Genomic DNA, 49,269 nt, shown 5'->3' with positions numbered 1-49,269 from the left:
CGGTCGGGCTGACAGGATTTGAACCTGCGACCCCTTGACCCCCAGTCAAGTGCGCTACCAAGCTGCGCTACAGCCCGATGCCGCGCTCCGGGCTTCCCCGTACCGCGGCAACACAACTACCTTACCCCAGGCCCTCAACCGGCTTTGCACCGGCACACCCACCCGGCTGAGGACCTGCCCAGCTCCTTCAACACCGGCCCGACCGCACACCGGGCCGTAGCACGGCTGCGGCGGGGAGGCCGGTCACTCCAGGCCGCGGCCGACGGGGTCAGCCGTGGGCCTTGCCTCGGCCTCCGGGGCCGAGTTTCTTGCGGGGGCGGACGGAGACCTCGACCGGGGAGCCTTCGAAGCCGAACTCTTCGCGCAGCTTGCGCTCCACGAAACGCTGATACCCCGCGTCGAAGGGGCCCGTCGTGAACAGGACGATCCGGGGCGGGGCCACACCCGCCTGGGTGGCGAAGAGGACGCGCGGGGCCCGGCCGCCGCGTACGGGGTGCGGGGTGGCTTGGGTCAGGGCGGTCAGCCACTGGTTCAGCGCGCCGGTCGGGATTCGCTGCTCCCATGAGGCCAGGGCACGCCTGATGGCCGGGGCGAGCTTGTCGACGGCGCGGCCGGTTTTGGCGGAGATGTTGACGCGGATCGCCCAGGGAATCCGCTTCAGGTCTCGGTCGATCTCTTTGTCCAGGTAGAAGCGGCGGTCCGCGTCCACCAGGTCCCACTTGTTGAAGGCGATGACCAGGGCTCGCCCGGCCTCGACGACCTGGGTCAGGACGCGCTGGTCCTGCTCGGAGATCGGCTCACCGGCGTCCAGCAGCACCACCGCGACCTCGGCGGCCTCGATGGCACCAGCGGTACGCAGCGACGCGTAGTACTCCGTGCCCGAGGCCTGGTTCACCCTCTTCCGCAGGCCCGCCGTGTCGACGAACTGGAAGATTTCGCCGTCCATCTCCACGAGGCTGTCGACCGGGTCGACCGTGGTGCCGGCTACCGAGTCGACGACCGCGCGCTCTTCCTTGGAGATGCGGTTGAGCAGCGACGACTTGCCCACGTTCGGGCGGCCGACCAGCGCCACGCGGCGCGGGCCTCGGGGGGCGCCCTCGAGGATCGGGGGCGCCGGCGGCATCGCGGCCAGGATCGCGTCGAGCAGGTCACCTGAGCCGCGGCCGTGCAGGGCGGAGACCGGGTACGGCTCACCCAGGCCCAGTGACCACAGGGAGTTGACCTCGAGCTCGATGTTCTGGTTGTCCGCTTTGTTGCCGACCAGGATGACCGGCTTGGAGCTGCGGCGCAGCATGCGGACGGCCTTCTCGTCCATGTCCGTGGGGCCGACGGTGGCGTCGACCACGAACACGACCACGTCCGCGGTCTGCACGGCGATCTCGGCCTGCGCGGCGATGGCCGCGGCGCGGTCGCGGGCGTCGGGCTCCCAGCCGCCGGTGTCGACGACCGTGAAGCGGCGGCCGTTCCACGACGCGTCGTAGGGCACGCGGTCGCGGGTCACGCCCGGGACGTCCTCGACCACGGCTTGGCGCCGGCCGATGATGCGGTTCACCAGGGTCGACTTGCCCACGTTCGGGCGTCCGACCACGGCGACGACAGGCTGTGGCCCGGCGACAGAGCCGGAGTCAGCCGTGCCGTCCGTGAAGTCGACGGCGTCGAACTCGGAGAGGTCGACGGGGAAGTCAGTCACTTACTCACCTTGCTGTTGAGCATGTCCAGCAGCGTGGACACGACCTCGTCGATGCCCATGCCCGTGGTGTCGAGCTCGATCGCGTCGTCGGCCAGCTTGAGCGGGTCGGCCTTGCGGGTCGAGTCGATGGTGTCGCGGCGGATCAGGTCGGCCTCGGTGGCCTTGACGTCGGTGGCGTCCTCGGCGCTGCGGCGGGCGGCGCGCGCGGCGGCCGACGCGGTCAGGTAGACCTTGAGGTCGGCGTCCGGCGCGACGACGGAGGCGATGTCGCGGCCTTCGACGATGATGCGGGGGGCTGCGGCGATGATCGCCTTCTGCTGCGCGACCAACTGAGCGCGTACGGCCGGGATCGACGCGACGGTCGACACCGCACCGGTCACCTCGGGGCCCCGGATCGGCCCGTCGACGACAGTGCCATTAGCCCGAAATGTCGGTGCAGCCGGATTTGTCCCCACCTCGAGCGCGGTTTCCGAGGCCACCTTCGTCACCGCGTCGGTGTCCGAAATGTCCACGCCGGATTCCAGGACGGCCCAGGTGATCGCCCGGTACATCGCGCCCGTGTCCAGGTAGATGCCGTCGATCAACGTCGCGAGACGCCGGGAAACAGTGGATTTGCCCGATCCGGAGGGGCCGTCGACCGCCACCACACACGTCGCAGGCCGCACTACTTCCGCCACTGTTTCCTCCCGGGTATCGCTGACGAATGCGCCGTTCATTCTGCCGCTTCGCTCCCGACGGCCTTGAACAGGGCGCCGACCTCGGCCTGCGACAGGTGACGGAAGCCACCCGGGCGCATGTCACCGAGGCGGATCGGGCCCACCGCCGTACGGATCAGGCGCAGCACGGGGTGACCCACCTCGTCCAGCATGCGGCGCACGATGTGCTTGCGGCCCTCGTGCAGGACGACCTCGATCTGCGCCGTACGCCCCAGCGCGTCGATCAGCTTGAACGCGTCCACCTTCGCGGGGCCGTCCTCGAGCTCGACGCCCGCCAGCAGCCGGCGGCCGACGTTGCGCGGCAGCGGGCCCTCGACCTCGGCCAGGTAGGTCTTCGCGACGCCGAACGACGGGTGCATCAGCCGGTGAGCGAGGTCACCGTCGTTGGTGAGCAGGAGCAGGCCCTCGGAGTCGGCGTCGAGCCGGCCGACGTGGAAGATCCGCTGCTCGAACGTGCCGAGGAAGTCGGCCAGCTCGTTGCGGCCCTTCTCGTCGTCCATGCTGGAGACGACGCCGCGGGGCTTGTTCATGGCCAGGTAGACCATCTTCTGATTGGTGACCACCCGCGAGCCGTCGACCTCGATCGTCGCGGTGGCGGGGTCGACCTTGTCGCCGAGCTTGGCGACGCGGCCGTTGACGGTCACCCGCCTGCGGAAGATCAGGTCTTCGCAGGCACGGCGGGATCCGATCCCCGCGGTCGCGAGGACCTTCTGCAACCGCACGGAGCTGTCCGGATCAGCCTGAGGCATCGAGCACTTCTTCCACATCGTCGGGCAGGAACGGAGCAAGCGGCGGCAGCTGACCGACCGAGTTGAGGCCGAGCTTCTCGAGGAACAGCCCCGTGGTCCGGTACAGATGTGCCCCGGTTTCACTCTCGGTGCCGCATTCCTCGATGAGGCCGCGCGTGACAAGCGTACGCATCACACCGTCACAGTTCACACCGCGGATGGCCGAGATGCGCGAACGCGTCACCGGCTGCTTGTACGCCACCACCGCCAGCGTCTCCAGGGCAGCCTGCGTCAACCTGACCGACTGCCCGTCCAGGACGAACCGTTCCACGTACGGCGCGTATTCCGGCCGCGTGTACAACCGCCACCCGCCGGCCACCCGTCGCAGGTCGAAGCCGTGCCCCGCCGCCGTGTACCGCGCCGAGATGTCCTCCAGCATCGCCGCCACGCGCTCGGTCGGCTGCTCCAGCACCTGCGCGAGCTGCATCTCCGCCACCGGCTCGTCGACCACGAGCATGATCGCCTCGAGCGCCGCGCGCATCTCCTGATCATCGAGGGGCTTCAGGTCAACACCCTCGACCCCTTCCTCCGTACGGGCCTCAAGCGCGCCCCCGGCAACCGCAGGCTCCGCCTTCTTCCGCCGCCGCGACTGGGCGGGCACGCCGGACGACGGCTTGGCAGCCTCGGGAGTGACCTCCACCTCCTCGCCGCCCTGAGCGGTCAGCAGATCCTGGGCATCCGTCTCCGCCACGATCCCCGCGAAGTCGATCTCCTCCGGGGCAGCCTCCTCCGCGGCAACCTGCTCCGAGGCGGCCTCCTCCGGGGCAGGGCCGGCCTGTGTCGCGGGCTCGTCCTCCCCCGCAGCGCCGGACTCCTCGTCGCTCTCGGGGCCGGGCACCTCCTCGGCGAACGGGAGATCCACCTCACCGTCGTCGCTCACATCGTCGTCAGCGGCCTGGTCGAACACGTCGCCGGCGTCGTCGCCGTCCGGCGGGAGCGGCGCGTCCACGACGGTCGACGGGGTGTCCTCGCGCCCGGCGGCTTCCTCGATCGCGCCGGGCACCGGCACCTCGGGGCCCACGCCGACGTCGGTGGGCGCCAGCTCCGGCTCGCCGTCGATTTCGAGCGGGGTGTCGACGATCACCGGTCCGTCGCCTTCGCCGGGCACGGGCGGCAGCTCGTCCGGCACCTCGGACGAGGGCTCTCGATCCGGCGAGACCTGCGCCACAGGAGAGGCCGATGCCACGGGCGAAGCGGCGGCGGACTCGCCGGTCGCCTCGCCGAAGTCGTCGGTGGCGGCGTCCGAGTCGGCGGCGGCGGCGTCGGAGTCGGCGGCGCTGGAGTCGGCGGCGCTGGAGTCGGCGGCGTCGGAGTCGGCGGCGTCGGAGTCGGCGGCGGCGGCGTTCAAGTCGGCGGCGTCGAAATCGGCCTCGGCTTCGACATCGGCCTCGGCTTCGGCTTCGGCTTCGGCGAGGGCACGCTGCTCGGCGGCGTAGGCGGGGTCCGGCGCCCGGGAGGCTCGTTCCCACGGCGGGACCCAGGCGGCCGCCTGGGCAGCCAGCGAATCGGGGCGCTCGTCGCTCATGCTCTGTCCTCTTCCGCGTCGTGCTCGTCCGCCGCGGCGTCGGCCGCGTCCGTGCTGGTGTTTTCCCCGGCGACCGCCTCGTCATCGTGACCCGAGTCACCCTCTGCGGCCGACGGCGACCCGCTCCCGAGGACCAGGGCGCTTGGCGAGCCGCCGGCCACATCAGGCCCGTCCGGGTCAGCCGCTTCCAGGGCGACGATGCCCACGTCAGGGTCGGCGGCTTCCAGGGCGGCGATGTCCGCGTCCGTGACGGCGCCCGCGTCCAGGGCGGCTGCCGCGGCGGCGGCTTCGGCCTTCTTCTCCGGGTCGCCTTCGTAGTCGTCGATGTTGAGCTCGACGGACGTGTCGTCGGTGGCGATCCAGACGATGGTCAGCTCGTCGAGGGCGACGGGCTGCGTGAAGTCGACCAGGTTCTCCCGATACAGCTCGAGCAGCGCCAGGAACCGGGCCACCACCTCGAGCGTGCTCTCGCAGTCGGCCACCAGGAGGCTGAAGGTCACGGTGCCCGCGCGGCGCAAGCGTTCGCGGATCAGGGCGGCGTGCTCACGGACACTCACGCGCACCTGGTGGATGTGCGCGATCGACACCTGCGGCGGCCCGGGCTTGGGCAGGAACTGCTTGAGGGCGAGCTTGAGCAGCCGCTCGGGGCCGACGCCCAGGACCAGCTCCGGGAGCGCGTCGGCGTACCTCTGCTCCAGCGCGACCTGCCGCGGCCATCGCCGAGCACCGGTGCCCTCGAGCTCGGCGATGTGGGCGGCGGCCTCCTTGTAGGCCTTGTACTGCAGGAGGCGGGCGAAGAGCAGGTCGCGGGCCTCGAGCAGGGCCAGGTCCTCCTCGTCCTCGACCTCGGCTGCGGGCAGCAGGCGGGCCGCCTTGAGGTCGAGCAGGGTGGCCGCGACCAGCAGAAACTCGCTGGCCTCGCCGAGGTCCCAGTCGTCGCCCATGGCCCGGATGTACGCGATGAAGTCGTCGGTCACCTGCGACAGCGCCACCTCGGTGACGTCGAGCTTGTGCTTGCCGATCAGCTGCAGCAGCAGGTCGAACGGGCCCTCGAAGTTGGTCAGCCGCACCCGGAACTTGCCGTCGTCCTCGGCCGGCGCCACGATGTCGCCCTCGAGCACGTCGCCGCCGGCAACGAGCACGGCGCCCCCGGCGGCATCGGCGTCCGTGGCCGAGGCAGCACCGGCAGCGCCACCCGCCGAGGCATGAGCGCCGGCGGAGGAGGCCGAAGCAGGATCCGCGGACGCGGAACCCGCGGGAACGGAACCGGCGGACGCGGGATCCCACGAGGCAGCGTCGGGCGACATATCACCCGAAGCGGGCGGCGGAGCGGCGGACGCGGGCTCTTCTGGCACGTGCTGACCGTAGACCACGGCACCGACAAGCTGCTCCCGGCTCACGCGTACATCCCCCACAACCTCGGAAAACAGCCCTTCCCCAAGGTCAACGCGGGGAGGCGGGGACGGTGATGGGGTGGATCAGCCGACTTGCATGCGTTCGCCCAGGGCGCGCAGTTCGGAGCCGCCCGCCCGCGCGCGCGAACGGTCGAGCAACTCGCGGATCGTCGCGGCGAGCTCGGCCGAGGTCCGTACGTGCTGGGGTGCGATCCGCTCCGCAGTGAGCAGGAACCGGATCGCCTCGCGGTCGTGGCCGCCCAGCTGCGCGAGGGCGCGCGCGGTGTCGGCGTAGTAGAAGACCTGCCGGACGCCCGCCGGGATGGCCGCCGGATCGGTGCGCCGGGCGATCTCCACCACGCGGGCCGGGTTGCCGCCGTCGGCCTCGATGCTCATGGTCCAGATGTCCACGTTGGTGGGACCGAAGAACATGTTCAGCGTGGTCGTCTCGCCGGTGCGCCGGGCCAGGGCCGAGGCCTCGGCGAGCAGCTCGCGGCTGTCGTCGAGGCGCTCGCGGCAGCGGCCGGCCATGGCGGCGACCAGGTGCAGCGAACCCAGAATCTCCAGACTGCCGCCGGGCCGGGCGAGATGCCGGCTCAGCTCGTCGGCGGCACGCTCGGCGATGGTCTGCCCGCGCTGGTACGAGCCGCAGGCCGTCGCCGCGCGCGCCAGGGCGTACGCCGCGTAGCCGAGCAGCACCGGGTCCTCCGCCGCCGCAGCAGCGTCGCGACAGCGTTGCGCGGCCAGGAAGGCGTCCGCGGGATGACCGAGCGCTCGCAGCACGGAGCAGGCCAGCGACGTCGCGTCGCACAGCAGCCGCAGCGCCGCGACGTGGTCGGGGCCGGCCGTCTCGGTGTGCAGGTCGCGCAGCAAATCGGGCAGCAACCGGGCCGTCGCCGCGTAGTCACACGCGTCGAAGAGCGCGTTCGCCAGCGCCACACCGCGCGCCAGGGAAGCCGGCGGCCGCGCCGACCCGGCCGGCGGATCGCTCAGATCGATGTCCACCAGGGCCCGGCGCAGCCCGAGCACGCTGGCCCGGGCGGCGGCGATCGCCTGGTCGAGCACCGGCACGTCGGTCCCGGCCAGGTCACCGGGCGCGCAGTCGAGCGCCCCGGCGATCTCCGCGAGGGTGAAGCGGTTGTCGGCGGCCTGCAGACCGCGTTCGATGCGGCTCCAGGAGGCGTGCGAGACGCCGGCGCGGCTGGCGGCGTACCTGATGCTCCAGCCGCGCAGCAGGCGCCGCGCCCGGATCCGCTCCCCGACCGCGGGGTCGGCGCTGCGTGTCATGGAAGCGACCGTAGCGCCGCCCCCGCGGCCAGGTGGTACGGCGACGTACCAGGATCAGCCGGCGCCCTGGACGGCGCCCTTCTCCACGTGCACGCCGGCGCCGAACTCGATCATCTGCGCCTCGGTCAGCCCGATGCCCTCCCAGAACTGGATGGTCACCGCCGGCTTGTCCCCGCGCAGGACCCACAGCGTCTTGGAGTCGTCGCCCTCCATGTTCTGCAGGAAGCCCTCCGTGCCGGCGACGTCGACCTTCTTGCCGTCCGTGGGGCTGCTCGCGTCCTTGGACTGCAGGAACACGCCGATCTTGCCGATGAAGCTGGTCGGGTCGTCGTACGGGTCCACGGAGGGCTTGATCGGATTGCCCCACGGGTCCTTGCCGAAGTCGGTGGGGGCCTTGCTGCGGTCCTTGGGAGCCAGCAGCAGGGAGCTCGTGTCGCTGGTCTGGATGAACCAGCCGTCCGGCACCTTGTCGACCGTGAAGCCCTCGGGCTGCTTGCCCTTGTAGGCGACCAGCTTGACCGCCGGCGCCTGCGTCGAGGTGGCGGCGGGCGGGGCGGCCACGGGAGCGTTCGGGCCGCTGCCGGTGGTCGTGGTCGTGAGGGAGACGGCGGCGACCACGGCGGCGACGGCGAACGCGCTGCCCCCGGCGGCCTGCAGGGCACGGCGGCGGCGCAGGGCCTGCTTCCCGCGTACGAGATCGGCGCCGAGCTGGGTCTCGGACGGCGCGGCCGGCGAGCCGGCGATCGTGTCGAGGCTGTCGCGCAGGGCGTTCATCGGATGGCTCCAAGCATGATCTGGGCGGGCAGCACGGCGCGCAGCTTCTCGAGCGCGCGGGCGGTCTGGCTCTTGACGGTCCCCTGCGAGCAGCCGAGCGCCTCGGCGGTCTCGGCGACGTCGAGGTCGTGGAAGTACCGGAAGACGAGCGCGGCGCGCATCTTCGGCGGCAGCTCCCGGAGCGCGGCGCGCACCGCGTCGGCCGGCTGGTCACCGGCCGGCTGCAGGGCGGCCCGGTCGGGCAGCTCCGCCATGGGCCGCTCGCGGCGCCACCACAGCCGGCGACGCTCGTCGATAAGCGCGTTGACGAGGGTGCGCCGCACGTAGGCGTCGTGGTTGGCGGCCCGCTGGAACTGCGGCCACGCCACGTACAGCTTGGTCAGGGTCTGCTGCACCAGGTCCTCGGCGAGATGCGCGTCACCGGCCGTGAGCAGCGTGGCCGTCCGTACGAGGTCCGTGCGTCTGGCGAGCACGAAGTCGTGGAACTGTTGGTCTCTCACGCCCCTCACGACGGATGCCGCCCGGCCCAGGTTGCATGCCGCGAAAATAGTCCGGTGCCTCTGCTGACCTTTGACGATCCGCTGCCCCTGTCGCCACGCCGCGTGATCGTGGCGGGCCCGTCCGGCTCGGGCAAATCCACCACTGCCGGACTTGTCGCCCGTACGCTCGGCATCCCCCACCACGAGCTCGACGCGTTGCACCACGGTCCGAACTGGACGCCGCGACCCGATTTCGAGCGCGACGTACGCCGCTTCGCCGCCCGGGAGGGCTGGGTCACCGAATGGCAGTATCCGGCCGTCCGCGAACTGCTCCTCGCCCGCGCCGACCTGCTCATCTGGCTGGCGTTGCCGCGGCGGGCGGTGATGCGGCAGGTCATTGCCCGCACGCTACGCCGCCGCTTCCGCCACGAGATCCTCTGGAACGGCAACGTCGAGCCGCCGCTGCGGACGATCCTCGGCGACCCGCAGCACGTGGTGCGCTGGTCCTGGACGAGCTACCCCAAGACGCCCGCCCGGATGGCGGCGATCGTGCGCGACCGGCCCGAGCTGCCCGTCGTACGCCTGCGGAGCCGCCGCGAGGTCACCGCCTGGACCGCCGCCCTGAGCGCTCACGGCAGCCGCCCGACGCCGGCGTAGTTGCTCGCCCGCTCCGGCTCCGGCGGCACCCCGCCGTCCGGCCGTCGCCCGCCGACAGCCGCCGGATACATGCGCCATTCTCGGCGCCAATCGGGGGCGGAGCGTTACGCGATGGCGACGATGTTCCCGTTGTCGAAATAGATCGCCTGATGCAGCCGTCCCCCGAGCGCGGCGGCATAACGGGCGAGCACATCCTGCCCCGAGATCTTGCCCTGCTCGATCTGCGAGATGCGCCCCTTGGTCACGCCCATCCGCTCGGCCACCTGCTGCTGCGTCAAGCCTTGCCCGCGACGGATCTCCGCGAGCCGGTGCCCGACGACCGCGGCCAGGAGCTCCCGCTTGCCCGCCTCGACCACCTCCTCGCCACCGGCGCGCTCGACGTGCTCAGCCCGGATGTCGCTCCACCGCGTGTAGCCGCTCATGACCCGTCGTCCTCCCGCTCGGCACGTTCTTTCAAGTAGGTCTCGTAGCGCTGCTCGGCCAACGGGACAGCTTCCTCGTACCACCTGTTCCATCGTCCGGACTTGTCCCCGGCGACCAGCAAGATGCTCGATCGCCACGGATCGAAAGCGAACAAGATGCGAACCGTCCCGGGTCGAAGCTCCTTGAGGTTGGCGATCGAGGAGCCATGGATCGTATCGACCAGCGGGCGGCCGAGCCCCGGCCCGCACGCCGCGAGCAGGTCCAGCGTCTCCACCACGCGGGCGTGCGTGGCCGCGTCGAGACTGTCGATCCAGTCGCGTACTTCATCAACAAGAAAGATGTCCCACTCCGCTGTGGTCACCGATGAAGTATAGCGAAAAGTATACCTAGGCCGTCAGCGGGGAAGGGTGACGCGGACGGTGGTGCCGGGGCGGATGCCGTGGGGGCGGATGTCGATCGTGCCGCCGTGGCGTTCGGTGATGAGGGCGGCGAAGGCCAGCCCCAGCCCCGCGCCCGGGATCGACAGCTCGGTGGTGATCGCGCCGCGGAAGAAGCGGTTGAGGACGTGGGGGCGTTCGTGGTCGGGGATGCCGACGCCGGTGTCGCAGACCTCGAGGGTGGCGGCGTCGTCGGCGGCCTCGACCTGGACCTCGACCGTGCCGCCGGCCGGGGTGTAGAGCAGGGCGTTGTCGAGCAGGACGGCGACCAGCTGGGCGAGGCGGTGGGGGTCGCCCTGCAGGGGGGTACGGTCCGGCGCCGACAGGGAGACGGCGATGTTCTTGGCCTCGGCGCGCTCCTCGACGGCGTGGACGACGCCGGCGACCACGGAGGTGAGGTCGATGCCGGTCATGGTCATCTCGGTGTGGCCGGCGTCGAGGGAGGACAGGTCGAGCAGGGCCTCGACGAGGCGGCGCAGGCGTTCGCTGCCCCGCTGGGCGGCGGCGATCATCGGGGCGAGGTCGCTCATCGGCGTACGGGGGTCGCTGTCCTGCAGCAGTTCCAGGTACGAGTGGATGATCGTCACCGGGGTGCGCAGCTCGTGGCCGACGAGGTTGAGATAGTCGTCCTTGCTCCGGCTGAGCTGCCGCTGCAGCTCCTCGGCCCGGCGGGCAGCGGTGATGTCGTGGAAGACCGAGACCGCGCCGAGGTGGCCGGCGGTCGCGTCCTCGATCGGGTGCGCGTTGACCCGGTAGAGCCGGCGCCCCTGCCGGGTGTGCATGACCTGGTCGACGCCGCGGACGTGGTTGCCCTCCTGGGCGCGCAGCAGCGGCGTGGCGCCCGGGTCGACGGGGGTGCCGTCCGGGTCGGTGAGCGGCAGCCGGGCCAGCCAGCCCTCGGCGGGCACGGGGGCGGTGGCGAAGGCGGAGGACATCACGCCGGCCGAGGCGGGCCGGGCCGCCGTGGCGGGCATGCCGAGGCGCTCGCGCAGGGAGCGGTTGACCACGACCAGGTTGCCGTCGGCGTCGCAGGCCGCCACGCCGGTGTCCAGGCTGTCGAGCAGCGTGTCGAGGAACAGCCGCTGCTGCTGCTCGGCTTCGCGGGCGCGCTGCTCGGCCACGAACGCGGTGCACGCCTGCGCGCCCTCGTCGACCGCGGCGAGCTCGTCGGGCTGCCACTCGCGGGGCTCGTAGCCCATGACCGCGCAGACGCCGACGATGTCGCCGCCGGGGGCGCGAACGGGAAAACCCGCGTACGAGCGCAGGCCCACCGTGTGCGCGGGCGCGTCCGCCGGCACCCGCTCGTCGGTCCGGATGTCGCCGACCACGATCGGGAAGCCGGTGCGCAGCACGATGCCGGCGAGCGTGGTCGAGCGCGGCACCCGCTGCAGCGGCTGGAACCCCTCGGGCATGTTGTGGCCCCCGATGAGCCGGGTGTGCCGCCCCTCGGCGATGTGGATCATGGCGACCCGCGCCCGGGCCGCGCGGGCCGTCAGCGCGGCAAGCCGGTCGGCGGCGGTCATCGACATGCCGCCGGGCGCCATCTCCATCTCCGGGACGAGACCTTCGGCGACGATGCCCCGAGCGCTCATCCTCCCATTTTTCGCGATCCCGGCGCCCGGCGTGGGTTCATTCCGAAAAGTCGGACTTCAGCCGCCCGGGTGCCCGTGCCATGATGACGGGCCATGGCGCGATCGACGATGACCATTGCCGGGCGGCGGCTGTCATGGCTGGACACCGGCGGCCCGGGACGGCCGCTGCTGGCCCTCCACGGCCATTTCGCGGCCGGGCACACCTTCGCCGGGCTGGCGCCGGGACGCCGCCTGATCGCCCCCGACCAGCGCGGCCACGGCGAGTCCGACCCGGCACCGGACTACTCGCGGGACGGCTACGTGGCCGACGCCGTCGCGCTGCTCGACCACCTGGGCCTGCGGCGGGTGGCGGTGCTCGGGCACTCGCTGGGCGGGGTCACCGCGTACCAGCTGGCGGCCCGGCACCCGGACCGGGTGAGCGCGCTGGTCGTCGAGGACATCGGCGCGGTGGTGCACGGCGACCTGTCCTTCGCCCTGCAGTGGCCGGCCCGCGCGGCGACCCGGCCCGCGCTGCTGGCGGCGCTCGGACGCTCGGCACCGTACCTGGCCGGCTCGATGCGCGAGGACCCGGACGGCTGGACGCTGACCTTCCGCCCGGCCGACATGGTGGCATCGCAGCAGGCCCTGAACGGCGACCACTGGACCGACTGGCTGGCCTCCACCTGCCCGGCCCTGCTGATCCGGGGCGCACGCAGCGACCGCCTGACCCGCGGGCACGCCCTGGAGATGCTGGCCCGGCGGCCCCGCACCGAGCTGGTCGAGCTGCCCGCCGGCCACACCGTCCACGAAACCGTCCCCACCGAGTACGCCGCCGCGGTCGCCGGCTTCCTCACGCGCGCCGATGCGTAGGGGGTGGCTCGTCGCCGTGGCGCTGCTCGCCGGCTGCGCTGCCCCGGTGCAGACCGACGCCTCCGACGCCTCCGACGCCTCCGACCTCCAGCCGGCGCCGAGGGTTCCCGCCCCGGTACGGTCCGGCGAAGCCTCGTGCGCACGGGACGCGGCGGCACAGCAGCCGGCTCCCACTCCGCGCCGAGGCGACGTCCCGGCGGACGCCGTGCCCGGGGCCGAGGCGTGCGTGCAGCAGCTCCGGCGCTCCTTCAACCTGCTCACCGCCGGGGGCGCGACCGCCCTCGCAGCGCGGGACGTCGACGCGGTCCTGCACTCGGCCGGCCTGACGGCGATCGTCGTCCGCGAGGGCCCGGCGTTCGCGGCGTCGACCGGTTACGCCTGCGTCTACGGCCCGGACTTCGCCCTCGGTCCCCTCGCCGCCGACGGCTCCTGCCCGCCGTGACCGTGATCCGTCACGCCTGCCCCGCGACTGCGGCCTCGACCGCTCGTCCTGCACCACGCGAGACCGACAGCCTTCGGGTTCGTAATGGTCGTGCCGGCGTCGGCCTCGATGGTCCTGCTGTCGTTGATCCACTCAGGAGCGCACAGGCCCGGGGCTGCCGGGCCTGTGCGCTCGTCCACAGGTCAGCTGGAGAGGGACGGGGTGTACAGGAGGCGGTTCGGGGAGCCGGTGCCCGGGCTGGTCACCACGCCGGTCGTGGCGGCGGCGACCACCGCGGCGTTCACCGTGGCGGACGAGGCGCCCGGGTGGGCGGCCAGGTACAGGGCGGCGGCGCCGGCGACGTGCGGGGCCGAGAAGGAGGTGCCGCTGCCGGTGTACGTGGCGGTGTTGCTGGTTCGCCAGTCGGAGGTGATCGAGACGCCCGGGGCGAAGAGGTCCAGGACCGAGCCGTAGTTGGACCAGGTGGCGCGGGTGTCCGTACGGTCGGTGGCGCCGACGGTCAGGGCCTCGGTGACGCGGGCCGGGGACGTGGTGCTCGCGTTGACGCCGGAGTTGCCCGCGGCGATCGCGAACGGGATGCCCGCGTTGACGGCGCTGCGGACGGCGTTGTCGAGGGCGGTGCTGGCGCCGCCGCCGAGGCTCAGGTTGCCGACCGAGCGGCCGGGGGTGGCGTGGGCGGTGACCCAGTCGACGCCGGCGATGACCCCGGCGGTGGTGCCGGAGCCGTTGTTGTCGAGGACGCGCACGCCGACGATGGAGGCGTTCTTCGCGATCCCGTACGTGGCACCCGCCGCGACCCCGGCGACGAACGTCCCGTGCCCGTTGCCGTCGTCGGCCACGTTGTCACCGTCCACCGCGTCGTAGCCGTAGCTCGCGCGCCCGCCGAAGTCCTGGTGCGTGATGCGGACGCCGGTGTCGACGACGTAGACGGTGACGCCGCTGCTCGGGCCGTACGTGTAGGTGGTGGACAGCGGCAGCGCGCGCTGGTCCGAACGGTCCAGTCCCCACGGAGCCGAGCTCTGGGTGTCGGTGACGTGCACCGTCTGGTCGGCCTCGACGGACGCCACGGACGGGTCGGCGGCGAGCCGGGCCGCCTGACGGGCGGTGAGCGTGGCGGTGTAGCCCTCGAGCGCGTGCCCGAACACCCGGCCGACGCTGCCGCCGTAGCGCTGGGCGAGCCGGCCGGCGCGGGCCTGGTCGATCTGCGTGCCGTCCTTGAGGGTGACCAGGTACGACCCGGCGATCGCGGTGGGGCTGCCGGCGTTCAGGACCGTGCCGACGGGGTCGGCCGCGAACGCGGGGCCGGCGGCGGTGAGGGCGAGCACGGTGCCGCCGAGGACGGCGAGCGTGCGGGGTGCGGTGCTGCGCATGTGTTCCTCCGAGACGTGAAAGGCGCTTGCAACCCACGCTAGGAACGACTTGTTGATAGACGATCAACGATGTCCGAGAGGGTTGATACCGACTCGCAGCACGGCGTGAACGCGACGTCAATTCGGGGATCTTTCGGGTGCAGGTTCCGTCAACATCCGGGTACGCCGCCCCGGGGCGCGCTGTCATGGAGTGCCCCAGCACTGGACGACCGAGCACGGAACGGCGGCACGGATGCGCGACTGGCACGACCTCACGGGGAACTTCTGGCGGTGGACGCCCGAGGAGCTGAGCCCGCTCCTGCAACCGGCGGGCGGCCCGGCGCGAAGCGTCGAGCTCAAGGTCACGGTCCCCGCGCCGGCGCACGCGTTCACCTGTGCGGCGTTCGGTGTGGACCTGGACCGGGCGCCGGCCCGGCGGGTGTACTACCTGGACACCCCGGATCTCGCCCTCGACCGCGCCGGCGTCGTGGTCCGTCTGCGCCGCATCGGCGAGGGCCGGGACGACTCGGTGATCAAGCTGCGGTCGCGGATGCCCGCCGTACCGGCGGGGGTGAAGCGGGGCGACGTCGAGGTCGACGCCTTGCCGGGCCGGCTCGTCTGCAGCACCGCGATCCGCCGCAGGCTGCGCGGCGGCAAGCTGTTCTCCCGGGCGCAGCGGGAGCTGTTCACCGCGCACGCGCCGGCCGGGGTGACGATCGACGACCTCCTCCGGTACGGGCCGACGGTCGCGCACCGGACCAAGGTCCTCCCGGCCGGGCTGGGCCGGCGGCTGAGCATCGAACACTGGTCCCTGCCGGACGGCTCCCAGGTCCTGGAACTGTCCACGCGCTGCCCGGCCGGCGACGCCCTCGCCGTGGCCGCGCAGACGGCCCGGGTGCTGCGGGCCTACGGCGTCGACGGCTCCGGCCCGCAGCAGACCAAGACCCGCGCGGTACTCACCGCGTGCAGCTGAGGTTCGGAAACCCCGGACAGCTCAGCCCCAGAGGCGTACGAACAGCAGGCCGAGGAAGTCGATGATCAGCAGCAGCAGTGGGCTGCTCAGCGGGAAGAAGCAGCAGACCAGCAGGATGAGCACGCCGATGTTCTTGTCCTCGAGCCACAGGCGCATCCACTGCAGCCCCGGGCCGGGGACCCGCTGGGCGTTCCACAGCCAGCCGAAGCCGTCCAGCGGCGGGATCGGGATCAGCGCCAGCAGGCCGAAGGTGAGCAGGCCCACGCCGAGGCAGGCGAGGATCTGGTCGGTGTAGGACAGCGGGAAGCCGCGGAGCAGGTCCGACGGGGAGACGCCGCCGAGGACGTTGAAGGAGGTCGTCAGCGCGTACGCGAGGAAGCAGAGCTGGGCCAGCGCGATGCAGGCCAGCGGGCCGGCGAGAAAGACCAGCGCGGCGCGGCCCCGGCCCCGGTGGCGGGGCACCTCGTCGACCGACAGCGGCCGGCCCCAGCCCTGACCGCCGACGGCCGCGGCGACCGCGCCGAACGGGTCGATGTCACGCAGCCGCGGGGTCAGCGCCCGGTCGTACGGGTCGGCGAGGCCCACCGCGCGCCGGGTGACCCGGATCGCGAACGAGCGCACGGCCAGCGCCAGCAGGAAGGAGGCGACCAGCGCGACGAACGCGACCGGCTCGGCCAGCGCGAAGAGCACTCAGCTTCGCTCGGCGTGCGCGGCGATCAGCTCGCGGGCGAGCTGCCGGTAGTTGCGGGCGCCGGACGACGACGGGTCGAGCGTGGTGATCGGCGCACCGGCGACCGTGGACTCGGGGAATTTGACGGTCTTGGTGATGACCGTCTGGTAGACCTTGTCGCCGAACGCCTCGACCACGCGCTGCAGCACCTGGCGGCAGTGGGTGGTGCGGGAGTCGTACATGGTCGCGAGGATGCCCTCGAGCTCCAGATCGAAGTTGAGGCGCTCGCGCACCTTGTCGATCGTGTCGAGCAGCAGCGCCACGCCGCGCAGGCTGAAGAACTCGCACTCCAGCGGGATGAGCACGCCGTGCGCGATGGTGAGCGCGTTGATCGCCAGCAGGCCCAGGGAGGGCTGGCAGTCGATCAGGATGAAGTCGTACTCCTTGCGGACCCTGCGCAGCGCCCGGGCCAGGGCCATCTCGCGGGCGACCTCGTTGACCAGCTGGATCTCGGCCGCGGACAGGTCGATGTTGGCGGGCAGCAGGTGCAGGCCCTGGACGTCGGTCTTGATGATGACGTCCTCGGTGGCGACGTCGTCCTGCATGAGCAGGTTGTAGACGCTCAGGTCGAGGTTGTGCGGGTTGACGCCCAGGCCGACCGAGCACGCGCCCTGCGGGTCGAAGTCGACCAGCAGCACCTTGCGCCCGTATTCGGCCAGGGCCGCGCCGAGGTTGATGGTCGTCGTGGTCTTGCCCACGCCGCCCTTCTGGTTGGCCAGCGCGATGATCCGCGCCGGGCCGTGCCGGTCGGTCGGCATCGGCTCGGGGATCGGCCGGCGCATCGTGTACGCCGTCGGATCGGCCGGCCCCAGGTCAGCGCCCAGATCAAGGGAGTTCGCCTGCTGCTCCCGCAGGGCCGAGGTCCACGCCTCAGCGCGTTGATCATGTGCCGCCATGCCTCGAAACCCCCTCTCGACCCGCAGCCGGAGCCGATGCCCGACTGTACGCCACTCGCACCGCCCGTCCGGGGTCACCCGTTCGGCGTGTCGCCCACTGGTCCGAGTCGTTTCACCGTGCGCGGGGGTGGGCGGTCGCATAGACCTCCCTGAGCCGGTCCACTGTCACGAGCGTGTAGACCTGCGTCGTGGTCACCGAGGCGTGCCCGAGCAGCTCCTGCACGACCCGGACGTCGGCGCCGCCGTCGAGCAGATGCGTCGCGTACGAGTGCCGCAGTGTGTGCGGCGACACGGCGTGCGCTCCGTCCACAGGCAGGCCCGCCGCCTCGGCAGCCCGGTGCAGAATGGTCCAGGCGCTCTGCCGGGAGAGCGGGCCGCCCCGGGCGTTGAGGAAGATTTTCGGCGTGCCCTGCTTGATGAGCGCCGGGCGCCCCCGCACCAGATAGGCGTCGAGGGCCTCCCGCGCATAGGAGCCGAGCGGCACGAGCCGGGTCCGGCCGCCCTTGCCGCGCACGGTCACCACGTCCGCGTCCAGGTCGTCGATGTCCAGGCCGACCGCCTCGGAGATGCGCGCCCCGGTGCCGTAGAGGAGCTCCAGCAGCGCCCGGTCGCGCAGCGCGAGCGCGTCGTCGCCGGTGATCGCGCCGAGCAGGCGGGTGACCTGGTCGACGTCGAGGGCCTTGGGCAGGCGCTTGGGCGGCGCGGGCGGCCTGACCTCGCGGCTCACGTCCTCGGGCGCGAGGCCCTCGCGCGCGGCGAAGCGGTGCAGGCCGCGGACGGCGCTGACCGCCCGCGCCGCGGAGGCCGCCGACAGCTGACCGGCCCGCAGCTCGATGAGGTGCTGGGTGATGTCCGTCGCCGTCACGTCGGCGAGGTCGCTCGGGCCGAGCGCCTCCGCGTAACGCTCCAGATCCCGCCGGTAGCTCAGCAGGGTGTTGCGAGACAGGCCCCGCTCGACCGTGAGGTGGTCGAGGTAGGCCTGAATCGCTCTCGTCACCTCTATGAGAGGACCTCCGCGAGCGGCACCGCGGTCATGCCGTGCGCCTCGGCCACCGGGCCGTAGACGACCTGCCCGTCGTGGGTGTTGAGACCCAGGGCGAGCGCCGGGTCGGCCCGGACAGCGTCGCGCCAGCCCCGGTTGGCCAGCTCGAGGGCGTACGGGAGGGTGACGTTGGTCAGCGCGTAGGTGCTGGTGTGCGGCACCGCGCCCGGCATGTTCGCCACGCAGTAGAACATCGACTCGTGCACCTTGTAGACCGGGTCCGCGTGGGTCGTCGGCCGCGAGTCCTCGAAGCAGCCGCCCTGGTCGATGGCGATGTCCACGAGCACGCTGCCGGGCTTCATCCGCGCGACGAGATCGTTGGAGATCAGGTTCGGGGCCTTCGCGCCGGGCACGAGCACCGCGCCGATCACCAGGTCCGCGTCGATCACGGCCCGCTCGATCTCGTACGCGTTGGAGGCGATCGTCTGCAGGTGACCGCGGTAGTCGGCGTCGGCCGCCCGCAGCCGTGCGATGTTCTTGTCGAGCACCAGCACCTCGGCCTGCATGCCCAGCGCGATCGCCGCCGCGTTCATCCCGGACACCCCGGCGCCGATCACCACGACCTTCGCCTGGTAGACCCCGGGCACGCCGCCCATCAGCACGCCACGCCCGCCGCCCGAGCGCATCAGGTGATAGGAGCCGACCTGGGGCGCGAGCCGCCCGGCCACCTCCGACATGGGCGCGAGCAGCGGCAGCGACCGGTCGGGCAGCTCCACCGTCTCGTACGCGATCCCGGTGACCCGCTTCTCGATCAGCGCGTCGGTGCACTCCTTCGACGCGGCCAGGTGCAGATACGTGAAGAGGACCTGCCCCTCCCGCATCCGCCCGTACTCCTCGGCGATCGGCTCCTTGACCTTGAGCACGAGCTCCGCGCTGCCCCACACCTCGTCGGGCCCCTCGACGATCGTGGCGCCCGCCGCGGCGTAGTCCGCATCGGCAATCGACGATCCGGCACCGGCGCCGGCCTGCACGAACACCTCGTGTCCGGCCCGGGTGAACTCGAACACCCCGGCCGGCGTGATCGCCACCCGGAACTCGTTGTTCTTGACTTCGCTGGGAATGCCGACCTTCACGGGAACGGCACCGTCCTTTCCGGCAGAGACATCAACGGCTCCTGCAGGACAGCAAGCCCGCCGTCCCACTACGTGGACGATACTGCCGATCCGTTGCCACGAGATCAACTCCGGGGTCACCCGGCGGCGGGGCCGATCCGGGTCAGCATGGCGCGGATCGCCGAGTCGAAGAAGGCCCCGCCGGCGACCATCGGCGGCGGCAGGTGACCGTTGAGCTCGAGCGAGATGACGCCGTGCATGGTCGCGTAGGTCCACATCGCCGCGGCGAGCGCGGCGGGCGGGACGTCCTGGCTCGTCAGCTCGGCCCACCCGCGCAGCCCGTCCCGGAGGCTCCTCGCCGTCGCCGCACTCGCCGGAGTCGCCCTCGACCACCGCACCGTGACCGGTGCGCCGGCCCGGCTCAAGCCCCTCAAGTTCGCCGTGTCGTTCCTGCTCTACTCCGGCACCCTCGCGTGGATGTTCACGCTGCTGCCCCGGCGCCACCGGCTCGCCGAGCGCAGCGCTGTCGTCCTGGTCGCCGCCGCCGTCGTCGAGCTGGCCGGCATCGTCGGTCAGGCCGCTCGCGGTGTGCCGAGCCACTTCAACGCGACCACCCCCTTCGACACCGTGGTCATGCGGGTCATGGGGCTTTTCGCCGTCGTGCTGTTCGCGGCCCAGGTCATGCTGTCCAGCGCGGTCCTGCGCGCACGCATACCCGATCGCGTGGCCGCCGCCGGCCTCCGCTGGGGTCTGGCCCTGACGCTGCTCGGCATGGCCGCCGCCGTGCCGATGGTGCTTCCCGGCGCAGCGCCGGGCATCGAGGGCAGCACCGGAGCGCACAGCGTCGGCGTCGCGGACGGCGGCCCCGGGCTGCCGCTGCTGGGGTGGAGCACCGTCGGCGGAGACCTGCGCGCCGGGCACTTCGCCGGGCTGCACGGGCTGCAGGCGCTGCCCGGGCTCGCCCTGGTCCTGAGCCGCCGGGGCGGACGCCTCACCACCGGCGCGAAGGTGCGGCTGCTGCGCGTGGCCGGCTCGGCCTATGCCGCGACGACCGTGCTACTGACCTGGCAGGCCCTCCGCGGACAGCCGATCGTGGCGCCGGACTTGCTGACCCTCACCGTGGCCGGCGCCGTCGTCGCCGGCGTCGCGGCCGCAGCCGTGCTGGTCGTCGCCCTCGACCACCGGCCGCGGCGTTCGTGCGGAGGCTCGTTCCCGCGATGCGCCGCGCCGGCGTCGCCCGCTTCCTCTACCAGGCGGGCGGCCTCAGCGCGCCGCCCGGGCGCCGGCTGCCGCCCTATCTGTGGGCCTTCCGCGCCACGGTCGCCCGCGGCTATCTCGGCCAGCACCGGGACAACGAAGCGGTCATGCGGTATCTCTCCGGCCAGGCCCGGGACATCGAGTGGATCGTCCACCGTGCCGGGATCGGCTCGGACGGGCCGTCGAAGGGCGTCCTGGAACGGTCCGGCAGGGCCATCAGCATCGCGACCTTCGGCGACTGCGCCTCCTACAGCTATCGGCTGCTGTCCGATCCGGCAGCGATCCACACCTGCGACCCCAGCGCCTACCGCAGGTAGCGGCGCCGCCGGGCCGCCGTCGCCGCGCTCACCGAGGCCGAGCGCGGCGACCCGTGGGACAGCCCCGGGCGGTGACTCAAGCGACCCGCGGGACAGCCCCGGGCGGTGACTCAAGCGACCCGTGGGAGAGGCCCGGGGGGTGACTCAGGCGACCCGCGGACAAGCCTGGGTGGTGACTCAGGCGACCTGGAGCCAGCCCTTCTCGTAGTCGGCGTCGACGGCGGGGCGCAGGCGGCCCGTCCGGTCGTCGCGGATGAGGGCGGGCTGGTGCAGGTCGGTCGCAACCCAGCGGGCGAGCCACTCCGCCAGCGTCAACGGCTGGCGGAACAGCAGCAGGCCGAGCTGGCCGGCCGTGCCCGCGTGCGGGTCGAGGGCCCACATCGGCGCCGCCGGATCGCTCAGGTCGACGAACGACTGGACGCCGCAGCCCCAGTCGCAGAGGGGCAGGAGCGCCTCCGCCCGCTCCCGCCACGGCTGCGGCCACTTGCGCTGGGCCAGATAGCTCTCCAGCATCGTGCCGGGGTGGAACGGCCGGCGGCCGGCCAGCCCGGGCAGCCCGTAGGCGGGACCGAACCCGCCGTCGCCGAGCTCCCGATAGCAGCGGCGCAACAGCGCGGGCAGCGGCCGGCCGAGCACCGACTCGAGCTCGGCCACCGCCGCGGCCGGCGCCGGGGTCAACGGCGGCAGGGCCGGGATGCGACCCGCCCGGCGCCCGGCCCGGAAGCCCGGATCGCCCCGCCAGTGCAACCGGCGCATGCGGCCGTCCGGGGCGCGCTCGAACGCCCCGCCCCCGGCCAGGTCCTCCCCCGGACGGCCGGGCAGCTCGTCGCGATACTCCCCCGCGAGCACCAGTTTCTGGACAGCGCGGAACACACCTTCGTCCTCGTGAAGCATGCGACCATCCTTCCCGTGGGGTACGACAGAATCGCGGCACACATCGACCGCTTCAACACCGCCGTCCACACCGGTGACTGGTCGCCCGTGGTCACGACGCTGCACCCGGATGCTGTGATGACGTTCACGCCCGTGCCGGTGGGTCCGTTCGCCGGGCGGGACGCGATCGCGGCGGCGTACGCGGAGAATCCCCCGGACGACACGATGCGCATCCTGAGCGGGGACGACGACACCGTCGTGTTCGCATGGTCGCGCGGCGGCACCGGGACGCTGACCGTGCAGTGGGAGGCCGGGCTGATCCGTCGTCTGGACATCCGCTTCCTCGACTGATCCCGCTACCGTGATCGTCGTGAATCCGGAACTCGACGTCCACGTGACCGGTCGCCGCACCGTGGCCACCGTGATCGACAGTGTGGTGCTCAGCGTGCTGGTGCGGTTCCTCACCTGGGCCGCCGGCAGCGAGATCGACCAGGGCGTCGACGGGTTCGACCTCACCGGGCTGTCGACCGGCGGCAGCCTGCTCGCGCTCGGGCTGGTCCTGGTCTACTACATCGGCTTCGAGGCCACGCTGGGCCGCACCCCCGGCAAGATGGTCGCCGGCATCCGGGTGGTCGGCGAGGACGGCGGCCGTCCGGGCTTCGTGTCGGCCCTGGTCCGCACGATCAGCCGGATCGTCGACAGCCTTCTCGGCTATCTGGTGGCGCTGATCATCGTGGTGAACTCGAAGCGGCGGCGGCGCCTCGGCGACATGCTCGCGAAGACCTACGTGGTCCGTTCGTGACCAGTCCGAAGCACCACAGCGCGATCACCGGATCACAGATCGCGCACCCGTACGACGATCCCGGCTCGAACGGCAGGATCGGGCTGCCCTTCACGTGGTGCACGATGTCCCACGCCGTGTGCAGCAGCCAGCCCACGCCGATCCAGTTCCAGGACCGCAGCCCCCGGTACGCGACAAAGGTCATCACCGCGGTGAACCCCAGCTCCGCCACCCCGAGCCCGCCGCCGCTGAGATAGGCCGCGCCCGCCCCGGCGATCATGAGCGCGTTGACGGCCTGCCGGTGCGGCTCCCGGATCAGCGAGTTGACCACCACGTACGCGACGCCGATCAGCACGGGCACCACAATCGTCATGCCCCGAACCTAGAAAGGGCGGGAACCCGGCGACAGTGGCCGCGATGCCACATGTCGCCGGGTTCCGGCCACGTCGCTAGTTGACGAAGTCCTGGGTGAACCACACCCGGCCGTCGGCACCGCGCGTCACGGCCAGGCCGATCCGCTTGAAGCCGGCGTTGAGCAGGTTCTTCCGGTGCCCGTCGTTCGGGGCGACCTCGGCCAGCATGAGGTCGGTCAGCCCGTTGGCGGCGGCGAGGATCGAGGCGTCGCTGTTCGCCGCGTTGCCCTGGCCGATGTTCTCGCCGGCCGACGTCCACGTGACCCCGGCGGCGGTGAAGCGCTCACCCAGCCCCGCCTCGCCGGGGCACTGATGCGACAGCCCGCAGCCGCCGACCATCAGCGCGTTGTGGGCGGCGGAGGCCTTCGACAGATCGGCGTCCAGGGTGAGCGTGCCGGCGCCGGCGGCCGTACGCGCGGCGTTGATGTGCGCGAGGGCCTGCTCGACGACCGTGCCCCCGGTCGCGGGCGGCGTGGTGGGTGCCGTGGTCGCCGGCGGCGGCGTGGTCGGCCGGGTCGTCGGCGGCGTGGTCGAGGGCGGCGCGGTGGGCGCGACCGTGGTCGGTGCCGTGGTGGGCGCGCCGGTCGACGGTGCCGTGGTCGGCGCCGCCGTGGTGGGCCGGGTCGTCGGCGGCGTCGTGGCCGGCCGGGTCGCCGAGGCGGTGGGCCGCGGCCGGGGCTGGTGGCGCCCGCGGTCGGCGAAGGCGGTCGCCGGGCCCAGCGAGGGCGTCGCGTGCCGGACGGCCTGCGGGCGGTGGTGGAACGTGCCGGCGTTCGCGACCCCGGCGGCTCCGGCGCCGAGGACGCCCAGCGCGGCGGTGGCGATCACGATGACCTTGGTGCGCTTGCGGGAGGGCCGGCGGTGACGTGTGGGGGGCACGGTGGTCCTGTCGATCGGCGGGCTGGGGATTTCCCGCGGGGCCGTCCCCGGGAGGAACGGGCGCCCGGTGGAGGCGCGCGCTCGACTATGCGCCACCCTCCACCAGGGATTCCAATCTCTAAAGAACAATTAAAGAAGAGCACAGGCGGCGCGACCATTAATATACGTTCATCAATCTCTGGAAGCGCTCCCACACAGGAGTCCCGATGCGCCTGACCCTCGCCGCGGCCGTCCTCGCCGCCGGCACCGTCCTCGTCGCTCCCAGCCCCGCCGCGGCAGCCACCGCCTGCGACGTCGCCTGGAAAACCAACGCCTGGAGCACCGGCTTCACCGCCGACGTCACGCTCACCAACACCGCCGCCCCGCTGACCGGATGGAGGCTGACCTGGACCTTCCCCGGCAGCCAGCAGGTGACCTCCGCCTGGAACGCCACCGTCACCCAGGCGGGCCCGGCAGTCACCGCCACCAGCCTCGCCTGGAACGGCACCGTGCCGACCGGCGGCACCGCCTCCTTCGGCCTGCAGGGCACCGGCACCGGCGCCGCGCCCACCGACTTCGCGGTCAACGGCGTCCCGTGCGGAGAAGAGGCACCCCAGGAACCCGGCGCGACGGACGGCGGATTCGAGGACCAGGCGGCCGGGCCGCCGACCGGCGACTGGTCGGTGTCCACCCCGGACTGCTCAGGGGCGGGAACGGCCACCATTGACGCCACGGTCGCGCACACCGGCACCAAGTCGCTGCGGATCAATGGTGCCGCCGGTTACTGCAATCACGTCTTCGCCGCCAACGACGCCATCATCGATGACACCGCCTCGATCTGGCACGTCCGCTACTACGTACGCCACACGACCGCCCTCCCCGCCGCCCACGTCACCGCCGTGGCCCTGCGCGACGCCGCCGACGGCCCCAGGGACCTGCGCTTCGGCGGCCAGAACGGCGCCCTGCAGTGGAACCGCGCCTCCGACGACGCCACCCTGCCCGAGCAGAGCCCCGCCGGCGTCGCCCTGTCGCGCCCGCTGCCGGTGAACACGTGGACGTGCGTCGAGTTCTCGGTCAACGGCTCCGACGGGACGATGGAGACGTGGCTCGACGGGGTGTCCGTACCCGGGCTGCGGCAGGACGGCGTGCCCACCCACGACGTGGACAGTCAGTGGCTCAACCGCACCTACCGCCCCCGCCTCACCGACCTGCGCCTCGGCTGGGAGAGCTACGGCGACGGCGCCGACACCCTCTGGTACGACGACGTCCGCGTCGCCGCGACGCGGATCGGCTGCTGAACCCCGAGCCGGACGCCCGGCGCCGGCGGGAGCCCCCCGGCGCCGGGCTGCCGAGCTGCTCAGCGGCAGCGCATCCACGAGAAGTGGTAGATCGTCTCGATGCTGCCGTCGGTGGAGTCCATCGTCAGGTAGCTGACGTCGGTCGACGTGCCCTTGGTGACCCGTAGCTCGGTGTTGATGTTGAGGTTGCGCTGCTCGCCGCAGGGCCGGAACACCTGGGACGCGATCGGGACCTCGTCCGTGGCGATCCAGTTGTCGTCCAGGGGCGCGGCGATCGCGTGGTTGGCGTAGCTGCCCACCGTCATGCCCTGGAAGTAGTAGTTCGCCCGCTGCTGGGCGGTCGCGCCGCGCTGCAGGAAGCCGTATCCCCGGTAGTCCACCTTGGCGATCGCGAAGGTGTACCCGGACGGCGCGTTGACCAGCACGTTGAGCTGGCAGTTCTTCCGGTTCTCGGTCACCGGGACGTTGGGCCCGGCCTGCGCCAGGTAGGCGCTGTAGATCGCGGTGAACGCGGAGTGGTCCGGGGAGATCGCGACGTCGGCGGTGCCCGGGGCGCAGCCCGAGCCGGCCATGGCGACCAGCTGGATGGAGATCTCCTCGGTGGGCGGCGGGTCGAAGATGATGATGCCCGCGGACGCCGGCGACGTCATGAGGACCGACGATGTCAGGAGCGCGAGGGCGACGCCGGCACGAGTCAGCAGACGTTTCATTTTTATCCCTTCGGAAGACGCACGGTGGCGGAGACAAGCTATTGACACACTTCAATGTCCGTCAATAGTTTCCGGCGCGACTGCCCGGGTTATTGAAGCCAGCGAGAAAGAGGTCGACGCGGTACGGATCCGGGTATATGCCGCCAATAAACCGAGGCGGAGCCGGGTTCGCCCGGCTTGGGACCGAATCATGAACAGCGCCTCCCCGGACCTAATTAAGATCGATAGAAATCAATGCTTGCGTCTCACCTCCGGGCGCCTCTACGGTGGTCGCGGATCTGCTGGCAGCAATTCTGGAATGACTCAAGAGTCGTCGCGAACCCCGCCCCGGAGGACTTTCATGAAGAACAGCAATGGCGTCATGGCGGCCGTGCTCGCCACGGCCCTCGCCCTCCCCCTCGGCACGCCCGCCCACGCCGCCACGGCGGCCGGCCGAGCCGCCACGGCCGCCGGCCCGGCCACGACGGCCACGGCGGACGCGGCCGCCGCGATCACCGTCGAGGTGGCCGCCGCCAGCGGCTCGGGATGCGCCCCGGGCACCGCCTCGGTCGTCAGCAACGGCGACGACACCGGCTTCCGGATCCGCTACCGCGACTTCGTCGCCGCGGCCGGCGGCGATGCCGACGTCGTCGACCGCCGCAAGAACTGCCAGCTCGGCGTGCTCGTGGGCATCCCGGCCGGCTGGACCATCGCCATCGCCTCGGCCAACTACCGCGGCCGGGCCAACCTGAGGTCCGGGGCGACCGCCCTGCAGCGCACGAGCTACTACTGGCAGGGATCGTCGGCCACCGAGCGCCAGGACGACACCTTCACCGGCCCCTACTCCGGCCTCTGGGCCACCTGGGACGTGGCGCCCGTGCTGACCTACGCCCCGTGCGGCTCCAAGAGCGTCCTCAACATCAACACCGAGCTGCGGATCACCGCGGGCTCCTCCACCGGCGTCAGCACGATGTCGATGAACACCACCGAGGGCGACGTCGACACCCTCTTCCACTTCAGCCTGGCCACCTGCTGATCGCGCGGAGTCCGGGGCCCTCCGCGCCGGCCGGAGGACCCCACGGCGGCCCGCCGCCCCGAAGACCGGCCGCCGGTCGGGTTCCGGGCCGGAGGAACGCGACATTCGTCGATATCATCGCCGCATGCGGCGCACAGTGGCGATCCTCGACGACTACCCCGGCGCGGCTTTGCGCGTGGCCGACTGGTCCGGCGTGCGGTCCGAGGCGGACATCACGGTCTTCGACCGCCACCTGTCCGAGGAGGAGGCGGCCAGGGAGCTGGCCCCGTTCGACGTGATCTGCACCATGCGGGAGCGGACCGCCTTCCCGCGTACGCTCATCGAGCGCCTGCCCCGCCTCCGCCTGCTCACCATCGTCGGCACGGGCCTGCCCAACCTCGATCTGCGGGCTGCCACCGAGCACGGGGTGCTGGTGTCGCACTCGGACTTCACCGCGCCCCGCTTCCGCCGGCCGGGCATGAGCGACGCCACCCCCGAGCTGGCGTGGGCGCTGCTGATGGCGACCGTCCGCAACCTCGCGGCCGAGGACAGGAACATCCGCGCCGGCGGCTGGCAGACCCCGGGCGCGGTCGGCACCACGCTGTCCGGCGGGACGCTGGGCCTGCTCGGCCTCGGCACGATCGGCCGGCGGATGGCCGCGTACGCCCAGGTCTTCGGCATGGACGTGCTCGCCTGGAGCGAGCACCTGACCGCCGGGGCCGCCGCCGAGGCGGGAGCCCGGCTCGTCGGCAAGGCGGAGCTGCTCGCCCGCGCCGACGTGGTCTCCGTCCACCTCGTCCTGTCCGAGCGCACCCGCGGCCTGCTCGGAGCGGCGGACCTCGCCTCGATGAAGCCGACCGCCTATCTGATCAACACCTCACGCGGCCCGATCGTCGACGAGCAGGCCCTCGTCGCCGCCCTGCGCGAGCAGCGCATCGCCGGCGCCGGCCTCGACGTCTTCGACACCGAACCGCTCCCCCCGGACCACCCGCTGCGCACCCTGCCCAACGTCACGCTGACCCCGCACATCGGCTACTCCACGCACGACCTGCTGGCCGCCTTCTACGAGGACACCGCCGAGCTGGTGACCGCCTGGCTGGCCGGCAACCCGATCCGCGTCCTGACCCACCAGCAGGCCTGAGCGGGGCCACGAAGCGGAACGGACGACCCGCCCACCTGAGCGGGGCCACAACGCGGAAACCCCACCTGTGCGGGGCCACGACGCGGAACGGGGCCGCCGGCGAACCGGCGGCCCCGAGCGGACGTGCTTGATCAGCCCAGCAGTGGCGTGTCGACCGGGCGCAGCGTCGCCCAGCCGTCGTCGCGCGCGCGGGCGGCGGCGAGCAGGCCGCCCACCGCGGCCGCGTTGGTGATCTCGCCGCGCAGGATCATCGCGAGGGCCTCGTCGAGCTCGACCCACACGATCTCGATGTCGGCTTCCTCTTCCTCGCGCGTGTGCCTTTCGGAGGAAGGCACCGGCGAGAGGTCGCGCGCCAGGTAGATCCGGATCGTCTCGGCGCTGAAGCCGGGCGAGGTGTGCAGGTCGATCAGCAGGTCCCAGCGGGCGGCCCGGAGGTCGGCCTCCTCACCCAGCTCCCGCGCGGCGCCCACCAGCGGGTCCTCGCCGGCCACGTCCCGCAGACCGGCCGGCAGCTCCCACAGGTACGCACCGACCGGGTGCCTGTACTGCTTGATCAGCACCACGCGGCCGACCTCGTCGAGGGCGACGATGCCGACGGCGTTCTTGTTGAGGACCACGTCGCGGTGGGCGGTGCCGCCGGAGGACATAGTGACCTCGTCGGTGTAGACCGAGAAGATCGGGCCCTCGTAGCGCAGCTCCCGCGACTTCGACTCGTGCCGGAACGTCATGAGGCGGGCACCGCGGCCTGGGTCAGGTCGGGGTCGGCGGCCGGCTCGACCTCGACGGGCAGCTCGTCGGCGGCCGCGTACGCGACGGCGGCCTTGACGAACGCGGTGAACAGCGGGTGCGGGCGCGTCGGGCGGCTCTTGAGCTCCGGGTGCGCCTGCGTGGCCACGAAGAACGGGTGCTCGGAGCGGTCCAGCTCGATGAACTCGACCAGGCGCCCGTCCGGGGAGGTGCCGGAGAAGCGCAGGCCCGCCTTGGCGAGCTTGTCGCGGTAGTCGTTGTTCACCTCGTAGCGGTGCCGGTGCCGCTCGCTGATCTCCGTGCTGTCGTAGGCCTCGGCGACGATCGAGCCCGGGGTCAGCGCCGCCGGGTAGGCCCCGAGGCGCATGGTGCCGCCCAGGTCGCCCTTGCCCGCGACGATGTCCTGCTGGTCGGCCATGGTGGAGATCACCGGGTAGGGCGCCTGCTCGTCGAACTCCAGCGAGTTGGCACCCGTGAGGCCGGCCAGGTTGCGGGCCGCGTCGATGGTCATGCACTGCAGGCCGAGGCACAGGCCGAGGATCGGGACCTGGTGCTCCCGGGCGTACCTGGACGTGTTGACCTTGCCCTCGATGCCCCGGATGCCGAAGCCGCCGGGGATGACGATGCCGTCGACGCCCTTGAGGGCCGCGGCGGCACCGGCCGGGGTGTCGCAGTCGTCGCTGGGGACCCAGCGCAGCTGCACCTTGGCCATGTTCGCGAAGCCGGCGGCGCGGATCGCCTCGCTGACCGACAGGTACGCGTCCGGCAGGTCGACGTACTTGCCGACCAGCGCGACGGTGATCGTGCGCCGCGGGTGGTGCACGCGCACGAGCAGGTCGTCCCACGTGGACCAGTCGACGTCACGGAACGACAGGCCGAGCCGGCGTACGACATAGGCGTCGAGACCCTCGCGGTGCAGCACCTTCGGGATGTCGTAGATGCTCGGCGCGTCGGGGCAGGCCACCACGGCCTCGGTGTCGACGTCGCAGTAGAGCGCGAGCTTGTTCTTCAGCTTGTCCGGGATCTCCCGGTCGCTGCGGCAGACCAGCGCGTCGGGCTGGATGCCGATGTTGCGCAGGGCGGCCACCGAGTGCTGGGTCGGCTTGGTCTTGAGCTCGCCCGACGGCGCCAGGTAGGGCACCAGCGACACGTGCAGGTAGAACACCCGGTCGCGGCCGATCTCGTGGCGCACCTGGCGGATGGCCTCGAGGAAGGGCAGCGACTCCATGTCGCCGACCGTGCCGCCGACCTCGGTGATGACGACGTCGGGGATGCGGCCCGACTCGTCCGGGTCGGCCATCGCGAAGATGCGCTCTTTGATCTGGTTCGTGACGTGCGGGATGACCTGCACGGTGTCGCCCAGGTACTCGCCGCGGCGCTCCTTGGCGATGACCGCCGAGTAGACCTGGCCGGTGGTGACGTTCGCCTTGCCGGACAGGTCGCGGTCGAGGAACCGCTCGTAGTGGCCGACGTCCAGGTCGGTCTCGGCGCCGTCCTCGGTGACGAACACCTCACCGTGCTGGAACGGGTTCATGGTGCCCGGGTCGACGTTGAGGTAGGGGTCGAGCTTCTGCATGACGACCCGCAACCCGCGTGCGGTCAGCAGGTTGCCGAGGCTGGAGGCGGTGAGGCCCTTGCCCAGCGAGGAGGCGACGCCTCCGGTGACGAAGATGTGCCGCGTCTCGCGCACTGTTGGTGCCAAGGCCTGCTCCCGTGGTCGGTCAGTTCGGTCTTGCAGACCGGCAACGATCTTCGGAAAAGTTCGCGCCATCCACGGGATTTCACAGTAACACCTGTTCCCAGGAAGCCACGTCGGGGCCGCTCAGGACACGGCCGGGTCACGGTCGCGGGGGATGCGCACCAGTCCCGGACCGCCGGGGCCGTCCGTCTCCCCCTCCGGGCGGGTGCGGTCCGCCGCGTGCTCCAGGACCCGCAGCGTCGTCAGCACCAGCATGGGTACGGCCACCGCGGCGGCCGCCCCGGCCACCGTGAACGCCGCCCCCTGCAGCACCCCCGCCACCAGCACCGTGACGGTGACCCCGGCCAGGCCCGCCCGCAGCGCCGGGTGCAGCCCGAAGACCCTGTTGAGCCCGCCCCACGCCGAGAACTGCGCGAAGGCGATCATCAGCGCCCCGCCCAGCGCCAGCAGCGTCAGCGGGCTGTCCAGATTGTGCGCACTGGACGTGGCGGCGCGCTGGATGGCCGGGCCGGCCGTGCCGTCGCCCAGGGCGGCGAGGAACCGGCCGACGCTGCCTCGTTCCAGCTCGGGGCGGTGCATGTCGGTCAGGGCGATCCCGGCGGTCACGACGGCCCCGGCGACGGCGGCCCACGCGAACCGCGGGAAGGTCAGCCAGCCCCCGGTGCTGATGGCGGCGGCCGCGCAGACCCCGGCGGTCACGGCCACGGCGCCGATCGGGTCGGCCCCCAGGTACGGGCTGCCCACCAGCAGCACGGTGCATCCGCCCGCGAGCACGACGAGCACCGGGCGCCACGGGCGGCGTACCCGCTGGGCCGCCCACCCCGCCACCAGCAGCGCCCCCGCGACGAGGACGCCCAGGCCGACGCTGCCGACGCCCGCGTAGCGCGAGCCCTCGATCGCCGAGTAGCCCGCGACGCCGTTGAGCTGCAGCTCGGCACCCGTGAGCAGGTCGAGGGCCACCACGCTCAGGGCCACGGCGGCGACCACGCCCAGCGGCCACAGGGTGCGCTTGTAGAGCGGCGACAGCCGGACGGCGGCCGTCCCGGCGGCGATGAGCGCGAAGGTCAGGGCGGCGAAGACGATGCCCGGCCGGCCGGTGCGCCACCACGGGATCGCGTCGGCCAGCAGCGCCGCCGGGATGCTCAGGCCCGCCGCGATCAGCACCACCTCGGTGCCGCGGACCAGCCACTTCGCGGCCGGGGTGGGCCCGGTCGGCCCGGCGTGCCGGCGCGCGCGCATCATCAGCGGCACCACGAGCAGGAAGATCAGCAGCTGCACGATCGCCAGCCCGAGGAAGAACGTTCCCGCCACGCCCAGCTGCGCCCCGGCGCGCTCGTTCGCGTCGTGCACGCCGAGCAGGGAGTCGGCCGGGGACGCCGCGCGGCCGTCGGCCACGTTCGCCGTACGCCCGGAGAAGAGGCCCTCCGGGGCCGGGCGCCCGAGCGCGGTGAGGATCGTCGGCGCCAGGTCGACCAGCTGCAGATAGCCCTGCCGTCCGGTCCCGGCCGAGGTGAGCCACCCGTTGTCCCAGCCCGGGCCCTCGGCGATCGCCACGTGCAGCCGCGCGGTGGTGTCCGTGTCGGCGATCCCGGCGATCACCATGAGCGACTGCGCGGGGCGGGCCGCCAGCACCCGGGCCAGCAGCGCGTCGGCGGCGGCCACCTGCTGCTGCCGGGCCGCCCCGGAACCGGTGATCGTGCCCAGGTCCACCATGCTCAGCGCGCACCGGCTGAACAGGGTGCCGGGGTCGGCGGGCAGCTCGGGCTGGTACTGGTCGACGCGGCCGAACGGGCGTGCCGCCGCGACGGCCGCCCCGGTGCCCACGGCCACGGTGCAGCGCACGGACTCGGCCAGGGCGCCGGGCACGGCCCCGTACGGCTGCTCCTCGGCGTTCTCCCGCACCACCCCGCCCAGCTGCGGCAGGTTCGCCCCGATGCCGTCGGGGCGCTCCAGGGTCGGGCTCATCGGCGCGCACTGCCCGGTCACCCGGTCGGGGTCCCACACGGCGAAGTTGCCGGCGCCCAGGGTCAGCCAGCCGTCGGCCGGGCACGTGGTGTGGTGCGCCGAGCGTACGGACAGCCAGCCCGCCGCCCCCTCGGTCGCCTCCCGCCACAGCGTCGGCGTGCGTTGCGGGTCGAGGTCGTCCCAGCGCAGCCCAGCAGCCGCGGCGACGATCACGTAGTCGGCGGTCTTGCCGCCCGCGCTGGTGGCCGGTCGCACGGCGAGACCGGCGAGGCTCGCCGCGGCGGTCAGGACCACCAGCAGGTACGGCAGCCAGGCGCGCGGCTTCACTGCTGCCCGGCCCGGCTGGGGGCGACCGACGCGTACGCGGCCAGCACGTCCGCGACCGTGCCCGCCTCGGTGGGCCACGTGGCGGCCCGCACCGGCCCGCGCGCGGCCAGCTCGGCCCGCCCGGAGGGGTCGGCGAGCAGCTCGCGGACGGCGGTGTCCAGCGCGTCGACGTTGCCGGGCGGGATCCACCGGGCCGCGTCGCCCGCCAGATCGGGCAGCCCGCCGACCTCGGTGGCCACCAGCGGCACCCCGGCGGCGAGCGTCTCCTGGGCGAACAGCTGCCGTGCCTCCCAGTCGCTGGTGATGACGGCGAGGTCGGCGCCGGCCAGCAGGTCGGGCACGTCGGTGCGGTGCCCGAGCAGGTGGACCGGCACGTGCAGCTCGGAGATGCGCTGCGCCAGGGGCATGTAGCTGGGCCCGGAGCCGGCGATCACGGTCACCGGCGCGGGGGTCAGGGCGCGCCACCGCGACGCCGCCTCGAGCAGTACGTCGTAGCGCTTCTGCGGGTGCAGGCGGCCCACCGACAGGATCAGCGGGGTGTCCGGCGCGAGGCGGAACTCGGCGCGTACCTTGGCCCGGCTGCGCTTGGGCCCGGCGACCTGGGGGCTGGCGACCTCGGAGAGGCGGGCCCGCTTGGCGCCCAGCGCCTCGGCCCGGGCGACCAGGTCGGCGGAGGCGCCCAGCGTCAGCGTCGCCGAGCGGGCGACGATCCGCTCGACGAGGGCGGCGGCCCCGGCGCGCAGGCCCTTGGCGAGCACTGCGTTGTGCCAGGTGACCACGAGCGGGGCGGCGGGGCGGGCGAGCGCGGTCACGAAGCCGGCGCGCAGCCCGTGCGCGTGCACCACGTCGAGCGGCTGGGCGGTGAGGGTGCGGCGCAGCGTCCGGATGGCGCCCGAGTCCTGCGGCCCCGGGCTCGCCGGGATCTCCACCGCGGTGAACTCGGCCCCCGCGGCGGTGAACCCGAACTGCTGCTCGGTGGCGGCGGGGCCGCAGACCAGCACCCGGCAGCCCGCGGCGCTCAGGCCGCGCACCAGCGACCGGACGTGCTGGCCGACTCCGCCGGTGCTCGAGCCCAGCACCAGCGCCACCGCGCCGCGCCAGGCCGCCTGCGCTGCGTCGCTCACGTACGAAACCTCCCGGAGACCTTCGAGACCAGCGGCCGCAGATCGCGGCGGGCGAGCGGGTAGACCACCGCGGCGAACACGACCGCGACCACGACTCCGCCCAGCATCCCCTGCAGCAGGCTCACGCCGATGCCCGGGGTGGGGTCCAGCGCGGCGGCGAGCCCGCGCACCACGGCCCAGCCGGCGACACCGGCCACGACCGCCGCCACGATACCCACGGCCGCCGTCCTCGGCAGCCCGCCGAGGGCACCGGGACCGGCCTTGCGGCGTACGGCCAGCGCCAGCAGCACCCCGAGCACGGTCATGCCGATCGCGTTCGCCGCGCCCAGCCCCGCCACCTGCCGCTGCTCGCTGACCAGGGCCGACAGCACCACCGCCGCGACCGCCGCCACGCCCCAGCCCGCCGCCGTGGCGCCCGCCGCCGCGACGGTCGCCCCCCGGGCGTAGAGGGCGCGCGACAGCAGGGCGAACAAGGCGTACCCGAGCAGTCCCGGGGCGAAGCCGACGATGCCGGGAGCCATGCCGGGGGCGCCGACGATGATCGCCGCGGGCCCGGCGAGCGCGGCGAGGGCGGCCGCCCCGAGACACGCCAGAAGGGTGATCGAGCGGGCGGCGTTGCTCAGCTGCGCTGCGTACGCCTGCTCGTCCCCTTGGTCCACCGCGGCAGCCAGCCGGGGGTAGACGGCGGTCGCGAGCGGCACGGCGAGCACCGCCCACGGCAGCAGGAAGACCGTCTGCGCGTACGTGTAGAGGGCGAGCGGACCCGCGACGGCCAGCGCCATCACGACCACCACCATGACCTGCTGCGATCCGACGGTGACCGCCCCGGCCCAGCCGAGCCGCAGCGCGCGCCGCCCCTCGTCGCCCGGGAAGCCGTAGGCCGGCCGCCACCGCAGCCGCAGCCGGCGCAGCGGGACGAGCAGGCACAGGGCGAGCACGACCACGCCGGCCGTCGTGCCCGCGGACAGGATCAGCTCGCCGGTGCGGCTCAGCCCTGCGAGGTCGCTGCGGGCGCCGTCGACCAGGGCATAGCTGAGGTACGCCGCCATGACCGTCACGCTGGACAGCAGCGGCGCCAGCACCGGCCACGCGAACCGGTGGTGGGCCTGGAGGACGCCGGTGAGCACGATCCCGATGCCGTAGAGGGGCAGCTGCGGCGCGAAGATGCGCAGCATCCGGGCGGCCACCTCCTGCTGCTCCGGCGGCACGTCGAAGAGCCCGGCGATCGGCCCGGCCAGCAGCGCGACCAGCACGGCCAGCGGCACCAGCAGCGTCAGCACCCAGGTGAGCAGGGCCGATGCGACGGCGCCGACGCGCTGCCGGTCCCCTTGGGCGACCGCCCCGGCCAGCAGCGGCACGACCAGCCCGGCGAGGGCGCCGCCCGCGACGAGCTCGAAGACGATGTTCGGGATGGTGTTGGCGGCGTTGTAGATGTTGGCGAGGGCGCCGTCGCCGACCGTGCGCGCGACGACGAACGTGCGCCCGAACCCGGCCAGCCGCGCCAGAACCGTCAGCCCGGTGATGAGCGCGGCGGCCCCGGCCACCCCGGCTGCCGCCGTCCGGTTTGTCCCGGCCGATGGGGCTTCCCCGGCGGGCGTCGGTGCGGGCGTCGTCACGGGGCCGGGCGGCGGCCCAGCGCGTCGGCGGCGCGCAACCACGGCGTGTCCTGGATGACCTTGGTGAAGCTGACCTTCTCGCTGGCCGCGGTGAGCCCGGCGAGCACGGTCAGCGCGACCGCCCGCCCCGCCGGTCCGGTCTTCGCGGCGAGCGCCACGCCCAGCAGCGCGCCGAGCGCGTTCGCCCCGGCGTCCCCGAGCATGATCTCCTCGCCCAGGTCGGCCTTGACGAGTCCCGCCCCGGCGCCCAGCGTCCCGGCGGTCAGCGCGCCGCCGCGGCCGGCCACGAGGGGCGTACCGATGATCGTGGCCGCCTTGATCGCCCGCCCGGGCCGCAGGTCGAGCAGGTTGAGCAGGTTCGCGGTGCCGGCGATGACCCCGGCCCCGAGCAGCACGTCCGCGGTCCTGCGCAGCCCGCCCGCATCCTGCCGGCGCCGGTGCCCGCGGACGCCACGGTCCCCCGCCAGCAGCGCCGACGCCACCAGGCTCGCGGCACCCACCCCGGCAATCTTGACGAGCCCGCTGGTGACCCGCCCCTCGCGCAGCGCCCCGAGATGCCCCCGGAAGCCCTTGGCCGCCTTCTGCTCGGGCCTGTTGCCGGCGATGTCGTCGTAGAACCCGACCGCCCCGGACGCGACACCCGCCGTCACCACGGCAGCCGCCGCGGCGAGACTCGGCGCGCCCGCCGCCGCCCCGATCGTGGCCCCGGCCGCCATCGCGGGGCCGCCCGCGAGCGTCACCGTGCGCCCGTGGAAATTCGTCCGCCGCAGCTGCGCGGCCCGCGGATCCGCCCGCACCCAGCCCAGCGCGGCCCGAGCGGCCAGCGCACCCAGCCCGGACGACGTCACCCTGCCGGCCATGCGCCCACCCCTCACTCGGGCCACCCCCACGGCGACCGACCGCCGAGTCTAGGCGGTCCGCGCCGGTGCGCCCCGCGCGGCGTGCCCACCGATCTGAAAGAGCCTTGCAGGTTTTCCACCCGCCGTCCTAGGATCTGAAAGAGTCTTTCAGATCGGAGTGCCGCCGTGCAGGAACGCCGCCCCCAGCTCACCGACCCGGCCGTCGTCGACGCGCTGGCCCACCCGGTCCGCCTCGACGTGCTCGGCTATCTCATGGCGTCGGGGCCCGCCACGGCGTCGGCGTGCGCGCGAGCCGTCGGGGACACGCCGTCGAACTGCAGCTATCACCTGCGGGTGCTCGCCGCGCACGGGCTCGTCGAGCCGGACGACTCCGGCGACGGCCGGTCCCGGCCGTGGCGCGCCACCCTCACCGGCTTCACCGTCGGCGCCGGGGAGGGCGCCACCCGCGTCGTCACCGCCGCCGTGGAGCTGGACCACCACCTCGCCCGCGAATACCTGCGCCGCCAGCCGGCCCTGCCCGAGCGCTGGCGCGACGTGGACTCGCACGCGAGCCTGGGTCTCACCCTGGCGCCGGACGAGCTCGCCGACGTGCTGCGCCGCATCGACGCCGTGGTGCGGCCCTACCTCGCGGCCACCCGCACCGACGCGCCCGCGGAGGCCGAGCACGTCCACCTCTCGCTCATGGCCTTCCCCCGGCCGGGATTCGGGCCGGCGTGACCGCCCTGGCGCCGCCGCGGGCCGGCTCGGCGCTGGCGGTGCCCGCCTTCCGCCGGTTGTGGATCGCCGGGCTGGTGTCCAACGCCGGCGACTGGCTCCTCTTCATCGCCCTGCCGCTGGTCGTCCTCGATCTCACCGGATCGGCGCTGGGCACCTCGGTCGCGTTCCTGCTGGAGCTGGCGCCGCCCGTCCTGCTCGCCCCGATCGCGGGCCGCCTCGCCGACCGGCTCCCGCGCCGGCGCGTCATGCTCGTCGCGATCCTCGCCCAGGCCGGCTCGCTGCTGCCGCTGCTCGCGGTGCACGACCGGGCCGGCCTGCCGCTGCTCTACGGCGTGATCGTGGCGCACGCGACCTTCGCCGCGTTCTTCGAGCCCGCCAAGAACGCGATGCTGCCGGAGCTGGTCGGCCCCGGCCGGGCCGTCTCCGCGAACGCTCTCGTCGGGCTGAACAACGACCTTGGCCGCATCGTGGGCGGCCCGCTCGGCGGCGTGCTGCTCGCCGTGGCCGGACTGGGCGGCGTCGTGCTGGTGGACATCGGCACGTACGTGGTCGCCGCCGCCCTCGTCGCCACCCTGCCCCGGGCGGACGGCGGCCGGGCGCCGGACCGGGCCGGGGCGTCCCGCGGCGGCCTGCTCGGCGTGCTGGCCGATCCGGCGAGCCGCGCCCCGGTCGTGGTGGCCTTCGCCGCGTCCGTCGCGCAGGGTCTGTTCGTGCTGCTGTTCGTCTTCTTCGTCACCGAGGTGCTCGGCGGTGCCGCGGCGGACGTGGGCGTGCTGCGCGGCGTGCAGGCCATCGGGGCGATCGCCGCCGGCGTCGTCCTGGGCCTGCTCGGCGCCCGCCTGAACATCCTGCGGCTGACCATCGCGGGCAGCATGACCTTCACCCTGCTCACCGCGCTGACGTGGAACCTGTCGTTCGTCACGCACACCGTGGCGATCTACGGCGTCCTCTTCGCCGTCATGGGCGCGCCGGGCGTGCTCATGGGCGCCGGGCTGACCAGCCTGCTGCAACGGGCCTCGGACGACGACCGGCGCGGCAGCGCCTTCGCGGCCTTCGGGCTCGCCCAGGCCGCCGGGCAAGCCCTGGGCCTGCTCGCCGCCGGCGCCCTGCAGGACACAGCGGGCACCCTGCCGCTGCTCGAGGTGCAGGCCGGCACGTACGCCGTAGCCGCCCTGCTCGCGCTGATCCTGCTGCGCGCGAACGCCCGGGTCAGCCGGCCGTCTTAGGAATCTTGGAGGTCGCGCCGGCGGACATGCCGTACTGGCCGACCTTGCCAGCGACGACGCGCTCGATGACCGTCAGGGCGGTCGCCAGCTGGCCCTGGGCGGTGCTGGCGTTGTCGACCGTGGCGATCCGCTTGACCAGGGTGGGGTCGTTGCGGATCTCGGAGACCAGGTTGCCGTCGCCGATGCCGTTGCCCGCCACGACGACCGGGTGGCTGGTGGAGAACTGGTCGGTGAGGGTGACGGCGTTCTGGTTCTTCTTGGCGGCGTCCTGGTCGATCGGCGGCAGGCCGGAGACGATGACGGCCGCGTCGGCGGCGCCGGCAATGTCGTCGGAGACCGAGATGTAGCCCGGCTCGGTGTAGGCGGTCAGCACCGCGGTCAGGTCGGCCTCGGTCACCGCCACCGGCTTGGTCAGCAGCGCGACGGCCAGCAGCGCGCTGGAGGTCTCCACGCCGTCGCTGTTGAGCGGCAGCCCGTCGACCGGCACCGTGGGCTGCGACGCCTTCTCGGCCAGCTCGAGCAGCTCGTAGACGTTGGCCGGGTCGAAGAACTTGTCCTCGATCGTGACCTGGCCGGTGACGGTGGCGCCGGCGACCTTGAGCATCGCGGTGACGCCCTCGGTGTAGTCCTTGCCGCTGGGCAGCGTGACGACCGCGATGCGCCGGCCGGTCAGCTTGCCGTTGAGCAGCGCCGGGGACAGCTCGGTGACGAAGTCCTGGCTGCTGTTGAGCTCGTCGCGGTACTGGTTCGCCTGCTCGCGGTAGTTGCTGTTGTCCTTGCTCAGCGCGTCGACCCGGTCCTTGAGGGTGTCGGCCACCGGGCCGTTGAGCGCGGCGGTGCCGACCACCAGACCGATGGCGAGGGCGAGGAAGACCGCGGTGAGCGACACCACGTGGTACCGGAAGTTGATCACGCCAATGCCTCTTGGTCCGAATCGCGGGTCAGAAGAGCTGTCCTAACTGGAAGACCAGATTGTCCCACCACTCGGACACCACGGAGAGATAGGCCCGGCCGATGGTCGAGACGGCCACCGCGGAGGCCAGCGCCGCGATCGCCGAGAGCACGAGCAGGACCAGCGAGGACCCGGAGATGTTCTGCTTGTAGAGCCGGCTCACGCCCTTGGCGTCGACCAGCTTGCCGCCGACCTTGAGCCGGGTGAGGAAGGTCGAGGCCATGCCGCCGCGGCCCTTGTCGAGGAACTCGACGAGGTTGGCGTGGGTGCCCACGGCCACGATCATCGAGGCGCCCTTGTCGTCGGCCAGCAGCATCGCGAGGTCCTCGCTGGTGGCCGCGGCCGGGAAGGTGGTCGCCTTGACGCCGAGCCCGTGCACCCGGCTCAGGCCCGGGGCGCGCCCGTCGGGATAGGCGTGCACGATCACCTCGGCGCCGCAGCGCAGCACGTCGTCGGTGACCGAGTCCATGTCCCCGATGATCATGTCCGGGGTGTAGCCGGACTCCACGAGCGCGTCCGCGCCGCCGTCCACGCCGATGAGCACCGGCTTGAACTCGCGGATGTAGGGGCGCAGCACGTCGAGGTCGGCCTTGTAGTCGTAGCCGCGCACGACGATCAGCGCGTGCCGGCCGGCGATGCGCGTCGCGACGTCGGGCACGCCCACGCCGTCGAGCAGCAGGTCGCGCTCCTGCTTGAGGTACTCCATGGTGTTCGCGGCGAACGCCTCGAGCTGCACCGACAGGCCCTCGCGGGCGTCGGCCATGGCCTGGGCGACGCTCTCGGCGTCCTGCCGGATGCCCGTGGCCACCGGCTCGCCGTCGAGCAGCACGGTGTCGTTGTCGATGCTGACCAGGGCGCCCTCGCTGAGGCCGTCGAAGACCTCCTCGCCGAGGTCGTCGATCAGCACGATGCCGGCCTGGATCAGCACCTCGGGGCCGAGGTTGGGATAGCGCCCGGAGATCGAGGGCTTGGCGTTGAGCACCGCCGCGACGCCGACCGCCACCAGCGAGTCGGCGGCCACCCGGTCGATGTCGACGTGGTCGATGACGGCGATGTCACCCGGCCGCAAGCGCCCGACCAGCCGCTTGGTGCGGCGGTCGAGGCGGGCGGTGCCGGACAGGGCCCCCGGTTCGGCGGTGCGGGTCCGGCGCAAGGTGGGAAGTCGCATCCCGGCCATCCTGACACGCCGGGTCGAGCGACCGGCACGCGACATGCACAAAGTGACCCCCGAAAGGGGCAAATCCCGTGAATGCCCCACTGTCCCCGCGACGGGGGTGACTGTGCGTCAGCCCCGCTTCTCCCTGTCCGCGACGGCGAGCAGCTCCTCGGCGTGCGCGATGCCCAGATCCGAGTCGGGCAGGCCGGCCAGCATGCGCGCCAGCTCCCGGGCCCGGTCCGTCTCCTCCACGATCTTCACCCCGCTGGTGGTGATCGCGCCACCGGTGTCCTTGGCGACGACCAGGTGCCGGTCGGCGAACGCCGCCACCTGCGGCAGGTGCGTCACGACCAGCACCTGGTGGGTGCGCGCGAGCCGGGCCAGCCGCCGCCCGATCTCCACCGCCGCCTGGCCGCCCACGCCGGCGTCCACCTCGTCGAAGACCAGCGTCGGAGGCCCGCCGGCGCCGGCGAAGACCACCTCGATGGCCAGCATGACCCGGGACAGCTCGCCGCCGGACGCGCCCTTCTGCAGCGGCAGCGCCGGGGCGCCGGGGTGCGCGATCAGCCGGATCTCGATCTCGTCGGCCCCGTCGGGGCCCACCGCCAGCTCGTCGATCGCCGGCTCGTCGCGGCCCGCCGTGCGCGGCAGCACCACGATCTCCACCCGCGCGTGCGGCATCGCCAGCCCGGCCAGCTCGACGCTCACCTCGTCGCCGAACCGGCCCGCCGCCTCGGTGCGCGCCGCGGTCAGCCGCCCGGCCAGCTCGGCGACCTGCGCCGCCAGCCGCAGCCGCTCCTTGTCGAGCTCCTCGAGCAGCTCGTCGGAGGTGTCCAGCGCCGCCAGCCGGGTGCGGGCGTGCTCGGCCCAGGCGATGACGCCCTCGACGTCGTCCGCGTACTTCCGCGTGAGGGCCCGCAGCGCCGCCCGCCGCTCGTAGATCGCCTCCAGCCGCGCCGGGTCCGCGTCGAGCGCGCTCAGATAGGCCGACAGCTCCGAGGCCACGTCGCCGACCAGGGTGGCGGCCTCCTCCACGCGGGCGGCCAGCTCGCCGAGCGCCGGGTCCACGCCGGCCTGCGCCTCGAGGGTGCGGCGCGCGGTGCCGATCAGCCCGGTCGCGTCGGGGGTCTCGTCGGTGGCCTCGACCCCGCCCGCGAGGGCCTGGGCCGCCAGGGCCGCCGCCGTGCGCAGCCCCTCGGCGTGCTCCAGGCGCTGCACCTCGGCCTTGAGGTCGTCGTCCTCGCCGGGCTGCGGGTCCACCCGGCTGATCTCGTCGAGGCCGAGCTTGAGCAGGTCGGCCTCCTGGCTGCGCTCGCGGGCGTTGCGGCGCCGGTCGGCCAGGTCGTCCACCACGGCCCGCCACTGCGTGTAGGCCTGCCGGTAGCTCTCCAGCAGCTTCTCGTGCTCCGGCCCCGCGTAGCGGTCCAGCTGGGAGCGCTGCTCGGCCGGGCGCAGGATGCGCAGCTGGTCCTGCTGGCCGTGCACGGCCACCAGGTGCTCGCCGACCTCGCTGAGCATCGCGACCGGCATGCTGCGCCCGCCGACGTGCGCCCGCGAGCGGCCCTCGATGGTCACCGTGCGGCTGAGCAGCACGGACCCGTCGTCGTCGAGCTCACCGCCGGCGTCGCTGATGCGCGTCTGCAGCGAGTCGGCGCCGTCGAGCGTCAGCCGGCCCTCGACCATCGCGCGGCCCGGGTCGGAGCGCACCCGCCCGGCGTCGGCCCGGCCGCCGAACAGCAGGCCCAGCCCGGTCACCACCATCGTCTTGCCCGCGCCGGTCTCGCCGGTGATCGCGTTCATGCCCGCGGTGAGCCGCAGCGTCGTGTCGTCGATGACGCCGAGCCCGGTGATGCGAAGTTCCTCCAGCACAGGCAGACAGTATCGGTGCGGACCGACAATTGCCCACCGCGGGCCGGTGCCCGATCAAGATCAAAATTCAAGGTCAACGGCGGATGTCGTAGCGGGGTGGTGGGTACAGACCGCCGCTCACGCCGAGGACCCGGCGCGGCTTCGCTGGCCGCTGACGCGTCCAGAGCGCGAAGCCCCACCGGGTGACCTGCGTGAATGGTGGCGCCCGGAAACCCGCGCGCCGGTCGCGCGCCGTCGTGGTCACCGTCACCGCCGCGCAGGTCAGACAACGATCGGCGGTCGCCCGTGCGCGCGGCGACCACTGTGGGCAGCCGAGGAACTACCTGCGGTTGCCGCGCCAGCCCTCGACGGGGAGGTGGAACTTGGCGACCAGGGTGTCGGTGAACGGCCGCGGGGCGAGCCTGACCAGGCGGACGGGCAGGTCTCCGCGCTGGACGGTGACCTGGGCGCCCGGCGGCAGGTCCCAGGAGCGGCGGCCGTCGCAGCACATGGTGGCAAAAGACGTGTAAGGATCCACGGTCAGCACGAAGGTCGAGGTCGGCGCGGTCACGATCGGCTTGCTGAACAGGGCGTGCGCGCTGATCGGGACCAGCAGCAGCGCCTCGACCCCGGGCCAGACGACCGGGCCGCCGGCCGAGAACGCATACGCCGTGGAGCCCGTCGGTGTGGCGCACACGACACCGTCGCAGCCGTAGCGCGACAGCGGCCGGCCGTCGACGTCGACGAGCAGCTCGAGCATCTGGGCGCGCTGGCCCTTCTCGACGCTGACCTCGTTGAGCGCCCACGACTCGGCGATGAGGCGCCCGTCGTACTCCGCGCGCACGTCGAGGGTGAGCCGCTCGTCCACCGTGTAGTCGCCGGCGACGATGTCCTTCACGGTCTGGTCGATGGTGTGCAGCTCGACCTCGGCGAGGAAGCCCACCTTGCCCAGGTTGATGCCGAGCAGCGGGGCCTTGACCGGGCGGGCCAGCTCGGCCGCGCGCAGGAACGTGCCGTCGCCGCCGAGCGCGAAGACGATCTCCACGCCCTCGGCCGCCTCGGGACCCTCCACCGGGGTCACGCCCGGCGGCAGCTCGAGATCGTCGACCTCCTCGGCGACGACCCGCACCTCGAACCCGTTGGCGACCAGATCCTGGGCGACCGTCTGCGCGTGCTGCGTGCTCTGCCTGCGGCCGGTGTGCGTCACCAGCAACGCGGACCGGCTCATCGGACGTCCTCCAGGGCCAGCAGTGCCAAGCGCGTCACACGTCCTCCAAGGGGGGCGAAACCGGCGTCGGTGCCGGTGCGCCAGAAGCTACCTCGCCCGACGGCCCGGCGGCGACCACCGCGTGCACGCGGGCAGCGTCGACCGCCGGCGCGTCCCGGCGGAACCACAGGAAGAACTCCACGTTGCCACTGGGCCCCGGCAGCGGCGACGCCGCGACCGCCGCCACGCCCAGGCCCAGCGAGGCCCCGGTCGCCGCCACGTCGAGCACCGCCGAAGCCCGCAACTCCGGGTCGCGGACCACGCCCCCGGCGCCGACCCGCTCCTTGCCGACCTCGAACTGCGGCTTGACCATCAGGGCCAGGTCCCCGTCCGGCGCCGTGCACGCGGCCAGCGCGGGCAGTACGAGCCGCAGGGAGATGAAGGACAGGTCGGCCACGGTCAGGTCCACCGCGCCCTCGAGCATGTCGGGCGTGAGCGTCCGGACGTTGGTGCGCTCCATGACGACGACGCGGCCGTTCGTCCGGATCGGCCATGCCAGCTGCCCGTACCCGACGTCCACCGCGTAGACCTTCGCCGCGCCCGCGCGCAGCAGCACGTCCGTGAACCCGCCTGTGGAGGCGCCCGCGTCGAGGCAGCGCCGCCCGCGCACGCCCAGCTGCGGGAAGCGCTCCAGGGCGCCGGCGAGCTTGTGGGCGCCGCGGGAGACGTACTCGTCGGCCGGGTCCTCGCCGGTGACCACCACCGGGTCGGCCGGGTCGATCATCGTGGCGACCTTGGCCGCCACGCTCCCGCGCACCTGCACCCGCCCGGCGGCCACCAGCGCCGCCGCCTGCTCCCGGGACCGGGCCAGCTTGCGGCGCACCAGCTCCGCATCCAGTCGCGCCCGCCGGGCCATCAGAGAACCTTTTCCGAGGTACGCACGATCACCGGTCGATGCTAGCCAGCGTCTCCTGCAGCACCTGGTGCGCGGCCTCGTACTCGGCGATCTGCTCGCCCGGCGCCAGCGTGGCCGCGTTGGCCAGCGACTGCAGCACCGCGTCGACGGCCGGGTGCCCGGTCGACTCGGAACCGTCCAGGATCCCCGGCGTCACCTCGGCCCGCTCCGGCGCCGCGGGCCGCACCCCGGGCGGCGGCGCCGGCCGGAACCCGCCCGGCTGCGGCGCGGGACGGAACCCACCGGACTGCGGCTCGGGACGGAACCCCCCGGGCTGCGGTCCGGGGCGGGCACCGCCGGGCGGCGGACCCGGCCGGAAGCCGCCGGCGGGCGGACCGGGTCGCGGCCCGGGCTGCGGATACGTCACAGCGTCCCCTCCGGGAGGTCGAGCGGCGGCACGGCCTTCTTGGCCACCCGCTTGGCGGGCGCCTTCTTCGCGGGCGTCGCACCGGATGCCTTGGCAGCCTTCGTGGCCTTCGCAGGCACGGCCTTCGCCGGCGCCACGTCCGCCGGCGTCTCACCGACCGGCGTGGCGCCGGCCCGCGTCCCACCGACCGGCGTCACGTCCGGGATCGGCGCGATCGACGGAGGCAGCGCCGCCGACTTCACCGCCTTCTTCGCCACGGCCTTCTTCGCGACCGCCTTGGTCGCGGGAGCCATCGTCCCGGGAGCCTTCTTCGCGGGAGCCATCGTCCCGGGAGCCTTCTTCGCTGGAGCCTTCTTCGCGGGAGCCTTCGTCGCGGAAGCCGCGGAAGCCGCCGGAGCCGCGCCCGAAGTCGCGGCCTCGTCCTGACCCACCGGCGCGATCCTGGCCTTGCGCGCGGGCGGCACCACCTTCGCGGGCCCCGGCGCGGCGATCGTCACGTCCCCGCCCGACTGCGCCTCCGCCAGCTCGCGCTCCAGGTCCTTGACCCGCGTCGTGAGGTCGGCGACCTCCTCGGCGGTGGCCAGCCCGACCCGCCCGAGCGCCCGGTCCACCTCATAGCGAACCAGATTGGTCAGCGCCTCCCGGTTGGACGCGCTCGCGGTCACCAGGTCCTCGACGAGGCCCTGCAGCTGCCCGGCGGTCGCGCCGCCCTTGGAGAGCAGCTCCCCGGCCACCTTCTGGGCCCGTTTGCGCGGCACCTCGGTCAGCCCGAGCGCCATTTCCAGATACGCCCGCCATGCGTTCTGCATCGTCCGCTCCCCATCCAGTCGTCGCGGCCGGTCACCCGCGCGCGAACACGCTGCCGCTGGTGCCACGCTACCGGGCTTACCCCGCCCCGCAGCCGGGTACCGTCCCAGACGCAACCGGGTGTCGCGGAACCGGCCGCGCCCGGGCGACGACGAAAGGGCTCCCATGGCCACCGTGGAGGAATGCCGTCAGGCGCTGGAGAAGCTCGCCGCGCGGCTGGACCGCAACGCCGAGACGCGCGGCAAGCTCGACCTGGACCGCACCCTGGCCTGCCGGGTGCCCGACCTGGAGACCGCCTTCCACGGCCGGCTCGAGGGCGGCCGCCTGGTCGACATCGCCGACGGCGACGACCCCAAGGCCAAGATCGCCCTGACCGCCGCCAGCGACGACCTGGTCGCGCTGACCGCCGGGCGCCTCGACGTCACCAGGGCGATCACCACCGGCCAGGTGAAGGTGAAAGCCAATCCGTTCGATCTGCTGAAGCTGCGCAAGCTGCTCTGAGAATCGCTCGCGAACGACATAGGGCCGAGCGTCGGAAACGATTCCGGCCGACCCGCTTAATCCGTCCGGGAAGGGTCACTCTTCCGAGGATCCGTTTGTCCGTACGGCCATTTACCGTCCGCCTCCGCTGTGCATAGCTTGTGATTTCCCCCCTTTTTGCTCACAAGCCGTGCATCGCGGAGGTGTCGGCACATCGTCACGCGCCTGCTGACCGGGCCCGCCCTCGGCAGCCTCCTGGTCCTCGCCGCCCTGCTGCTCGCCGCCACCACGGCGGCCCGGGCGGCGGGGCGCCCCCTCGTGCCGCTGCGCGGACCGGTCACCGCACTGTGGCTGCCGCACCTGCTGCTGGCCGTCCCGTTCGTGGCCGCCGGGGCCCCGTACGCCGTCTGGGTCCTGCCCGTCACCACCGCCGTCGTCGCGCTGAGCCTGACCGCGCTGCGCCACACCGCCGTCACCCACCGGCCGACCCGCGCCTACGGCGTGCCGGGCCCGGTCCTCGCCGTGCTGATCACGGGCACCGTCCTGCTGCACCTGGGCGCGCTCCTCGCCGTACGCCTGGTGGTCCTGCCGGACCCGCACGCCCCCTTCGCTGCGGCCTTCGGCGGTGACGCCCTCGGGGCCGCGTGGTCCGCGCTGATCCAGCCGGCCCTCGGCATCGCCCTGGTCGTCGTCCTCCTGACCACCAGGAGAAGGACCACCACGAACCCGGCCACCAGGAAGCTGCCCGGAGCAAAGGCCGCCGCCTGGGCCGCCCACGGCGAGCACCTCGAACGCATCCACTCCGCTCGCCTCACCCTGCTGCTGCTCGCCGCGGTGGCCCTGCCGTTCCTGCTGCCCCTGGCCGGCGGCGGCAGCCCCGCGCTCACCCTCGGCCCGGTCGCCACCCCCGAGTACGGCAAGCTGGTCCTGCTCGCCGCCCTGGCCTTCGTGGTGGCCCGCGACGCGTTCCGGTTCCGCTCGGTCAGCTTCTCCGCGACCGTCCACACGCTGCGGCAGACCACCGGCGGCGGCACCTGGTCGAGGCTGCGCGCGCTGTACCGGGCGTGGCGCTTCGCGGGGCTGCCGCTCGCCCTGTTCGCGGTCGTCGCGGTCACCGCCGCCCTGCGCCGGGACTTCGGCACGCTGGTGCCCGCCGCGCTGCTCACCGCCGGGGTCACCTGGGCGGCCACCCGCCGCAACACCGAGCTGGACGCCCGCGGCGAGGGGCGGGCCGGATTCACGCTGCGGCTGCTGCACGCGTACCGGCTCTTCATGCTTGTCGCCGTCGCCGGGATCGTCGCCGGGGCCGCCCTGTTCACCACCGACTACGTGGGCGAGCGCGGGCGGGTGTGGAACGACCCGTGGGCGTACCGCTGGGACGCGGCGTGCGCGCCGGTGGCCGTACCGGCGAATCTGCCCGTCCCCGACGGGTGGGTGGCGTGCCGCCGCGCCCTGGCCGCCGACGTGGAGAGCGAGCGCTCGCAGGTCGCGCGCTCCCTCGCCGCCCTGGCCGACGGCGGTCTGTGGGGCCGCGGGCTCGCCGACACCGCCTCCGCCGCGGTCACCGCCGGGCCGACCGACTTCGTCCTCGCCGTGCTCTGGAACAAGCTAGGCGGCCTCGTCGTCGCCGCCACCGGCCTGCTCGTCGCCCTGCTCGCCGCCGCGCTGGCCCGCGCCGGGTCGCCGCCGCCCGCGCCGGAGAGCCCGACGGTCCTCGGCCTCTTCGCCGCGGGGCTCGGCACGATGCTCGCCGGGCAGTTCCTCGTGGTGCTGGCCGCCACGGCCGGAATCGTGCCGCACACCGGCATCCCCGCGCCGCTGCTCTCGCGCGGCAGCCAGTCCACCCTCGCGCTGGCCCTCGGCGTGATCCTGGTCGTGGCCTGCGCCCGTGCCGCGCAGCGCGACACCCCGCACACCCCCGAGCCCGAGGTACGCCCCCGCACCGCCACCCTGCCCCTGATGCTCGTGCTGGCCGTCGTCGCCGGGGCCGTCCTGCGCCCCTACCCGGCGCCGCGCCTCGGCAGTCTGCGCGCCCCGGTCTCGTACGGCGAGCAGCGCCCGGTGTGCGCCGGACGTACCGCCGACACCGCCGGGCTCACCTCCCCGCCGCCCGACCCGGAAGCCTGCTCCACGGACCTGATCGCGCTCAACCGCACCCGCGTCGAGCTGCGCCTGCGCGGGCGCCCCGGCTTCGAGCTGGTCCGCGCCGACGGCACCTGGCGTCCCGCCCCCGGCGCCCGGTTGCGGGGGCTGACCGCCGACGACCTGACGGGCCTCGTCCGGACCGGCGCCGGACCCGCCGGGATCCTCGAGCGCTCCCACCCGGCGGTCCTGCACGGCAGCGCCGGCACCACGCTGAGCCGGCGCCTGCTGCCCGTCCCCGCGGGCGGCTGGACCGACGGCGTGCTCGACGTGACCCTCGACCCACGGCTGCAGCACCTCGCCGCGACCGCCCTGCGCGGCACCTCCGGCCGGGCCGCGGTCGTGGTGCTGGACGCGTCCTCCGGTGACGTGCTCGCCGCGGCGGGCGCCGACCGGGCCCCGGCCGTGCCGCAGCGCCGCGACGACGAGCGCGCGGACGACTTCGGCCGCCGGCACTTCCGCTACGTCCGGCCGCACCGCCACGACGACCTCGACGACCCCGGCTGCCCGCGCCGGTCCCGGGACAGCAGCGCGCCCGGCGACTGCTGGCGCTGGTCGCTGACCCGGCCCGGGCCGCAGGCCCCACGCGGGCTCACCAACGACGCTCTGGGCCGCCGCTTCCCGCTGCGGAGCGCCCCCGAGGGCATCGACTGGTCCTGCCGGGAACCCGACCCGGCGACGGCCGGACGGCTGGCCGGCACCAAGGGACCCTGCCGCGCCGGCGGCGTCGGCTGGGCCACCCCGCTGACCGTGGCCGCCGCCGTCGCCGGTCGCGGCACTGTCCACCCGCGCCTGGTCACGGCCGTCACCGACCCGGCCACCCGGGCCCGGCACGTCACCCCGGCCCGGCCCGCCGGGCAGCCCGCCGCCGGCACACGCACCTGGACCGGCGGCTCCGGCCGGGTGAGCTGGCGGGCCGGGCGCGACGGGCCGATCGCGTACGCGGTGGTGGCCGAGGCCGGCCCGGCCCGCGTGCGCGAGCTGACCGCGACCATCCTCGAAGCGATCGGAGAGAGCACGTGAGCGAACCGGATCCGCGCTTCGAGCGGCGCGTCCTCGACGCCTTCCGGACCGAGGTGGACCGCTACTGCGTGACCGCCAACGCGGCCGGCCTGCACGCGGCGCGGCTGCGGGTGCACGTCACCGTGGCGACGTGGCCGTCGCTGCGTACCGACCTGCGGCGCCGGATCTTCCAGACGCTGGTGCGCAACCTCGACGCGCAGCTGCCCGCCGCGCGCGCCGAGAACGTGGTCTTCCACGACGACGCCGGCCTGCCCGAGCCGGGCCACCAGTTCACCTTCCGCCCGCCGGCGGTCCCGGTCCAGGCCCGTCCCGTC

General features: G+C 73.4%; 49 protein-coding genes and 1 tRNA gene. 15 read left to right on the top strand and 35 right to left on the bottom strand.

Annotation, left to right across the window (positions count from 1 at the left end; all coding sequences use genetic code 11):
- Positions 1 to 3: 3 nt before the first annotated feature.
- From RBH18_RS19385 to RBH18_RS19345, 9 genes are all read right to left on the bottom strand, one after another.
- Positions 4 to 77, bottom strand: a tRNA-Pro gene (locus RBH18_RS19385).
- A 191-nt stretch (positions 78 to 268) separates the two neighbouring features.
- A complete protein-coding gene (gene der, locus RBH18_RS19380) occupies positions 269 to 1,690 on the bottom strand; it encodes a ribosome biogenesis GTPase Der (RefSeq protein ID WP_306209736.1) in 1,422 nt (473 codons plus the stop codon).
- A complete protein-coding gene (cmk, locus tag RBH18_RS19375; protein ID WP_372338944.1) occupies positions 1,687 to 2,367 on the bottom strand; it encodes a (d)CMP kinase in 681 nt (226 codons plus the stop codon). The genes der and cmk overlap by 4 nt, the downstream gene beginning before the upstream one ends.
- A 35-nt stretch (positions 2,368 to 2,402) precedes the next feature.
- On the bottom strand, positions 2,403 to 3,155 hold the full coding sequence (locus tag RBH18_RS19370) for a pseudouridine synthase (RefSeq protein WP_305783719.1): 753 nt from the start codon (positions 3,153 to 3,155) through the stop codon (positions 2,403 to 2,405).
- Positions 3,142 to 4,056: an SMC-Scp complex subunit ScpB gene (gene scpB / locus RBH18_RS19365; RefSeq protein WP_456237630.1), complete on the bottom strand. Its 915-nt coding sequence runs from the start codon at positions 4,054 to 4,056 to the stop codon at positions 3,142 to 3,144. The genes RBH18_RS19370 and scpB overlap by 14 nt, the downstream gene beginning before the upstream one ends.
- Before the next feature lie 659 nt (positions 4,057 to 4,715).
- Positions 4,716 to 5,840 carry a segregation and condensation protein A gene (locus RBH18_RS19360; RefSeq protein ID WP_306209740.1) on the bottom strand — a complete coding sequence of 375 codons (1,125 nt, stop codon included), beginning with the start codon at positions 5,838 to 5,840 and terminating at the stop codon, positions 4,716 to 4,718.
- Positions 5,841 to 6,197: 357 nt separating this feature from the next.
- On the bottom strand, positions 6,198 to 7,400 hold the full coding sequence (locus RBH18_RS19355; protein ID WP_306209733.1) for a helix-turn-helix domain-containing protein: 1,203 nt from the start codon (positions 7,398 to 7,400) through the stop codon (positions 6,198 to 6,200).
- 54 nt (positions 7,401 to 7,454) lie between these two features.
- Complete coding sequence (locus tag RBH18_RS19350; protein ID WP_306209731.1) at positions 7,455 to 8,174, bottom strand: hypothetical protein; 720 nt, start codon at positions 8,172 to 8,174, stop codon at positions 7,455 to 7,457.
- Positions 8,171 to 8,683, bottom strand: coding sequence for a SigE family RNA polymerase sigma factor (locus RBH18_RS19345; protein ID WP_306209729.1), 513 nt, complete (start codon positions 8,681 to 8,683; stop codon positions 8,171 to 8,173). Before RBH18_RS19345 ends, RBH18_RS19350 begins: the two co-directional genes overlap by 4 nt.
- Positions 8,684 to 8,728: 45 nt before the next feature.
- Between RBH18_RS19345 and RBH18_RS19340 the strand changes: the two genes are divergently transcribed.
- Complete coding sequence (locus RBH18_RS19340; protein WP_306209727.1) at positions 8,729 to 9,310, top strand: P-loop NTPase family protein; 582 nt, start codon at positions 8,729 to 8,731, stop codon at positions 9,308 to 9,310.
- Between the two features lie 104 nt (positions 9,311 to 9,414).
- Here RBH18_RS19340 and RBH18_RS19335 read toward each other — a convergent pair whose 3' ends face one another.
- From RBH18_RS19335 to RBH18_RS19325, 3 genes are read right to left on the bottom strand one after another with little or no spacing between them, the layout of a single operon-like run.
- Positions 9,415 to 9,732, bottom strand: coding sequence for a helix-turn-helix domain-containing protein (locus tag RBH18_RS19335; RefSeq protein ID WP_306209725.1), 318 nt, complete (start codon positions 9,730 to 9,732; stop codon positions 9,415 to 9,417).
- Positions 9,729 to 10,094, bottom strand: coding sequence for a type II toxin-antitoxin system RelE/ParE family toxin (locus RBH18_RS19330; protein ID WP_306209723.1), 366 nt, complete (start codon positions 10,092 to 10,094; stop codon positions 9,729 to 9,731). Before RBH18_RS19330 ends, RBH18_RS19335 begins: the two co-directional genes overlap by 4 nt.
- 33 nt (positions 10,095 to 10,127) lie before the next feature.
- A complete protein-coding gene (locus RBH18_RS19325; RefSeq protein WP_306209721.1) occupies positions 10,128 to 11,762 on the bottom strand; it encodes an ATP-binding protein in 1,635 nt (544 codons plus the stop codon).
- Positions 11,763 to 11,855: 93 nt separating this feature from the next.
- Between RBH18_RS19325 and RBH18_RS19320 the strand changes: the two genes are divergently transcribed.
- The gene (locus RBH18_RS19320; protein ID WP_306209719.1) at positions 11,856 to 12,611 is read left to right on the top strand and encodes an alpha/beta fold hydrolase; all 756 of its coding nucleotides are present in this window, start codon (positions 11,856 to 11,858) and stop codon (positions 12,609 to 12,611) included.
- Positions 12,604 to 13,053, top strand: a complete 450-nt coding sequence (locus RBH18_RS19315) for a hypothetical protein (protein WP_306209717.1) — start codon at positions 12,604 to 12,606, stop codon at positions 13,051 to 13,053. The genes RBH18_RS19320 and RBH18_RS19315 overlap by 8 nt, the downstream gene beginning before the upstream one ends.
- 182 nt (positions 13,054 to 13,235) lie before the next feature.
- Here the strand turns inward: RBH18_RS19315 and RBH18_RS19310 are convergent, their stop codons facing one another.
- Entirely contained in the window at positions 13,236 to 14,423 is a 1,188-nt protein-coding gene (locus tag RBH18_RS19310; RefSeq protein ID WP_306209715.1) for a S8 family peptidase, read from the bottom strand.
- Between the two features lie 232 nt (positions 14,424 to 14,655).
- Between RBH18_RS19310 and RBH18_RS19305 the strand changes: the two genes are divergently transcribed.
- Positions 14,656 to 15,375, top strand: coding sequence for a CYTH domain-containing protein (locus tag RBH18_RS19305; protein ID WP_306209713.1), 720 nt, complete (start codon positions 14,656 to 14,658; stop codon positions 15,373 to 15,375).
- 21 nt (positions 15,376 to 15,396) lie between these two features.
- Here the strand turns inward: RBH18_RS19305 and RBH18_RS19300 are convergent, their stop codons facing one another.
- The 5 genes from RBH18_RS19300 to RBH18_RS19280 form a co-directional block, all read right to left on the bottom strand.
- A complete protein-coding gene (locus RBH18_RS19300) occupies positions 15,397 to 16,065 on the bottom strand; it encodes a zinc metalloprotease (protein ID WP_306209711.1) in 669 nt (222 codons plus the stop codon).
- Positions 16,066 to 17,001, bottom strand: coding sequence for a ParA family protein (locus RBH18_RS19295; protein ID WP_306209709.1), 936 nt, complete (start codon positions 16,999 to 17,001; stop codon positions 16,066 to 16,068).
- Between the two features lie 112 nt (positions 17,002 to 17,113).
- Entirely contained in the window at positions 17,114 to 18,004 is an 891-nt protein-coding gene (xerD, locus tag RBH18_RS19290; protein WP_306209738.1) for a site-specific tyrosine recombinase XerD, read from the bottom strand.
- Entirely contained in the window at positions 18,001 to 19,116 is a 1,116-nt protein-coding gene (gene ald / locus RBH18_RS19285) for an alanine dehydrogenase (RefSeq protein WP_306209707.1), read from the bottom strand. The genes xerD and ald overlap by 4 nt, the downstream gene beginning before the upstream one ends.
- 116 nt (positions 19,117 to 19,232) lie before the next feature.
- Complete coding sequence (locus tag RBH18_RS19280; RefSeq protein WP_306209705.1) at positions 19,233 to 19,520, bottom strand: TetR-like C-terminal domain-containing protein; 288 nt, start codon at positions 19,518 to 19,520, stop codon at positions 19,233 to 19,235.
- Between the two features lie 771 nt (positions 19,521 to 20,291).
- Between RBH18_RS19280 and RBH18_RS19275 the strand changes: the two genes are divergently transcribed.
- Positions 20,292 to 20,669, top strand: coding sequence for an NAD(P)-dependent oxidoreductase (locus tag RBH18_RS19275; RefSeq protein WP_306209703.1), 378 nt, complete (start codon positions 20,292 to 20,294; stop codon positions 20,667 to 20,669).
- Positions 20,670 to 20,846: 177 nt separating this feature from the next.
- Here RBH18_RS19275 and RBH18_RS19270 read toward each other — a convergent pair whose 3' ends face one another.
- On the bottom strand, positions 20,847 to 21,563 hold the full coding sequence (locus tag RBH18_RS19270) for an SMI1/KNR4 family protein (RefSeq protein ID WP_306209701.1): 717 nt from the start codon (positions 21,561 to 21,563) through the stop codon (positions 20,847 to 20,849).
- A 15-nt stretch (positions 21,564 to 21,578) separates the two neighbouring features.
- Here RBH18_RS19270 and RBH18_RS19265 point away from each other — a divergent pair, with 15 nt between their 5' ends.
- Positions 21,579 to 21,893: a nuclear transport factor 2 family protein gene (locus tag RBH18_RS19265; protein ID WP_306209699.1), complete on the top strand. Its 315-nt coding sequence runs from the start codon at positions 21,579 to 21,581 to the stop codon at positions 21,891 to 21,893.
- A gap of 19 nt (positions 21,894 to 21,912) precedes the next feature.
- Entirely contained in the window at positions 21,913 to 22,344 is a 432-nt protein-coding gene (locus RBH18_RS19260) for an RDD family protein (protein WP_306209697.1), read from the top strand.
- Here RBH18_RS19260 and RBH18_RS19255 read toward each other — a convergent pair.
- A complete protein-coding gene (locus tag RBH18_RS19255; RefSeq protein ID WP_306209695.1) occupies positions 22,271 to 22,696 on the bottom strand; it encodes a DUF6010 family protein in 426 nt (141 codons plus the stop codon). The genes RBH18_RS19260 and RBH18_RS19255 overlap by 74 nt on opposite strands.
- 76 nt (positions 22,697 to 22,772) lie before the next feature.
- Positions 22,773 to 23,615, bottom strand: a complete 843-nt coding sequence (locus RBH18_RS19250) for a CAP domain-containing protein (protein ID WP_306209692.1) — start codon at positions 23,613 to 23,615, stop codon at positions 22,773 to 22,775.
- Between the two features lie 206 nt (positions 23,616 to 23,821).
- Between RBH18_RS19250 and RBH18_RS19245 the strand changes: the two genes are divergently transcribed.
- On the top strand, positions 23,822 to 24,892 hold the full coding sequence (locus tag RBH18_RS19245) for a cellulose-binding domain-containing protein (RefSeq protein WP_306209690.1): 1,071 nt from the start codon (positions 23,822 to 23,824) through the stop codon (positions 24,890 to 24,892).
- A 59-nt stretch (positions 24,893 to 24,951) separates the two neighbouring features.
- On the opposite strand, the gene RBH18_RS19240 is transcribed toward RBH18_RS19245, so the two are convergent.
- Positions 24,952 to 25,602: a DUF4360 domain-containing protein gene (locus RBH18_RS19240; RefSeq protein WP_306209688.1), complete on the bottom strand. Its 651-nt coding sequence runs from the start codon at positions 25,600 to 25,602 to the stop codon at positions 24,952 to 24,954.
- A gap of 340 nt (positions 25,603 to 25,942) precedes the next feature.
- Between RBH18_RS19240 and RBH18_RS19235 the strand changes: the two genes are divergently transcribed.
- A complete protein-coding gene (locus RBH18_RS19235) occupies positions 25,943 to 26,617 on the top strand; it encodes a DUF4360 domain-containing protein (protein WP_306209686.1) in 675 nt (224 codons plus the stop codon).
- Between the two features lie 124 nt (positions 26,618 to 26,741).
- Positions 26,742 to 27,737 carry a D-2-hydroxyacid dehydrogenase family protein gene (locus RBH18_RS19230; RefSeq protein ID WP_306209684.1) on the top strand — a complete coding sequence of 332 codons (996 nt, stop codon included), beginning with the start codon at positions 26,742 to 26,744 and terminating at the stop codon, positions 27,735 to 27,737.
- 131 nt (positions 27,738 to 27,868) lie between these two features.
- On the opposite strand, the gene RBH18_RS19225 is transcribed toward RBH18_RS19230, so the two are convergent.
- The 6 genes from RBH18_RS19225 to RBH18_RS19200 form a co-directional block, all read right to left on the bottom strand.
- Entirely contained in the window at positions 27,869 to 28,465 is a 597-nt protein-coding gene (locus RBH18_RS19225) for an NUDIX domain-containing protein (RefSeq protein WP_306209682.1), read from the bottom strand.
- Entirely contained in the window at positions 28,462 to 30,186 is a 1,725-nt protein-coding gene (locus tag RBH18_RS19220; protein ID WP_306209680.1) for a CTP synthase, read from the bottom strand. Before RBH18_RS19220 ends, RBH18_RS19225 begins: the two co-directional genes overlap by 4 nt.
- 120 nt (positions 30,187 to 30,306) lie before the next feature.
- Positions 30,307 to 32,475: a hypothetical protein gene (locus RBH18_RS19215; RefSeq protein ID WP_306209678.1), complete on the bottom strand. Its 2,169-nt coding sequence runs from the start codon at positions 32,473 to 32,475 to the stop codon at positions 30,307 to 30,309.
- Positions 32,472 to 33,599, bottom strand: a complete 1,128-nt coding sequence (locus RBH18_RS19210; protein WP_306209676.1) for a glycosyltransferase family 4 protein — start codon at positions 33,597 to 33,599, stop codon at positions 32,472 to 32,474. Before RBH18_RS19210 ends, RBH18_RS19215 begins: the two co-directional genes overlap by 4 nt.
- Complete coding sequence (gene murJ / locus RBH18_RS19205; RefSeq protein ID WP_372338942.1) at positions 33,596 to 35,215, bottom strand: murein biosynthesis integral membrane protein MurJ; 1,620 nt, start codon at positions 35,213 to 35,215, stop codon at positions 33,596 to 33,598. Before murJ ends, RBH18_RS19210 begins: the two co-directional genes overlap by 4 nt.
- Positions 35,212 to 36,075: a hypothetical protein gene (locus tag RBH18_RS19200; protein WP_306209673.1), complete on the bottom strand. Its 864-nt coding sequence runs from the start codon at positions 36,073 to 36,075 to the stop codon at positions 35,212 to 35,214. Before RBH18_RS19200 ends, murJ begins: the two co-directional genes overlap by 4 nt.
- Positions 36,076 to 36,240: 165 nt before the next feature.
- Here RBH18_RS19200 and RBH18_RS19195 point away from each other — a divergent pair, with 165 nt between their 5' ends.
- A complete protein-coding gene (locus RBH18_RS19195; RefSeq protein ID WP_306209671.1) occupies positions 36,241 to 36,792 on the top strand; it encodes a winged helix-turn-helix domain-containing protein in 552 nt (183 codons plus the stop codon).
- Positions 36,789 to 38,018: an MFS transporter gene (locus RBH18_RS19190; RefSeq protein ID WP_306209669.1), complete on the top strand. Its 1,230-nt coding sequence runs from the start codon at positions 36,789 to 36,791 to the stop codon at positions 38,016 to 38,018. The genes RBH18_RS19195 and RBH18_RS19190 overlap by 4 nt, the downstream gene beginning before the upstream one ends.
- Here the strand turns inward: RBH18_RS19190 and RBH18_RS19185 are convergent.
- The 7 genes from RBH18_RS19185 to RBH18_RS19155 all read right to left on the bottom strand — a co-directional run bounded on the left by RBH18_RS19185 (position 38,002) and on the right by RBH18_RS19155 (position 45,312).
- The gene (locus tag RBH18_RS19185; protein WP_306209667.1) at positions 38,002 to 38,931 is read right to left on the bottom strand and encodes a copper transporter; all 930 of its coding nucleotides are present in this window, start codon (positions 38,929 to 38,931) and stop codon (positions 38,002 to 38,004) included. The genes RBH18_RS19190 and RBH18_RS19185 overlap by 17 nt on opposite strands.
- 28 nt (positions 38,932 to 38,959) lie before the next feature.
- Complete coding sequence (steA, locus tag RBH18_RS19180; RefSeq protein WP_306209665.1) at positions 38,960 to 40,138, bottom strand: putative cytokinetic ring protein SteA; 1,179 nt, start codon at positions 40,136 to 40,138, stop codon at positions 38,960 to 38,962.
- Between the two features lie 117 nt (positions 40,139 to 40,255).
- Positions 40,256 to 41,995: a DNA repair protein RecN gene (recN, locus tag RBH18_RS19175; RefSeq protein ID WP_306209663.1), complete on the bottom strand. Its 1,740-nt coding sequence runs from the start codon at positions 41,993 to 41,995 to the stop codon at positions 40,256 to 40,258.
- Positions 41,996 to 42,314: 319 nt separating this feature from the next.
- Positions 42,315 to 43,202: an NAD kinase gene (locus RBH18_RS19170; RefSeq protein ID WP_306209661.1), complete on the bottom strand. Its 888-nt coding sequence runs from the start codon at positions 43,200 to 43,202 to the stop codon at positions 42,315 to 42,317.
- Between the two features lie 34 nt (positions 43,203 to 43,236).
- Positions 43,237 to 44,097 (bottom strand): TlyA family RNA methyltransferase, encoded by an 861-nt coding sequence (locus tag RBH18_RS19165; RefSeq protein WP_306209659.1) that lies wholly within the window; start codon positions 44,095 to 44,097, stop codon positions 43,237 to 43,239.
- Positions 44,098 to 44,125: 28 nt separating this feature from the next.
- Positions 44,126 to 44,503, bottom strand: a complete 378-nt coding sequence (locus RBH18_RS19160) for a hypothetical protein (RefSeq protein WP_306209657.1) — start codon at positions 44,501 to 44,503, stop codon at positions 44,126 to 44,128.
- The gene (locus tag RBH18_RS19155) at positions 44,500 to 45,312 is read right to left on the bottom strand and encodes a phasin family protein (RefSeq protein WP_306209655.1); all 813 of its coding nucleotides are present in this window, start codon (positions 45,310 to 45,312) and stop codon (positions 44,500 to 44,502) included. Before RBH18_RS19155 ends, RBH18_RS19160 begins: the two co-directional genes overlap by 4 nt.
- A 163-nt stretch (positions 45,313 to 45,475) precedes the next feature.
- Here RBH18_RS19155 and RBH18_RS19150 point away from each other — a divergent pair, with 163 nt between their 5' ends.
- From RBH18_RS19150 to RBH18_RS19140, 3 genes are all read left to right on the top strand, one after another.
- On the top strand, positions 45,476 to 45,811 hold the full coding sequence (locus RBH18_RS19150; protein WP_306209653.1) for an SCP2 sterol-binding domain-containing protein: 336 nt from the start codon (positions 45,476 to 45,478) through the stop codon (positions 45,809 to 45,811).
- Positions 45,812 to 45,967: 156 nt separating this feature from the next.
- Positions 45,968 to 48,955 carry an FtsW/RodA/SpoVE family cell cycle protein gene (locus RBH18_RS19145; RefSeq protein WP_306209651.1) on the top strand — a complete coding sequence of 996 codons (2,988 nt, stop codon included), beginning with the start codon at positions 45,968 to 45,970 and terminating at the stop codon, positions 48,953 to 48,955.
- The coding region (locus RBH18_RS19140; RefSeq protein WP_306209649.1) for a hypothetical protein at positions 48,952 to 49,269 on the top strand (318 nt) is incomplete at its 3' end. The genes RBH18_RS19145 and RBH18_RS19140, both read left to right, overlap by 4 nt.

The sequence above is a fragment of the Actinoplanes oryzae genome, from assembly GCF_030757795.1.
Taxonomy (GTDB): domain Bacteria; phylum Actinomycetota; class Actinomycetes; order Mycobacteriales; family Micromonosporaceae; genus Actinoplanes.
The sequence above is the reverse complement of the archived record's forward strand: the minus strand, read 5'-3'. Positions and strand labels throughout refer to the sequence as shown.

Excerpts from the sequence above, each read along its gene's own strand:
- RBH18_RS19370 (WP_305783719.1), bottom strand. The coding sequence starts at position 3,155 with ATGCCTCAGGCTGATCCGGACAGCTCCGTGCGGTTGCAGAAGGTCCTC.
- RBH18_RS19355 (WP_306209733.1), bottom strand. The coding sequence starts at position 7,400 with ATGACACGCAGCGCCGACCCCGCGGTCGGGGAGCGGATCCGGGCGCGG.
- RBH18_RS19350 (WP_306209731.1), bottom strand. The coding sequence starts at position 8,174 with ATGAACGCCCTGCGCGACAGCCTCGACACGATCGCCGGCTCGCCGGCC.
- RBH18_RS19335 (WP_306209725.1), bottom strand. The coding sequence starts at position 9,732 with ATGAGCGGCTACACGCGGTGGAGCGACATCCGGGCTGAGCACGTCGAG.
- RBH18_RS19325 (WP_306209721.1), bottom strand. The coding sequence starts at position 11,762 with ATGAGCGCTCGGGGCATCGTCGCCGAAGGTCTCGTCCCGGAGATGGAG.
- RBH18_RS19320 (WP_306209719.1), top strand. The coding sequence starts at position 11,856 with ATGGCGCGATCGACGATGACCATTGCCGGGCGGCGGCTGTCATGGCTG.
- RBH18_RS19315 (WP_306209717.1), top strand. The coding sequence starts at position 12,604 with ATGCGTAGGGGGTGGCTCGTCGCCGTGGCGCTGCTCGCCGGCTGCGCT.
- RBH18_RS19310 (WP_306209715.1), bottom strand. The coding sequence starts at position 14,423 with ATGCGCAGCACCGCACCCCGCACGCTCGCCGTCCTCGGCGGCACCGTG.
- RBH18_RS19305 (WP_306209713.1), top strand. The coding sequence starts at position 14,656 with ATGCGCGACTGGCACGACCTCACGGGGAACTTCTGGCGGTGGACGCCC.
- RBH18_RS19295 (WP_306209709.1), bottom strand. The coding sequence starts at position 17,001 with ATGGCGGCACATGATCAACGCGCTGAGGCGTGGACCTCGGCCCTGCGG.
- RBH18_RS19270 (WP_306209701.1), bottom strand. The coding sequence starts at position 21,563 with ATGCTTCACGAGGACGAAGGTGTGTTCCGCGCTGTCCAGAAACTGGTG.
- RBH18_RS19255 (WP_306209695.1), bottom strand. The coding sequence starts at position 22,696 with ATGACGATTGTGGTGCCCGTGCTGATCGGCGTCGCGTACGTGGTGGTC.
- RBH18_RS19245 (WP_306209690.1), top strand. The coding sequence starts at position 23,822 with ATGCGCCTGACCCTCGCCGCGGCCGTCCTCGCCGCCGGCACCGTCCTC.
- RBH18_RS19240 (WP_306209688.1), bottom strand. The coding sequence starts at position 25,602 with ATGAAACGTCTGCTGACTCGTGCCGGCGTCGCCCTCGCGCTCCTGACA.
- RBH18_RS19235 (WP_306209686.1), top strand. The coding sequence starts at position 25,943 with ATGAAGAACAGCAATGGCGTCATGGCGGCCGTGCTCGCCACGGCCCTC.
- RBH18_RS19230 (WP_306209684.1), top strand. The coding sequence starts at position 26,742 with ATGCGGCGCACAGTGGCGATCCTCGACGACTACCCCGGCGCGGCTTTG.
- RBH18_RS19225 (WP_306209682.1), bottom strand. The coding sequence starts at position 28,465 with ATGACGTTCCGGCACGAGTCGAAGTCGCGGGAGCTGCGCTACGAGGGC.
- RBH18_RS19200 (WP_306209673.1), bottom strand. The coding sequence starts at position 36,075 with ATGGCCGGCAGGGTGACGTCGTCCGGGCTGGGTGCGCTGGCCGCTCGG.
- steA (WP_306209665.1), bottom strand. The coding sequence starts at position 40,138 with ATGCGACTTCCCACCTTGCGCCGGACCCGCACCGCCGAACCGGGGGCC.
- RBH18_RS19170 (WP_306209661.1), bottom strand. The coding sequence starts at position 43,202 with ATGAGCCGGTCCGCGTTGCTGGTGACGCACACCGGCCGCAGGCAGAGC.
- RBH18_RS19165 (WP_306209659.1), bottom strand. The coding sequence starts at position 44,097 with ATGGCCCGGCGGGCGCGACTGGATGCGGAGCTGGTGCGCCGCAAGCTG.
- RBH18_RS19155 (WP_306209655.1), bottom strand. The coding sequence starts at position 45,312 with ATGCAGAACGCATGGCGGGCGTATCTGGAAATGGCGCTCGGGCTGACC.
- RBH18_RS19150 (WP_306209653.1), top strand. The coding sequence starts at position 45,476 with ATGGCCACCGTGGAGGAATGCCGTCAGGCGCTGGAGAAGCTCGCCGCG.